Source organism: Stenotrophomonas nitritireducens (genome assembly GCF_050984405.1).
Classification (GTDB): Bacteria; Pseudomonadota; Gammaproteobacteria; order Xanthomonadales; family Xanthomonadaceae; genus Stenotrophomonas; species Stenotrophomonas nitritireducens_B.
In genome coordinates this window covers 2,794,759-2,850,482 of sequence record NZ_CP158790.1, presented here as the reverse complement: position 1 = coordinate 2,850,482, position 55,724 = coordinate 2,794,759, and the positions used below count along the sequence as shown (strand labels likewise).

General features: G+C 68.4%; 51 protein-coding genes, 1 tRNA gene and 1 pseudogene (1 of these 53 running past the window's edge). 32 read left to right on the top strand and 21 right to left on the bottom strand.

Going from position 1 to position 55,724, the window contains the following annotated elements:
- Positions 1-102: 102 nt before the first annotated feature.
- On the top strand, positions 103-1,092 hold the full coding sequence (locus ABTV91_RS12665; RefSeq protein WP_433851763.1) for an RluA family pseudouridine synthase: 990 nt from the start codon (positions 103-105) through the stop codon (positions 1,090-1,092).
- A 143-nt stretch (positions 1,093-1,235) separates the two neighbouring features.
- Here the strand turns inward: ABTV91_RS12665 and zupT are convergent, their stop codons facing one another.
- The 3 genes from zupT to ABTV91_RS12650 are packed head-to-tail and all read right to left on the bottom strand — an operon-like array spanning position 1,236 to position 2,835.
- Positions 1,236-2,045: a zinc transporter ZupT gene (gene zupT / locus ABTV91_RS12660; RefSeq protein WP_433851762.1), complete on the bottom strand. Its 810-nt coding sequence runs from the start codon at positions 2,043-2,045 to the stop codon at positions 1,236-1,238.
- 30 nt (positions 2,046-2,075) lie between these two features.
- On the bottom strand, positions 2,076-2,489 hold the full coding sequence (locus tag ABTV91_RS12655; RefSeq protein ID WP_433851761.1) for an energy transducer TonB: 414 nt from the start codon (positions 2,487-2,489) through the stop codon (positions 2,076-2,078).
- 1 nt (position 2,490) lies between these two features.
- Positions 2,491-2,835 carry a 4a-hydroxytetrahydrobiopterin dehydratase gene (locus ABTV91_RS12650; protein ID WP_433851760.1) on the bottom strand — a complete coding sequence of 115 codons (345 nt, stop codon included), beginning with the start codon at positions 2,833-2,835 and terminating at the stop codon, positions 2,491-2,493.
- Between the two features lie 89 nt (positions 2,836-2,924).
- Between ABTV91_RS12650 and ABTV91_RS12645 the strand changes: the two genes are divergently transcribed.
- A complete protein-coding gene (locus ABTV91_RS12645) occupies positions 2,925-3,524 on the top strand; it encodes an NfuA family Fe-S biogenesis protein (protein ID WP_433851759.1) in 600 nt (199 codons plus the stop codon).
- Here ABTV91_RS12645 and ABTV91_RS12640 read toward each other — a convergent pair.
- Positions 3,497-4,648: a hypothetical protein gene (locus ABTV91_RS12640; protein ID WP_433851758.1), complete on the bottom strand. Its 1,152-nt coding sequence runs from the start codon at positions 4,646-4,648 to the stop codon at positions 3,497-3,499. The two genes, ABTV91_RS12645 and ABTV91_RS12640, sit on opposite strands and share 28 nt — an antisense overlap.
- 205 nt (positions 4,649-4,853) lie before the next feature.
- Between ABTV91_RS12640 and ABTV91_RS12635 the strand changes: the two genes are divergently transcribed.
- Positions 4,854-5,309, top strand: coding sequence for a hypothetical protein (locus ABTV91_RS12635; RefSeq protein WP_433851757.1), 456 nt, complete (start codon positions 4,854-4,856; stop codon positions 5,307-5,309).
- 331 nt (positions 5,310-5,640) lie between these two features.
- Here the strand turns inward: ABTV91_RS12635 and ABTV91_RS12630 are convergent, their stop codons facing one another.
- Both ABTV91_RS12630 and ABTV91_RS12625 read right to left on the bottom strand, forming a co-directional pair.
- Entirely contained in the window at positions 5,641-6,102 is a 462-nt protein-coding gene (locus ABTV91_RS12630; RefSeq protein WP_433851756.1) for a c-type cytochrome, read from the bottom strand.
- 9 nt (positions 6,103-6,111) lie between these two features.
- Positions 6,112-6,489, bottom strand: a complete 378-nt coding sequence (locus tag ABTV91_RS12625; protein WP_433854179.1) for a c-type cytochrome — start codon at positions 6,487-6,489, stop codon at positions 6,112-6,114.
- Between the two features lie 204 nt (positions 6,490-6,693).
- On the opposite strand from ABTV91_RS12625, the gene ABTV91_RS12620 reads away from it, so the two are divergent.
- The 5 genes from ABTV91_RS12620 to ABTV91_RS12600 are packed head-to-tail and all read left to right on the top strand — an operon-like array spanning position 6,694 to position 15,578.
- Complete coding sequence (locus ABTV91_RS12620; RefSeq protein ID WP_433851755.1) at positions 6,694-7,833, top strand: efflux RND transporter periplasmic adaptor subunit; 1,140 nt, start codon at positions 6,694-6,696, stop codon at positions 7,831-7,833.
- Positions 7,830-11,300 carry an efflux RND transporter permease subunit gene (locus ABTV91_RS12615; RefSeq protein ID WP_433851754.1) on the top strand — a complete coding sequence of 1,157 codons (3,471 nt, stop codon included), beginning with the start codon at positions 7,830-7,832 and terminating at the stop codon, positions 11,298-11,300. Before ABTV91_RS12620 ends, ABTV91_RS12615 begins: the two co-directional genes overlap by 4 nt.
- A 5-nt stretch (positions 11,301-11,305) precedes the next feature.
- Positions 11,306-14,383, top strand: a complete 3,078-nt coding sequence (locus tag ABTV91_RS12610) for an efflux RND transporter permease subunit (protein WP_433851753.1) — start codon at positions 11,306-11,308, stop codon at positions 14,381-14,383.
- A gap of 54 nt (positions 14,384-14,437) precedes the next feature.
- Positions 14,438-15,151 carry a DUF4386 domain-containing protein gene (locus ABTV91_RS12605; protein ID WP_433851752.1) on the top strand — a complete coding sequence of 238 codons (714 nt, stop codon included), beginning with the start codon at positions 14,438-14,440 and terminating at the stop codon, positions 15,149-15,151.
- Between the two features lie 10 nt (positions 15,152-15,161).
- Complete coding sequence (locus ABTV91_RS12600) at positions 15,162-15,578, top strand: DUF6326 family protein (RefSeq protein ID WP_433851751.1); 417 nt, start codon at positions 15,162-15,164, stop codon at positions 15,576-15,578.
- 28 nt (positions 15,579-15,606) lie between these two features.
- On the opposite strand, the gene ABTV91_RS12595 is transcribed toward ABTV91_RS12600, so the two are convergent.
- The 6 genes from ABTV91_RS12595 to ykgO form a co-directional block, all read right to left on the bottom strand.
- Positions 15,607-16,833, bottom strand: a complete 1,227-nt coding sequence (locus ABTV91_RS12595) for a TraB/GumN family protein (RefSeq protein ID WP_433851750.1) — start codon at positions 16,831-16,833, stop codon at positions 15,607-15,609.
- The gene (locus tag ABTV91_RS12590) at positions 16,826-17,356 is read right to left on the bottom strand and encodes an N-acetyltransferase family protein (RefSeq protein WP_433851749.1); all 531 of its coding nucleotides are present in this window, start codon (positions 17,354-17,356) and stop codon (positions 16,826-16,828) included. The genes ABTV91_RS12595 and ABTV91_RS12590 overlap by 8 nt, the downstream gene beginning before the upstream one ends.
- A 15-nt stretch (positions 17,357-17,371) precedes the next feature.
- Positions 17,372-18,256 carry a carbon-nitrogen hydrolase gene (locus tag ABTV91_RS12585; RefSeq protein WP_433851748.1) on the bottom strand — a complete coding sequence of 295 codons (885 nt, stop codon included), beginning with the start codon at positions 18,254-18,256 and terminating at the stop codon, positions 17,372-17,374.
- Between the two features lie 132 nt (positions 18,257-18,388).
- A complete protein-coding gene (locus ABTV91_RS12580) occupies positions 18,389-19,423 on the bottom strand; it encodes an agmatine deiminase family protein (protein ID WP_433851747.1) in 1,035 nt (344 codons plus the stop codon).
- A gap of 124 nt (positions 19,424-19,547) precedes the next feature.
- On the bottom strand, positions 19,548-19,880 hold the full coding sequence (locus tag ABTV91_RS12575) for a hypothetical protein (RefSeq protein ID WP_433851746.1): 333 nt from the start codon (positions 19,878-19,880) through the stop codon (positions 19,548-19,550).
- Positions 19,881-20,100: 220 nt separating this feature from the next.
- A complete protein-coding gene (ykgO, locus tag ABTV91_RS12570) occupies positions 20,101-20,226 on the bottom strand; it encodes a type B 50S ribosomal protein L36 (protein WP_005409283.1) in 126 nt (41 codons plus the stop codon).
- A gap of 188 nt (positions 20,227-20,414) precedes the next feature.
- Here ykgO and cmk point away from each other — a divergent pair, with 188 nt between their 5' ends.
- From cmk to galU, 8 genes are all read left to right on the top strand, one after another.
- Positions 20,415-21,092, top strand: coding sequence for a (d)CMP kinase (cmk, locus tag ABTV91_RS12565; RefSeq protein ID WP_433851745.1), 678 nt, complete (start codon positions 20,415-20,417; stop codon positions 21,090-21,092).
- A gap of 197 nt (positions 21,093-21,289) precedes the next feature.
- Positions 21,290-22,981: a 30S ribosomal protein S1 gene (gene rpsA, locus ABTV91_RS12560; RefSeq protein ID WP_054666289.1), complete on the top strand. Its 1,692-nt coding sequence runs from the start codon at positions 21,290-21,292 to the stop codon at positions 22,979-22,981.
- A gap of 90 nt (positions 22,982-23,071) precedes the next feature.
- Positions 23,072-23,377, top strand: a complete 306-nt coding sequence (locus tag ABTV91_RS12555; RefSeq protein WP_153190226.1) for an integration host factor subunit beta — start codon at positions 23,072-23,074, stop codon at positions 23,375-23,377.
- A 166-nt stretch (positions 23,378-23,543) separates the two neighbouring features.
- A complete protein-coding gene (locus tag ABTV91_RS12550) occupies positions 23,544-23,831 on the top strand; it encodes a lipopolysaccharide assembly protein LapA domain-containing protein (protein WP_433851744.1) in 288 nt (95 codons plus the stop codon).
- 6 nt (positions 23,832-23,837) lie between these two features.
- The gene (gene lapB, locus ABTV91_RS12545) at positions 23,838-25,016 is read left to right on the top strand and encodes a lipopolysaccharide assembly protein LapB (protein ID WP_433851743.1); all 1,179 of its coding nucleotides are present in this window, start codon (positions 23,838-23,840) and stop codon (positions 25,014-25,016) included.
- 3 nt (positions 25,017-25,019) lie between these two features.
- Complete coding sequence (locus ABTV91_RS12540) at positions 25,020-25,997, top strand: lipopolysaccharide biosynthesis protein (RefSeq protein ID WP_433851742.1); 978 nt, start codon at positions 25,020-25,022, stop codon at positions 25,995-25,997.
- A gap of 12 nt (positions 25,998-26,009) precedes the next feature.
- Positions 26,010-27,920, top strand: a complete 1,911-nt coding sequence (locus ABTV91_RS12535; protein WP_433851741.1) for a polysaccharide biosynthesis protein — start codon at positions 26,010-26,012, stop codon at positions 27,918-27,920.
- Positions 27,920-28,798: a UTP--glucose-1-phosphate uridylyltransferase GalU gene (galU, locus tag ABTV91_RS12530; protein ID WP_433851740.1), complete on the top strand. Its 879-nt coding sequence runs from the start codon at positions 27,920-27,922 to the stop codon at positions 28,796-28,798. The genes ABTV91_RS12535 and galU overlap by 1 nt, the downstream gene beginning before the upstream one ends.
- Positions 28,799-29,361: 563 nt before the next feature.
- On the opposite strand, the gene ABTV91_RS12525 is transcribed toward galU, so the two are convergent.
- The 3 genes from ABTV91_RS12525 to ABTV91_RS12515 all read right to left on the bottom strand — a co-directional run bounded on the left by ABTV91_RS12525 (position 29,362) and on the right by ABTV91_RS12515 (position 33,705).
- Positions 29,362-30,570, bottom strand: coding sequence for an acetyl-CoA C-acyltransferase (locus ABTV91_RS12525; protein ID WP_433851739.1), 1,209 nt, complete (start codon positions 30,568-30,570; stop codon positions 29,362-29,364).
- Between the two features lie 80 nt (positions 30,571-30,650).
- Complete coding sequence (locus ABTV91_RS12520; RefSeq protein WP_433851738.1) at positions 30,651-33,023, bottom strand: 3-hydroxyacyl-CoA dehydrogenase/enoyl-CoA hydratase family protein; 2,373 nt, start codon at positions 33,021-33,023, stop codon at positions 30,651-30,653.
- Positions 33,024-33,054: 31 nt separating this feature from the next.
- On the bottom strand, positions 33,055-33,705 hold the full coding sequence (locus ABTV91_RS12515) for a TetR/AcrR family transcriptional regulator (protein ID WP_433851737.1): 651 nt from the start codon (positions 33,703-33,705) through the stop codon (positions 33,055-33,057).
- Between the two features lie 210 nt (positions 33,706-33,915).
- Between ABTV91_RS12515 and ndk the strand changes: the two genes are divergently transcribed.
- The 14 genes and pseudogenes from ndk (at position 33,916) to ABTV91_RS12445 (ending at position 49,406) form a co-directional block, all read left to right on the top strand.
- Positions 33,916-34,341: a nucleoside-diphosphate kinase gene (ndk, locus tag ABTV91_RS12510; RefSeq protein ID WP_005409295.1), complete on the top strand. Its 426-nt coding sequence runs from the start codon at positions 33,916-33,918 to the stop codon at positions 34,339-34,341.
- A gap of 22 nt (positions 34,342-34,363) precedes the next feature.
- Positions 34,364-35,581, top strand: a complete 1,218-nt coding sequence (gene rlmN / locus ABTV91_RS12505) for a 23S rRNA (adenine(2503)-C(2))-methyltransferase RlmN (protein ID WP_433851736.1) — start codon at positions 34,364-34,366, stop codon at positions 35,579-35,581.
- Positions 35,547-36,365 (top strand): type IV pilus biogenesis/stability protein PilW, encoded by an 819-nt coding sequence (gene pilW / locus ABTV91_RS12500; protein WP_433851735.1) that lies wholly within the window; start codon positions 35,547-35,549, stop codon positions 36,363-36,365. The genes rlmN and pilW overlap by 35 nt, the downstream gene beginning before the upstream one ends.
- Before the next feature lie 6 nt (positions 36,366-36,371).
- Positions 36,372-37,238 (top strand): helix-turn-helix domain-containing protein, encoded by an 867-nt coding sequence (locus ABTV91_RS12495; protein WP_433851734.1) that lies wholly within the window; start codon positions 36,372-36,374, stop codon positions 37,236-37,238.
- Between the two features lie 58 nt (positions 37,239-37,296).
- Positions 37,297-37,938, top strand: coding sequence for a YfgM family protein (locus tag ABTV91_RS12490; RefSeq protein ID WP_433851733.1), 642 nt, complete (start codon positions 37,297-37,299; stop codon positions 37,936-37,938).
- Complete coding sequence (bamB, locus tag ABTV91_RS12485; RefSeq protein ID WP_433851732.1) at positions 37,938-39,134, top strand: outer membrane protein assembly factor BamB; 1,197 nt, start codon at positions 37,938-37,940, stop codon at positions 39,132-39,134. Before ABTV91_RS12490 ends, bamB begins: the two co-directional genes overlap by 1 nt.
- A 12-nt stretch (positions 39,135-39,146) precedes the next feature.
- Positions 39,147-40,547, top strand: a complete 1,401-nt coding sequence (der, locus tag ABTV91_RS12480; protein WP_433851731.1) for a ribosome biogenesis GTPase Der — start codon at positions 39,147-39,149, stop codon at positions 40,545-40,547.
- Positions 40,548-40,646: 99 nt separating this feature from the next.
- A pseudogene (moeB, locus tag ABTV91_RS12475) lies at positions 40,647-41,791 on the top strand (molybdopterin-synthase adenylyltransferase MoeB).
- An 81-nt stretch (positions 41,792-41,872) separates the two neighbouring features.
- Positions 41,873-42,757, top strand: a complete 885-nt coding sequence (gene folD / locus ABTV91_RS12470) for a bifunctional methylenetetrahydrofolate dehydrogenase/methenyltetrahydrofolate cyclohydrolase FolD (protein WP_433851730.1) — start codon at positions 41,873-41,875, stop codon at positions 42,755-42,757.
- Positions 42,758-42,907: 150 nt separating this feature from the next.
- Entirely contained in the window at positions 42,908-44,365 is a 1,458-nt protein-coding gene (gene guaB, locus ABTV91_RS12465; RefSeq protein WP_433851729.1) for an IMP dehydrogenase, read from the top strand.
- 109 nt (positions 44,366-44,474) lie between these two features.
- On the top strand, positions 44,475-46,040 hold the full coding sequence (gene guaA, locus ABTV91_RS12460; protein WP_433851728.1) for a glutamine-hydrolyzing GMP synthase: 1,566 nt from the start codon (positions 44,475-44,477) through the stop codon (positions 46,038-46,040).
- Between the two features lie 187 nt (positions 46,041-46,227).
- On the top strand, positions 46,228-46,383 hold the full coding sequence (locus ABTV91_RS12455; protein WP_433851727.1) for a hypothetical protein: 156 nt from the start codon (positions 46,228-46,230) through the stop codon (positions 46,381-46,383).
- Between the two features lie 243 nt (positions 46,384-46,626).
- The gene (locus tag ABTV91_RS12450; RefSeq protein ID WP_433851726.1) at positions 46,627-47,292 is read left to right on the top strand and encodes a glyoxalase superfamily protein; all 666 of its coding nucleotides are present in this window, start codon (positions 46,627-46,629) and stop codon (positions 47,290-47,292) included.
- Between the two features lie 746 nt (positions 47,293-48,038).
- A complete protein-coding gene (locus ABTV91_RS12445) occupies positions 48,039-49,406 on the top strand; it encodes a sensor histidine kinase (RefSeq protein WP_433851725.1) in 1,368 nt (455 codons plus the stop codon).
- A 137-nt stretch (positions 49,407-49,543) separates the two neighbouring features.
- Here the strand turns inward: ABTV91_RS12445 and ABTV91_RS12440 are convergent, their stop codons facing one another.
- The 6 genes from ABTV91_RS12440 to amaB form a co-directional block, all read right to left on the bottom strand.
- Positions 49,544-50,407, bottom strand: a complete 864-nt coding sequence (locus ABTV91_RS12440) for a DMT family transporter (protein ID WP_433854178.1) — start codon at positions 50,405-50,407, stop codon at positions 49,544-49,546.
- 32 nt (positions 50,408-50,439) lie between these two features.
- Positions 50,440-51,480: a UDP-N-acetylmuramate dehydrogenase gene (gene murB, locus ABTV91_RS12435; protein ID WP_433851724.1), complete on the bottom strand. Its 1,041-nt coding sequence runs from the start codon at positions 51,478-51,480 to the stop codon at positions 50,440-50,442.
- A complete protein-coding gene (locus tag ABTV91_RS12430) occupies positions 51,477-52,535 on the bottom strand; it encodes a quinone-dependent dihydroorotate dehydrogenase (protein ID WP_433851723.1) in 1,059 nt (352 codons plus the stop codon). The genes murB and ABTV91_RS12430 overlap by 4 nt, the downstream gene beginning before the upstream one ends.
- 6 nt (positions 52,536-52,541) lie before the next feature.
- Positions 52,542-53,315 (bottom strand): class I SAM-dependent methyltransferase, encoded by a 774-nt coding sequence (locus tag ABTV91_RS12425; protein ID WP_433851722.1) that lies wholly within the window; start codon positions 53,313-53,315, stop codon positions 52,542-52,544.
- A 7-nt stretch (positions 53,316-53,322) separates the two neighbouring features.
- The gene (locus ABTV91_RS12420) at positions 53,323-53,610 is read right to left on the bottom strand and encodes a DUF4190 domain-containing protein (protein WP_433851721.1); all 288 of its coding nucleotides are present in this window, start codon (positions 53,608-53,610) and stop codon (positions 53,323-53,325) included.
- Positions 53,611-53,746: 136 nt separating this feature from the next.
- Positions 53,747-55,279: an L-piperidine-6-carboxylate dehydrogenase gene (gene amaB / locus ABTV91_RS12415; RefSeq protein ID WP_433851720.1), complete on the bottom strand. Its 1,533-nt coding sequence runs from the start codon at positions 55,277-55,279 to the stop codon at positions 53,747-53,749.
- 153 nt (positions 55,280-55,432) lie between these two features.
- Between amaB and ABTV91_RS12410 the strand changes: the two genes are divergently transcribed.
- Positions 55,433-55,509, top strand: a tRNA-Arg gene (locus tag ABTV91_RS12410).
- Positions 55,510-55,578: 69 nt separating this feature from the next.
- Positions 55,579-55,724, top strand: the start of a protein-coding gene (locus tag ABTV91_RS12405) for a helix-turn-helix domain-containing protein (RefSeq protein WP_433851719.1). 550 nt of this gene lie beyond the right edge of the window; only the first 146 of its 696 coding nucleotides appear in the window; the start codon lies at positions 55,579-55,581; its stop codon lies off the right edge, out of view.

The following is a 55,724-nucleotide window of genomic DNA, read 5'->3' as shown; positions in this document are numbered from 1 at the left end:
ACTGTGCCGGATCCGTCGGAAGCCGGGCTTCTGGCCCTGGTCAACTTCCAACGAAATCAAACCCTTATATCGCTCCCCGAGTGTAACAGAATAAACAGGCAGATGACTGACTCCGAAGACCGCCGCGTACCGTCCGCGGGCAAATCCAGCGTGCGCCTGATCAAGGTTCCGGAAGACCGGGCCGGGCAGCGCCTGGACAACTTCCTGCTCGGCCAGCTCAAGGGCGCCCCGCGCAGCCTGGTCTACAAGCTGGTGCGCAGCGGCCAGGTGCGGGTGAACGGGGGGCGGGCCAAGGCCGAGCGCAAGCTGGAGGCGGGCGAGGAAGTGCGGGTGCCGCCGGTCAGTCTCGCCGAAGTGGGAGACAAGGCCGCGCCGCCGGCCGGCTTCCTGCAGCGCATGGAACAGGCCATCGTCTTCGAGGACGCGCGGCTGCTGGTCATCAACAAGCCCTCCGGCGTGGCCAGCCACGGCGGCAGCGGCATCAGCCACGGCGCGATCGAGACCATGCGCGCGCTGCGCCCGAACCAGAACCTGGAACTGGTCCACCGCCTGGACCGCGACACCTCGGGTCTGCTGGTCATGGCCAAGAAGCGCTCGGCGCTGACCGAGCTGCAGGCGCTGCTGCGCGAGGATCACGACGGCTCCGGCCCCGGCGGCATCCGCAAGCGTTACCTGACCCTGCTGGCCGGGCGCATGCCGGACGGAGTGATGAGCGTGGATGCGCCGCTGCACGTCGGCCTGCGCCAGGGCGGCGAGCGCCATGTGCAGGTCAATGCCGCCGGCAAGCCTTCGCTGAGCCATTTCAGGGTGCTGGAGCGCCGCGGTGGCCAGTCCTACTGCGAGGTGCGGATCGAGACCGGGCGCACCCACCAGATCCGCGTGCACGCCCAGCACATCGGCCATCCGGTCGCCGGCGACGACAAGTACGGCGATCCTGCGGTCAACAAACGCTTCCGTGAGCAGATCGGGCTGAAGCGGCTGTTCCTGCACGCGGCGTCGCTGGAATTCGCGCTCGACGGCGGCAAGACGCCCTACGTGCTCAACGCGCCGCTGGCGCCGGAACTGGCCGAGGCGCTGGACAGGCTGGGGTGAGGCGGGGCGTGGAGAGCAGGGAGCGGGAAATGAGCCGCTGCGGCGGCTTCTCCCTCAACGGCTTGCCCTCGTTTATCGCGCAGCGGCCGAAACGCCGCAGTTGACCTGCATCCCCCTTCCCCTGTTCCGCCTTCCCGGCTTCATCACCACTTGAACAGCACCAGGCTGAGCGCGAGCGTGGCCATGCCGGCCACGAGCCCGTATACCGTCTCGTGGCCGCGGGCATGGCGCTTGGCCGCCGGCAGCAGTTCGTCCAGCGCCAGGAAGACCATCACGCCGGCGATCATCCCGAACACGACGCCGAAGGTGGTGTGCGAGAGCGAGCCGGCCAGGGCGAAATAGCCCAGCGCCGCGCCCACCGGCTCGGCCAGCCCCGACAGCAGGCTGGCGGTGAAGGCGTGCAGCTTGCTGCCGGTGGCGAAATACACCGGCACCGCGATGGCGATGCCCTCGGGGATGTTGTGGATGGCGATGGCGAAGGCCAGCGGCATGCCCACCGCCGGGTTCTCCAGGGTGGCGAAGAACGTGGCCAGGCCTTCGGGAAAGTTGTGCGCGGTGATCGCCACGGCGGTCAGCAGCCCCACGCGCCGGACCTGGCTGCGGTTGTCCTCGCGGAACAGCGGGTCCTGCCTGTCCAGGCTCTCGTGCGGGTTGGGGATCAGGTGGTCGATGGCGACGATCAACACCACACCGGCGAGGAAGGACAGCGTGCCGTACGTGAAACCCAGCCGTTCGCCATGCGCCAGCGCGAACGCCGCGACCGACTTGTTCAGGATTTCCGACAGCGAAACATAGACCATCGCGCCGCCGGCGAACGCCAGGCCGAAGGCGAGCAGGCGCGGGTCCGGGCGCCGCGAGAACAACACCATCAGGCTGCCGACGGCCGTGGCCAGGCCGGCAGCGAGCGTCAGCGCGAACGCGATCCACAGGTGCCCGGTGGAGATCGCCGGCATGGACGCGCGCCCGGGGCAGGGGAGTGGCGGTCAGCCGCCGCGCCGCATGCGTTCCTCGATGGCGAAGCAGCTGTCCGGCTTGGGCTCGGGCGGGTTGAAGCTCACCGGCACCTGGATGGTGGTCGGTACCGGCTGGCCGTTGCGGGTGGCCGCCTTGAACTTCCACTCGCGCACGCGCCGGATCGCCGAATCGTCCAGCTGGCTGTTGCCGCTGCTGGTGAGCAGCGCGACGTCGGTCGGTGCGCCCTGCGGGCCGACCACGACCTTCAGCACGCTCTGCCCGCCCACGCCGCTGCAGGCAAGTTCGACGGGATAGTCCGGCGGCGGCGTCTGCACCGCGGCCACTTCGGTGGGGGCGACCACCGGCGCCGCCGGTCCGGACGGCGTGCAGGCGGCGAGCGCCGCGACGGTGGCGAGGGAGCCCAGCAGGAGATGCGCTTTCATGTCATTGCTCCACGAGTGCGGATGCCTTGGCGGCACAGATGAAATCGTTCTCGCTCAGGCCGCCCACGTCGTGGGTGGAGAAGCGGACGGTCGCGCGGTCGTAATGCACGCCCAGGTCGGGGTGGTGGTCCTCGCGGTGCGCGATCCAGGCCAGGGCGTTCACGAACGCCATGGTGCCGTGATAGTTGTCGAAGCGGAATGTACGGACCAGCGCATGGCCGTCCTCGGCCAGCTCCCAGTCCGGAACCTGCGGCAGCAGTTCGGCCAGGCGGGCTTCGCCGAGCCGGTGCTCGCTGCCCTTGCGGGCAATGCAGTGCGCCTGCACCAGCGGGATCAGATCGGCCATGGGGTATCTCCGTCTACAGGGGGTGAACGGCCTGGCGCGTGGAATCTGTGTCCCATCAGCAACAGCCAAGACACGGCTAGAATACCCGCATGATCCAGATTTCAGATACCGCGCAGACCCATTTCCGCAAGCTGATCGAACGCGAGGCCGTGCCCGGCATGGGCGTGCGCCTGAGCGCGGTCGAGCCGGGGACGCCGCGTGCCGACGCGCGCCTGGAGTTCGCCGAGCCGGCGGACCTGCTGGGCGACGAATGGGCGGTGGACTGCGACGGCTTCACCCTTTATGTGTCGGCCACCAGCGTGGCGTGGCTGGAAGGCGCCGAAATCGACTACGTCACGCAGGCGGCCGGCACCCAGCAGCTGACCATCAAGGCGCCGCGGATCAAGGGCGAAGCGCCCGGCGAAGCGGCATCGATGGTCGAGCGCGTGCATTGGGTCGTCGAGAACGAGGTCAATCCGCAGCTGGCTTCCCATGGCGGCCGCGTGGCGGTGCAGGAAGTGTCCGCCGATGGCGTGGTGCTGCTGCGCTTCGGCGGCGGCTGCCACGGCTGCGGCATGGCCGACGTGACCTTGAAGCAGGGCATCGAGAAGACCCTGATGGCCCGGGTGCCCGGGGTGACCGCCGTGCGCGATGCGACCGACCACAGCAGTGGCCAGGCGCCCTACATCCCGCGCGGCGGCGCGGGCTGAGCGACCGCCGCGTGCCGGTGACGTCGGTTGCCGACCTGATCGAACTGCTGGCTGCCCGGCGCAAGGCCAGCATCCTGCACGATCGCCGCACAGGCTTTCCTTATAGCTGGAGCGCCTGGCTGCGCGGCTGGTCGCCGGCCCGGGGCATGGCGTTCGCCGGTGCCGATGCGGCCGCTGCGGCGCCGCCGTGGACCGGTCCCCGTTCCCGTGGCGGCACCGGCGGCCTGTCGTTCCGGCGGGCGCTGCTGCACCTGTTCCGCTGGGGCGGCGACGATCCGCCGCCGCGCGACCAGCGCGGTGTCCACTGGTTCGCCGCGCTGTGCAGCGTGGCCCTGCACCTGTTGTTCGCCGTGCTGCTGGTCTGGGTGGCGCTGGTGCGCAGCAACGTACCCGAACCCGGCGTGGAGGAAGGCGAGCGCGTGCAGGTGGAATACATCGGCCGCGGCACGCCGGAGGACGAAGGCGGCGGTTCGCCGCAGTCGGCCGGCGCGCAGTCGCCGTCCGGTGCGCCGGCAGTGGAGGGCGGTGCGGTCGAAGCTGCGGCCGCCCCCTCGCCGCCGCAATCCATGCCGGCGGCGCCACAGGACGGCGTCGCCAGCGCGGCCCCCGCCGCGATGCCGGTGGACATGTCCCGGCCGGCGCCGGATACGACGGCCGAACAACCGCTGCAGGTCACCGAAGTGCCGCAGCCGACCGGCGATTTCGTGCTGCCGCCGCCCACCGTGGAAGCGCCGGCGATAGCGGCGCGGGAGCCGCAGGTGCGCGAGCGTACGGTTGCGACGGTGGTGGAGCGGCCGACGCCGGTCCGCCCCTTGCCGACGCCCGAGGTCGCGTCGGTGGAAGCGGCGATGCCGCAGGTGCAGGTACGCGAGCGGCGCATCGAGACGGCGCCCACGCAGCCGGTGGCGATGGCGCAGGTACCCCTGCGTGCGGCGGAGGTGCGCGTGGAAAGCGCCGGGCCGGCCGTGCGCGAACGGCAGATCGACATCGCCCCGCGCCAGGACGTGGCGATGGCGGCCGTACGCGCGCGCGACAGCGGCGTGCAGCTGAAGCCGGCGGAGGTGACGGTGCGCGAACGCCCGGTGCCAGGTGCCGATGCGCCGATGCGCGGCCGGCGCCCGCATCCGTTTCCCGGCCACGGAGAGCGCGGGTGCGGCGGCCAGGCGCAGGCCGCGGTGCCGGCGCAGGCCGTTGCCGGAAGCGGGCAGGCCGCGGCGGCGTCGCCGCGATCCGGTACCAGCACGGGGAGCCGGGCCGCGGCCGCAGGACCGCAGCGGCGGCTGGGCCGCGCCGACGCGCGCCGACGACTGGGGCGCGTCGCAGCGGCAGGTGGACGGAGGCGCCGGCGCCGCCTCCGACCAGGGGGGGGGGGGGCTGTTCAATGCCGACGGCAGCGTGCGCCTGGCCGATGGCGGCGATCGTGGGCAGGCCTCGGGCGAGCGCGGTGCGCCGGGCGGCCAGTCCGATACCTGGAGCCGCGAGCAGATCGACCGTGCCGGCACCTGGCTCAAGCGTCCGCCCTACGAGCATTCGCCCACCTCGTTCGACAAGTACTGGGTGCCCAACGAATCGCTGCTGGCCGAGTGGGTGCGCAAGGGCATCAAGAGCATCGAGATCCCGATTCCCGGCAGCGAGAACCGCATCTCCTGCGTGATTTCCATCCTGCAGTTCGGCGGCGGCTGCGGCCTGAACAACCCGAACATGCAGGACCAGCCGGCCAGCGCGCGGCCGCCGCCGGACATCCCGTTCAAGAAGGAACTGCAGGACGACAACGGCAGCCGCTGAGCGGCGGCTTGCCCGCTCCGGCTGCGTTGAACGTGGATTCCTCGGGATTCCTGCCGCGCCGGACGGCGCGCCACGGTGGGTATCAGAAGCGCCACGCAGACCAGAAGCGCGATGGTTCCGGCTGCCGCCGCGGGGCCGATCCATACCGGATCGGTCCTGGGCATATCGGAACGAGCGCGGATGCAAAGGAATCCAGCAAGGCCAGCCAGCAGGGAAACAACGGCAGTAGCCGCATGTCTCCTGGGGATGGCGGTGATGCTGCAGTCATTGCTGCCCCGGCCGTGGAGCCTGGATCAGCGACGCCGGCATGGAGCGTGCCGGCGCAATGCGGTCACTTCAAGCCGTGCAGGTCGCGCAGCTGGCTCGGGCGCGAACCGAAATAGGCGGCCAGGTCGGAGATGTCCTGGTCGCTCAGGTCGGCCGCCTGCGGCGACATCAGCATGTGCTCGCGGTCGCCGCTGCGGTAGGCCTGCAGGGCGTGGGCGAGGTAGTCGCCGTACTGGCCGCCGAGCCGCGGATAGCTGGGATCGATCGGGGCGTTGCCGTCGGCACCATGGCAGTCGATGCAGCTCTGGCCGGTGGCCTTGCCCTTGTTGTTGGCCAGCTGCTCGCCGGCGGCGATGCGCCCCTGCGGCAGGCCGGCCGAAGAACTGGAACCGTGTTCGCCGCTGGCATGGCCGGGATCGGCGGCGGACCTGCCGGTGGATTCCACCTCCGACTGCGTGCAGGCGGCCAGGGCGCAGGCAGCGAACAGGGCGATGGCGAGACGCGAAGCGTGCTTGGCTTTCGACATGAGCGGTGCTTACTTGAGAGTGGACAGGTAGGCGGAGAGATCAGCGATGTCCTGCGTGCTGAAGCTCATCGATTGCGCCTGCATGGTCGGATGCCTGCGCTTGCCTTCGCGGTATTCGGTCAACGCCTGGGTCAGGTACTGCGCCGACTGCCCGCCGATCTTCGGCACGCGGTAGCTCGGGTAGGCGTTCTTGTAGCCGGTGATGCCGTGGCAGCCCTGGCAGGTATAGGCCAGGGTACGGCCGGCTTCGGCATTGCCCGTGGCGGCGGGCGAGGCCGCGGCGGCGGGAGCGGAAGGTTCAGACTGCTGCGGGTCGGCTTGGGCGGCGGCCCCGAACGGCAGGGCGAAAGCCAGGGCGAGACATACGGCAAACGGCTGCGAGCGCATGGTTTCCTTGTCCGGTATGCGGGTCTGTTCGTTCCGCCGTGGGGACACGGAACGGTCCGAGTATAGCCCGCGCATTCACCGGTTCGGAACCATTCATGAATGCTGCGATGCCGCATGAAGGCATGACCTTTGGCGCATGGTGTCGCCGTGGGGTGGTGCAATACTTTGCTACAACACCAGCCACTGCATCCCAGGGACCCCACGATGTCGCGACTCCTCACTCCGTACGGCCGCACCGGAAGCTGCGCCGCCGCTCTGCTCGTCACCACGGTGTTGCTGCTTGGAGGTTGCAAGGCAGGCGGCGAGGAGGCGAAGGACAAGCCCAAGGAAGAGCAGAAGGCCAGCGACGCGATTCCGGTCGAAGTGGCCAAGGCGGCGCGCCGCGCCATCGCCGCGAGCTACACCGGCACGGCGTCGCTGGAAGCGCGCGCCGAATCGCAGGTGGTGGCCAAGACCTCGGGCGTCGCCCTGGCGGTGATGGTCGAGGAGGGCCAGCATGTCCGCGCCGGGCAGCCGCTGGTGCGCCTGGATCCGGACCGCGCGCGCCTGGCCGTGGCGCAGAGCGAGGCGCAGATGCGCAAGCTGGAGAACAGCTACCAGCGCGCGCAGAAGCTGGTGAACCAGCAGCTGGTCAGCGCCGCCGACGTGGACCAGCTGCGCTTCGACCTGGAGAACGCGCGCGCCCAGTACCGGATGGCGACGCTGGAACTGTCCTACACCACGGTGGTGGCGCCGATCGCCGGCGTGGTCGCTTCGCGCGACATCAAGCCGGGCAATTTCGTGCAGATCAACTCGCCGATCATCCGCATCGTCGACGCCGGCAAGCTGGAAGCCACGCTCAACGTGCCCGAACGCGAGATCGCCAAGCTCAAGCCCGGGCAGGCGGTGGAACTGGTCGCCGACGCGCTGCCGGGGCGCCGATTCGCCGGCGTGGTGGACCGCGTGTCGCCGGTGGTGGATACCGGCACCGGCACGTTCCGCGTGGTGACGGCGTTCTCCGGCGAAGGCGATCTGCAGCCGGGCATGTTCGGGCGCCTGGGCATCAACTACGACCAGCGCGCCGACGCGCTGGTGGTGCCGCGCACCGCCCTGCTGGAAGACGGCGGCGAGCCGGCCGTGTACGTGGTGCGCGACGGCAAGGCGCTGCGCACCCAGCTCAAGCTCGGCTACGACGAGGCCGGCTGGATCGAGGTGCGCGAGGGCCTGAAGGCGGGCGACGAAGTGGTCGTGGCCGGCAAGGCGGCGCTGCGCGAGGGCAGCGCGGTGCAGGTGATCGGCAAGGAGAAGGCGGTCGCGTCCGCCGCGCCGGCCAAGGCGCCGGCCGCACAGGCGGCCAAGCAATGAGTGCGCGGGATCCGTCGGTTCCCGGCGGCGGCGGTTTCGATCTGATCGAGTTCGCCACCCGCCGCCGCGTCACCATCGCGATGATGACGCTGACCCTGGTGCTGTTCGGCCTGATCTCGCTGTCGAGCCTGAAGGTCGAACTGCTGCCGGACCTGAGCTATCCCACGCTCACCGTGCGCACCGATTACGAAGGCGCCGCGCCGGCGGAGATCGAGACGCTGATCTCGCAGCCGGCCGAAGAAGCGCTGGGCATCGTCAAGGGCCTGCGCAAGCTCAAGTCGATCTCGCGCACCGGCCAGAGCGACGTGGTGCTGGAGTTCGCCTGGGGCACGGACATGCAGCAGGCCGGGCTGGACGTGCGCGACAAGATGGAAACGCTGCAGCTGCCGCTGGAGGCCAAGCCGCCGGTGCTGCTGCGCTTCAACCCGTCCACGCAGCCGATCATGCGCCTGGCGCTTTCCTCGAAGCAGGACGCGGGCAGCGAGGCCGATGCGGTGCGCCGGCTGATGGAACTGCGGCGCTACGCCGACGAGGACCTCAAGCGCAAGCTCGAGCCGGTCAGCGGCGTGGCCGCGGTCAAGGTCGGCGGCGGCCTGGAGGACGAGATCCAGGTCGACATCGACCAGCGCAAGCTGGCCGCGCTCGGCCTGTCGCTGGATACCGTCATCCAGCGCCTGCAGCAGGAGAACGTCAACCTGTCCGGCGGCCGCCTGGAAGAAGGCTCGCAGCGCTACCTGGTGCGCACGGTCAACCAGTTCACCACGGTCGAGCAGATGCGCGAGATGCTGCTGACCACCGCCAGTGGTTCCAGCTCCACCAGCGCCACCGGCGACAACCGCCAGCTGATGTCGGCCATCCTCGGCAGCAGCGACCCCAACGTGATCGCGGCGCTGCGCAGCGACGGCAGCAGCAGCGCGCCCAGCGTGCGCCTGAAGGATGTGGCCCAGGTAAGCCAGGGCTACAAGGAGCGCGAGGCGGTGATCCGCAGCGCCGGCCACGAAGCGGTCGAACTGGCCGTGTACAAGGAAGGCGACGCCAATACCGTGGCCACCGCCGACGCGCTGGAAGCGCGGCTGGCGCAGATCCGCAAGGAAATGCCCAAGGACATCGAGATGACCTTGGTCGAGGACCAGTCGGTGTTCATCCGCCACGCGATCAAGGACGTCAAGGTGGACGCGGTGATCGGCGGCCTGCTGTCGATCCTGATCATCTTCCTGTTCCTGCGCGACGGCTGGAGCACCTTCGTCATCTCGCTGTCGCTGCCGATCTCGATCATCGCCACGTTCTTCTTCATGGGCCAGCTGGGGCTGAGCCTGAACGTGATGTCGCTGGGCGGCCTGGCGCTGGCCACCGGCCTGGTCGTGGACGATTCGATCGTGGTGCTGGAGTCCATCGCCAAGGCGCGCGAGCGCGGCATGGGCATTCTCGAGGCGGCGATCAAGGGCACCCGCGAAGTGTTCATGGCGGTGGTCGCCTCGACCCTGACCACCATCGCGGTGTTCCTGCCGCTGGTGTTCGTCGAGGGCATCGCCGGCCAGCTGTTCCGCGACCAGGCGCTGACCGTGTCGATCGCCATCGCGGTGTCGCTGGTGGTGTCGATGACCCTGATCCCGATGCTCAGCGCGCTGAAGGGCCGTCCGCCGCTGGAATTCCCGGCCGAGGCGCCGCGCCAGCCGTGGCGTCCGGAAAGCCGCTGGAAGAAGCCGGCGGCCTATGCGGGTCGCGGCGTGGGCGGGTTGTTCCGCTACGGCTTCTTCGCCGCGGCGTGGCTGGTGGTGCGCCTCTTCCGCGGCATCGCCGCGGTGGTCGGCCCGGTGATGCGCAAGGCCAGCGACCTGGCGATGGCCCCTTACGGCCGCGCCGAGGCCGGCTACCTGCGCGTCCTGCCGGCGGCCCTCAAGCGGCCGTGGCCGGTGCTGGGTTTCGCCACGCTGGCCTTCGGCCTGACCCTGGCCGCGTTGCCGCTGCTGGGCGTGGACCTGCTGCCGCAGCTGGCCCAGGACCGCTTCGAGATGACCGCCAAGCTGCCGCCGGGCACGCCGCTGGCGCAGACCGACGCGCTGGTGCGGGAAGTGCAGCGCGCGCATGCCAAGGAGGACGGCGTGCGCCTGCTGTACGGCGTGTCGGGCACCGGCACCCGGCTCGACGCCAGCCCGACGGAGAGCGGCGAGAACATCGGCAAGCTGTCGGTGGTGATGAACGACACCCGTCGCGAGCCGGAACTGACCGAGAAGCTGCGCCAGACCCTTAAGGCCTGGCCGTCGGCGCAGGTCGACTTCGCCCGCCCGGAGCTGTTCGCGCTGTCGCCGCCGCTGGAGATCGAAATCGAGGGCAACAACCTGGAGGACATCCGCGTGGCCGGCAACCGCCTGGCGGGCATGCTGCGCCAGAACGCGCACTACGCCGACGTGAAGTCGACGGTCGAGCAGGGCTTCCCGGAGATCCAGGTGGTGTTCGACCAGGACCGCGCCGCGGCGCTGGGCCTGACCACGCGTCAGATCGCCGACGCGGTGGTCAACAAGGTCAAGGGCAACGTCGCCACGCGCTACAGCTTCCGCGACCGCAAGATCGACGTGCTGGTGCGCGTGCAGGAGTCCGAGCGCTCCTCGGTGAACGACATCCGCCGCCTGATCGTCAATCCGACCGGCGCCAAGCCGATCGAGCTGGGTGCAGTGGCCGACGTGGTCGCCACCACCGGCCCGAGCGAGATCCATCGCGCCGACCAGCGCCGCGTGGCCATCGTCTCGGCCAACCTGCGCGACATCGACCTGGGCAAGGCCATCACCGAGGTGCAGGACATGGTCGCCCGCAACCCGCTGGGCACCGACGTCGGCATGCACATCGGCGGACAGGGCCAGGAGCTGGGCGAATCGATCCGCTCGCTGCTGTTCGCCTTCGGGCTGGCGGTGTTCCTGGTGTACCTGGTGATGGCCTCGCAGTTCGAATCACTGCTGCACCCGTTCGTGATCCTGTTCACCATCCCGCTGGCGCTGGTCGGCGCGGTGGCGGCGCTGCTGCTGGCGCGTTCGCCGGTGTCGGTGGTGGTGTTCATCGGCCTGATCCTGCTGGTCGGGCTGGTGGTGAAGAACGCCATCATCCTGATCGACAAGGTCAACCAGCTGCGCGAGGAGGGCATGGCCAAGCGCCAGGCGCTGGTGGAGGGCGCGCGCTCGCGCCTGCGCCCGATCATGATGACCACCCTGTGCGCGGTGTTCGGCTTCCTGCCGCTGGCGCTGGCCTTCGGCGAAGGCGCGGAAGTGCGCTCGCCGATGGCGATCACCGTGATCGGCGGCCTGCTGGTGTCCACCCTGCTGACCCTGCTGGTGATCCCGGTGGTGTACGACCTGCTGGACCGCAAGCCGGACGAGTACTACGCCGAGCGCGGCCGCCGCGCCCGCCAGGCGATGGCCCAGGCCGAGCAGGTGCTGGCGCATGAGCACGACGCCATCGGCGGCCTCAAGGACTGATCCGGATGAACATCACCGAGCTGTCCATCCGCCGCCCGGTCACCACCATCATGCTGTTCGTGTCGATGGTGGTGATCGGCCTGATCGCCGCGTTCAAGCTGCCGCTGGAGTCCGAGCCGGAAGCCTCGATCCCGTTCTTCTTCGTCTCGCTGCCGTATCCCGGCTCGACCCCGGAGGAGGTCGAACGCAACCTGCTGCGGCCGGTCGAGGAAGCCATCGCCACGATGCCCGGCATCAAGTCGATGAACGCGCGCGCCAACGCCGAGGGCGGGCAGATCCAGGTCGAGTTCAGCGACTGGAACCGAGACATCGCCATGGCCGCGTCCGAGGCGCGCGAGCGCATCGACGCGGTGCGCGACCAGCTCCCGGACGACTTCCGCCGCTATTACGTGCAGCGCTGGAGCACCAGCGACCAGGAAGCGATCAGCCTGCGCCTGAACAGCAAGGAAGACCTGACCGCGCGCGCGGACATGATCGAGCGCACCATCAAGCAGCGCCTGGAGCGCCTGCCCGGCGTCGCCCGCGTCGAAGTGGAAGGCGTGGCCAAGCAGGAAGTGCTGGTGGCGCTGGACAAGGACCGCATCAGCGCCCACGGCGTGGCGCTCAACGAACTGGTGCAGAAGCTGCAGGCGGCCAACTTCGCCGTCTCCGCCGGGCAGATCACCGAGGAAGGCCGCCGCCTGCGCGTGCAGCCCAGGGGCGAACTGCAGGAAGTGCAGGAACTGCGCGACCTGCCGGTCAACAACCGCGGCACGCGCCTGTCCGACATCGCCGAGGTCAGCCTGCAGCCGCAGCGCATGAACTACGTGCGGCGGATGGAAGGCAAGCCCAGCGTCGGCGTGGACATCTACAAGGAGCGTTCGGCCAACCTGGTGGACCTGTCGCGCGCAGTCGGCAGGGAAGTGGAGGCGCTGGCGGACGACCCGGCCATGCGCGGCATCGACATCGAGGTGGCGTGGGATTCGGGCAAGGCCGTGACCAGCTCGCTGCTGGCCCTCGCAGAGGCCGGCGCCATCGGCCTGCTGCTGTCGGTGATCGTGCTGTATGCCTTCCTGCGCCACTGGCCGTCGACGCTGATGGTGTCGATGGCGATCCCGATCTGCTTCATCATGACCCTGGGCTTCATGTACTTCACCGGCATCAGCCTGAACATCATCTCGATGATGGGCCTGCTGCTGGCGGTGGGCATGCTGGTGGACAACGCCGTGGTCGTGGTGGAGAGCATCTACCAGGAGCGCGAGAAATACCCGGGGCAGCCGGCGATGGCCTCGATCATCGGCACCCGCCACGTCGCCATCGCGCTGTCGGCCGGCACCCTGTGCCACTGCGTGGTGTTCCTGCCGATGATGTTCGGCGAGAAGAACATCATCACCATCTACCTGTCGCAGCTGGCGGTGACCATCTCGGTCTCGCTGCTGGCCTCGTGGCTGGTGGCGGTGAGCCTGATCCCGATGCTGTCGGCGCGGATGAAGACCCCGCCGGCGGTGAAGTCGCCGCTGATCGGCCGCCTGCAGGAACGCTACGCGCGCGCGCTGCGCTGGACCCTGCAGAACCGCGGCTGGAGCGTGGCCGGCATCGTGCTGGTGTCGCTGGTGAGCATCTGGCCGATGACCCACACCACCGGCGGCGGGGAGAACAACAAGCCGGACGAGATCAACATCTTCTACCAGTGGAAGGGCGCCTATTCCAAGGAGGAGATGGGCAAGGAAGTGCAGCGGGTGGAGGACTTCGTCAACGCCAACCGCGAGAAGTTCCGGATCGAGCGCGTCTACAGCCGCTACGCCGAGCAGGGCTGGGCGCAGACCCGGCTGTACCTGGACGTCGACGACCGCGAGCAGAGCAAGAAGATCGAGGAGGAAGTGCGCAAGGGGCTGCCGCAGTCGGCGCGTGCCAAGATCGGCATCGGCTGGCCCGGCGGCATGGGCAGCGAAGGGCAGGGCCTGCGCTTCAGCCTGATCGGCGATTCCAGCCAGACCCTGCGCGAACTGGCCGACGACATCGTGCCGATCCTGGCGCGCGATCCCAAGCTGCGCGACGTGCGCGTGGACATCGGCGACGCCAACGCCGAGCTGGCGGTGAGGGTGAACCGCGAGCGCGCCGCCGCGTACGGTTTCAGCGCGCAGCAGGTGGCGCAGTTCGTCGGCATGGCGCTGCGCGGCTCGTCGCTGCGCGACTTCCACCGCGACGACGTCGAGATCCCGGTCAACGTGCGCTTCGCCGGCTCGGAGAGCTATGGCGTGGAGGACCTGTCGTCCTTCATGGTGCGTACCGCCGCCGGCAAGGAAGTGCCGCTGCTGGCGATGGTGGACGTGAACGTCAACCCGGCGGCCAGTTCCATCCAGCGCCTGAACCGGCAGACCATGCTGCGGGTCGAGGCCGGCCTGGCCAAGGACGTGCCGATGGACGTGGCGCGCAAGTCGGTCGAGGACGCGCTGGACAAGGTGCAGTTCCCGCCGGGCTACGGCTACACCTTCGCCGGCGGCAGCTTCAACATCAACTTCGACGGCATGGACCAGATGGTGCGGGCGATCTTCATCGCGCTGATCCTGATGGTGGTGATCATGGCCGCGGTGTTCGAATCCCTGCTGTTCCCCGCCGCGATCATGTCGTGCGTGCTGTTCTCCGTGTTCGGCGTGTACTGGCTGTTCTGGCTGACCGGCACCGAGATGAACATCATGGCGGTGATCGGCATCCTGGTGCTGATGGGCGTGGTGGTGAACAACGGCATCGTGATGATCGAGCACATCAACAACCTGCGCCGGCGCGGCGTGGCGCGTACCGATGCGCTGGTGGAAGGCAGCCGCGAACGCCTGCGCCCGATCATGATGACGATGGGCACGGCGATCCTGGCGATGATCCCGATCGCGCTGAACACGCAGACCGCCGACGGCATGCCGCCGTACTACCCGATGGCGCGCGCCATCGCCGGCGGCCTGGCGTTCTCCACGGTGGTCAGCCTGCTGTTCCTGCCGACCATCTACGCCATCCTCGACGACCTGCGCATGGGGACCGCCCGGCTGGTGCGCCGGGCGCGTGGCCTGTCGCCGACCAGGGACGCCGGGCCGGCGCCGGTCCAGGAGTGACCCGTTCCGTTCCCGGCCATTCCGGCCGGGAACGCTTCTTCCAGGAGATCGCCAATGCCACATGCACGTCCCGCCGGCGGCCGGCTCGCCGGCGTGCTGTACCTGGTCGTCGTCCTCACCGGGCTGTTCTGCCTGGCCTATGTGCCGGGGCAGCTCGCCGGCCCGGATGCGCAGGCGGTGCTGGACAACGTCGTCGCGCGGCAGGCGCTGTTCCGGCAGGGCGTGGCGGCTTTCCTCGTCGAACAGGTCGCTTTCCTGCTGCTGGCCCTGGCGCTGTACCGCGGCTTCAAGGATGTGAACCGCGCGGCGGCGACGCTGATGGTGGCGTTCGTGGTGATGGCGGTTCCCCTGGCCCTGGCGGCGTTGTCGCACCGGCTGCAGGCGCTGTCCCTGCTGACCGATGCCGACAGCGCGCAGCTGCTGTCGCCGGAACAGCGCCAGCAGCTGGCGCACGCGGCGCTGAAGGCCTATCGCGGCGGCATGCAGCTGGTGCGCGTGTTCTGGGGGCTGTGGCTGCTGCCGCTGGGCTGGCTGGTGCTGCGCTCGCGGCGGCTGCCGCGGGTGCTGGGCGCGCTGCTGGTGCTGGGCGGACTGGGCTACGTGCTGGATGTGTTCGCCGAGCTGCTGGTACCGGGCTACGCGGACTGGTGGATTTCCGGCTACATGACCCTGCCGGCCGCGGTTGGCGAGATCGGCACCTGCCTGTGGCTGCTGCTGTTCGGGTTGCGCGCCGGACGTACGGGCGCGTCATCTCCCCTTGCTTCCTGAGGCCACCCCCATGCAGACAAGTTCCCGCCGCACGCTGTCCGATCCGCCGCTTCCGCTGCGCCTGAAGCTGTCGGCCCTGTGGGCCAGCCTCACGTTCTGCTACCTCTACGGCGACTACTTCGGCCTGTACCGGCCCGGAAAACTGCAGCACATGCTCGACGGCGCCGGCCCGATGGGGCCGAGCAGCCAGGGCTCGCTGCTGTTCGTCGCGCTGCTGCTGGCGGTGCCGGGGCTGATGGTGTTCCTGTCGCTGGCGCTGCCGGCACGCCTGGTGCGCTGGCTCGGCATCGGTCTGGCCCTGTTCTACGCGACCTTCGTCGCGCTCACGATGCCGGGCGCGTGGTGGTTCTACCTGGCCTACAGCGGCATCGAGATCGTGCTGTGCCTGCTGATCGTGGGCCTGGCCTGGCGATGGCCGCGCGCCTGACGGCCGCGGCCACGCGCAGGCCCGTGGGTCACACCAGCTTGCCGTAGACGGTGAAACCGGTCAGCCACAGGCCCAGCATGCTGCCCAGGTTGGTCAGCATGAAGGTCAGCACGACGCGGGTGACGCGGTTGCGGTACCAGCCCCTGAGCGTCTGCGCGTCGTCGCGCAGCTGCAGGAAGTCGCGGTAGGCCGGGCGGCGCAGGCGCGTTTCCACCAGCGCGGAGAAGGCGCCGGTGGGAATGCTCAGGCGGAACGGCTTGAACGGCGCCACCACGATCGCGGTCAGGATGCTCAACGGATGGCTGCCGGCCAGCAACGCGCCCAGCCCCGCCAGCCCGCCGGTGTACAGCGCCCAGGTCGCCAGCATGTGCGCGCCCATGTCCATGCCGCCCTTCCAGAAACCGACGCCGATGCCGGCCAGCACCACGGCCAGGATGGTCAGCGTGACCCAGGGGATGTTGCGCTTCTTCGGCACCGCTTCCAGCGACTGGCGCAGCGGACCCGGAGCCTCGGTGTCGGTTTCCAGGTAGCGCGCAAGGCCGGCGAGATGGCCGGCGCCGACCACCGCCAGCACGTTGCGCTGGGCATCGGTGCGTTCCTCGCGCAGGCGCGTGGCCATGTAGCGGTCGCGCTCGCCAATGATGCTCTCGTACAGTTCCGGGCTCTCGCTGGCGAACTCGCCGAAGCTGGATTCGAGCATGTCGCCCTGCTTGAGCTTCTCGATCTCGTCCTCGCCCACGTCCTCGGACGAGAACAGGCCGGCGCCGAGGCCGGCGACCAGTTTCAGCTTGCCGAACACGCCCAGCCGCTGCGAGGCGCGGCGGAAGGTCAGGCCGACGTCGCGGTCGATCAGGTGGACCGGCAGGCCATGCTCCTGCGCCAGCATCACCGCGCGCTTGAGCTCGGCGCCCGGCTCGATGCCCAGCTGCTCGGCCAACCGGCGCTGGTAGGCGGCCAGGGCCAGGTTGGCGGCGAACAGGGCGATCCGGTTCTTGCGGATGACCTCGATCAGGTCCAGCTGCGCCAGCGCGTCCGGGTTGGTCAGCGCCTGCAGGCGCTGCGGGTCGAGCTCGACCGCGACGGCGTCGTACTGGCCGCTGCCGATGGCCTGTTCCACTGCCTGCACGCTGGCGGCGGAAACGTGGGCGGTGCCCAGCAGGGTGTAGCGCACGCCATCGCGTTCGACGATGCGCAGCGGCTGGCCGGCGAGCAGTTCGCCGGTTTCGGGAAGGGTATCGGTCATCGCGTCATTCATTGGAGGGAGCGCTGCCGGCGCCATCGCCGAGCGCGCGTTGCATCTGCACGGTGTCCAGCCAGCGGCCATGCTTGCGGCCGAGGCCGCGGAACACGCCGACCAGATGGAAGCCGAAGCGTTCGTGCAGCCGGATCGAGGCGGTATTTGTGGGCTCGCCGATCACCGCCACCATCTGCCGGAAGCCGCGCGCGGTGCAGGCGTCGATCAGCGCCTGCAGCAGCGCGCCGCCCACGCCCTTGCCCTGGAAGCGGGCATCGACATAGACCGAGTTCTCCACCGTCCACTGGTAGGCGACGCGGCTGCGGTAGGTGTTGGCGTAGGCGTAGCCTGCGACCTGGCCGTCGATTTCGGCGACCAGGTAAGGGAAACCGCGGGCGAGGATGTCCTGCATGCGCCGCAGCATCTCCGCTTCGTCCGGCACCTCGTATTCGTAGGTGTTGACGAAGTCGGTCACCTCGACCGCGTAGATCGCGGCGATGGCGGCGATGTCGGCCGCGCCGGCATCACGGATGTGCACGGCCATGCGCAGGTTTCCCGGTCAGTCGATGTAGCGCTTGAGCAGGTCGCCGTAGGCGTCGATGCGACGGTCGCGCAGGAACGGCCAGATGCGGCGCACGTGTTCGCTGCGCTGCAGGTCCACCTCGCAGACCAGCACGGTCGGCTCGCCGCCGGCTTCGGCCAGGAACTCGCCCTGCGGGCCGAGCACATGGCTGTTGCCCCAGAACTGGATGCCCGAGGCGCCCAGCGGGGAAGCTTCGTGGCCGACGCGGTTGCACGACAGCACCGGCAGGCCGTTGGCCACGGCATGGCCGCGGTGGCTCAGTACCCAGGCGTCGCGCTGGCGGTTCTTCTCGTCCTGCGCGTCGTCCGGGTCCCAGCCGATGGCGGTGGGATAGAGCAGCAGTTCTGCGCCGGCCAGCGCCATCAGGCGCGCGGCTTCCGGATACCACTGGTCCCAGCACACCAGAACGCCGAGGCGGCCCACCGAGGTGTCGATCGGCTTGAAGCCGATGTCGCCCGGGGTGAAATAGAACTTCTCGTAGAAGCCCGGGTCGTCGGGGATGTGCATCTTGCGGTACTTGCCGAGCAGGGTGCCGTCCTTCTCGAACACCACCGCGGTGTTGTGGTACAGGCCGGGAGCGCGGCGCTCGAACAGCGAGCCGACGATGACCACGCCGTGCTTCTTCGCCAGCGTGCCCAGGCGCTCGGTGCTCGGGCCGGGGATCGGCTCGGCCAGGTCGAACTCGTCCACCGATTCGTGCTGGCAGAAGTACGGGCCGTTGTGCAGTTCCTGCAGCAGCACCAGCCTGGCGCCCTGCGCCGCGGCCTCGGCGACGCGGGCCTCGATGACGGCCAGGTTGGCGGCGGCATCGCCGTGGTTGCGTTCCTGGATCAGGGCGACAGTCAGGGAGTTGGTCTTCATGCGGGCATTGTAAACAGGATGGGACAACAGCCCCTTAGCAGGGGGCTACCCGCGTCGGAGGCGCGGGTGCGGATTGGCGTCGAAAAGCCGGGGCGCGGCGTCCGAGTAGCGGGCGCCGGCGGCTTCCCGGCATCAGCCAAGAAGCCCGCCGGGCAGCTGCATGGTGATGCAGTGCAGGCTGCCGTTCTGCCAGATCAGCGGACGGCACGGCACCTGCACGATCTCGCGGCCCGGGAAGGCCTGCGCCAGCACGTCGCGCGCCGCGTCGTCGGCCGGGTCGCCATAGGCCGGCATCAGCACCGCGCCGTTGATGATCAGGAAGTTGGCGTAGGAGGCCGCCAGGCGGCGGCCCTCGTCGATCACCGGCTGCGCCCACGGCAGCGGGAACAGGCGGTATGGCCGGCCGTCGAGGGTGCGCAGCGCGGCCAGTTCGGCGCCCATCGCCCGCAGTTCGGCGTAGTGCGAATCCTGCGGATCGTCGCAGTCCTGGTAGACGATGCTGTCGGCCGAGGCGAAGCGGGCGAGGGTATCGACGTGCGCGTCGGTGTCGTCGCCTTCCAGGTAGCCGTGGTCCAGCCACAGCACGCGCTGCTGGTGCATCCACTGCGCCATGTCGGCGCCGAGCGATGCACGGTCGCGCTCGGGGTGGCGTTCGTGCAGGCACCGCCAGGTGGTCAGCAGGGTGCCGTCGCCATCGGTGTCGATGGCGCCGCCTTCCAGCGCGAACGGAATGCTGCGCACCTGCGCATCGTTGAACGCGCCGGCTTCGTGCAGCACGCCGACCAGTTGGTCGTCCAGGCTCGCCTCGAACTTGCCGCCCCAGCCGGTGAAACGGAAATCCAGCAGCTCGAAGCCGCCCCCAGCGCGCTTGAGGGTGATCGGGCCGGAATCGCGCAGCCAGGTGTCGTCGTACGGCGCGGTGATGAAGCGCACGCGGCCCATGTCGATGCGGTTGGAGCGCAGGCGCATTTCCGCATAGGTCTCGATGTCGTCGTCGGCCACGCAGATCAGCACCGGCTGGAAGCGGGTGATGGCTGCGACCAGGGCGATGTAGGTTTCCTCGACCTCGGCCAGGCGCTCGGCCCAGTCGGTATCGGCATGCGGCCAGGCGATCAGGACGCCGGACTGGGACTCCCACTCTGCGGGGAAACGAAGTGCATCGGTCATTGCGGGGGCTACTCGGCTCATGCCCGGAGCGGTATCCGGGGCGTTCGTCGGCCTCCCTGTACCGGGAGGCGCGGGTGGGCGGTTGTCCCGGTGGCGCGGCAGGGCGCTCCGGGAACTGCGTCGATCAGCGGATCGGCGGCTTCGGTCCGATCTCGTCGGCGCCGGCCTGGTTGGCGACCACGTCGATCACGCGCTGCTTCTCGAAATAGACGGTGAAGGCTGGATAGACCCAGCGGTTGATCGTCGGCCACTGGCGCTTCTGGCCGCCGCGCGGTTCCAGGCGCTCGGCTGGGGCGCCGAAACGCGCCTGCACCTGCTCCATCGATTCGCCGCGTGCCGGCAGGGCGGCGGCCGGCTTTTCCTGCACCCGCTCGATCAGCAGGGTGTCGGCCATCGCCGCGTTGGGTGCCGCGATGATCGCGGCGGTCAGGGCCAAGGCCCGGATGGTCTGCTTCATGGTCGCTTCTCCCCGGAGGACAAGTGGCGATTACAGCAAAAACACGGCGGCGATAAAGCGGCGGACAGCTCTGTTCCAGACAACCGCAGGCGGCCGTGCTGGAGGGAAGATACGCCGCCTGCCGTGAGCGCGGGACGAGGATGCAAAAAGCCGCCCGGAGGCGGCTTTCTGCGAAGGCTGGAATCCTTGCGGATTCCGCTGGCGGCTTGCGCCGGCCGGCTCAGCGCTGGCGAGCCTTGAAACGCGGGTTCGACTTGCAGATCACGAAGATCTTGCCGCGACGGCGAACCACCTTGCAGTCACGGTGACGGGCCTTCGCCGACTTCAGGGAGGACAGGACTTTCATGGCATACCTCGGCGGATACGTTGGAGTTCTACAGGGAGCGTAGCCGCGGATATGCAGGTTGACGCTCGTTCAAGCCCGCCATTCTACCGGGCAATTCCATGTGGGTTCAAGTGGTTGCGTGCAATCGGCGACGGCCGGGCCGGACGGAGCGCTAGAATGGCTCGATTCCCGTTCAGCGAAGGCCCCAGATGAGCCCACTTCCCCCCGTCCTCACCATCGACGGCCCGTCCGGGGCCGGCAAGGGTACCGTGAGCCGCATCGTCGCGCACCGCTTGGGCTGGCATTACCTGGATTCGGGGGCGCTGTACCGGGCGGTGGGCGTTGCCGCCAGCTGGGCGGACATCGACACCTCCGACGCCTCGGCGCTGGTGCGCTGCACGTTCGACACCCGTATCCGCTTCCTCGAGCGGGGCGAGAGCCTGCGGGTGCTGGTCAACGACACCGACGCGACCGACGAGCTGCGCCTGGAGACGACCGGCGCGCTGGCCTCGGCCATCGCGGCCATCCCCGAAGTGCGGGCGGCGCTGAAGGAGCGCCAGCGCGCATTCAGGGTGGCGCCGGGCCTGGTGGCCGACGGCCGCGACATGGGCACGGTCATCTTTCCGGACGCCCCGTTCAAGGTATTCCTGACCGCCAGCGCCGAGGAACGGGCGCAGCGGCGGCATAAACAGTTGAAAGAAAAAGGGGTTTCGGTTAACTTTGACGACCTCCTGCGCGAGATCATGGCCCGCGACGCCCGTGATGCACAGCGCGCAGTGGCGCCCCTGAGGCCGGCCGATGACGCCGTCCTCATCGACACCAGCGGTATTGGCATCGACGACGTCGTTGCCAAGGTGCTGGGCCTGCTTCCCTCATCGGAAGCGTGACCAGACGGTTCCGCGGGAGCGGCCGGTGACGGCCGCAGTCGCATACAAAACAGAAGTTGTACAAGGCTCCGTCGTGCAGGGTGCACGGCGGTTTTTCCACTCTACACACGGCCGCTTGCACGGGGTCGACCAACAGGCGGGCGGTACGCATTCCCCGAAGGGAGCGACCTGCCCATGTGTTCAATTGAGTAAATCCAATGACCGAATCATTTGCAGAACTGTTTGAAGCCAGCCAGGCCAATCTGGCCAAGCTGAAGCCGGGCGCCATCGTCGTCGGCACCGTCGTCGACGTCCGCGGCGACGTGGTGGTGATCAACGCCGGCCTGAAGTCCGAAGGCATCGTGCCGATCGAACAGTTCCGTAACGACGCTGGCGAAATCGACGTGGGCGTGGGCGACCAGGTGAAGGTCGCGCTGGACTCCATCGAGAACGGCTTCGGCGAAACCGTCCTGTCGCGCGAGAAGGCCAAGCGCGCCATGGTGTGGGACGAGCTGGAAGAAGCGTTGGAAAAGAACGAAACCATCACCGGCCGCATCAGCGGCAAGGTCAAGGGTGGTTTCACCGTTGACATCAAGGATGTCCGCGCGTTCCTGCCCGGTTCGCTGGTCGATGTGCGCCCGGTGCGCGACCCGGCCTACCTGGAAGGCAAGGAGCTGGAGTTCAAGCTCATCAAGCTGGACCGCAAGCGCAACAACGTCGTGGTTTCGCGCCGCGCTGTCGTCGAGAGCGAGCACTCGGAAGAGCGCGAGCAGCTGATGGACAAGCTGCAGGAAGGCGCGATCCTGAAGGGTGTCGTCAAGAACCTGACCGATTACGGCGCGTTCGTGGACCTGGGCGGCATCGACGGCCTGCTGCACATCACCGACATGGCATGGAAGCGCGTGCGCCATCCGTCCGAAGTGGTGAACGTCGGCGACGAGCTGGACGTGCGCGTGCTGAAGTTCGACCGCGAGCGCAACCGCGTCTCGCTGGGCCTGAAGCAGCTGGGCGAGGATCCGTGGGACAACATCTCGCGTCGTTACCCGGCCAACAGCCGCGTGTTCGGCAAGGTCTCCAACGTCACCGATTACGGCGCGTTCGTCGAGATCGAGCCGGGCGTGGAAGGCCTGGTGCACGTGTCCGAGATGGACTGGACCAACAAGAACGTCAACCCGTCCAAGGTCGTGCAGGTCGGTGACGAAGTCGAAGTGATGGTGCTGGACGTCGACGAAGAGCGTCGCCGCATCTCGCTGGGCATGAAGCAGGTTGCCGCCAATCCGTGGGAAACCTTCGCCGCCACCCACAAGAAGGGCGACAAGGTGTCCGGCCAGATCAAGTCGATCACCGACTTCGGCATCTTCATCGGCCTGGACGGCGGCATCGACGGCCTGGTCCACCTGTCCGACATCAGCTGGAACACCACCGGCGAAGACGTGGTCCGCAACTTCAAGAAGGGCGACACCCTGGACGCCGTCGTCCTGGCCGTCGACCCGGAGCGCGAGCGCATCTCCCTGGGCGTGAAGCAGCTGGAGCAGGATCCGTTCGGCCAGTACATGGCCGCCAATCCGAAGGGCTCCAAGGTCGAAGGCGTGGTGAAGGAAGTCGACGCCAAGGGCGCCGTGATCGAACTGGCCGACGGCATCGAAGGCTACGTTTCGGCCCGCGACATCAGCCACGACCGTGTGGACGATGCCTCGCAGCACCTGAAGGTCGGCGACAAGGTCGAAGCCAAGTTCGTGGGCATGGACCGCAAGGGCCGTACCATGCAGCTGTCGATCAAGGCCAAGGACGAAGCCGAAACCGCCGAAGCGCTGGCCGAGTACAACAAGTCCTCGACCGAAGCCGCTGCCGGCACCACCAGCCTGGGTGCGCTGCTGCGCGCGCAGCTGGGCGGCAACAAGTCCGAGTAATCGGCCTTCGAGCTTGTCGTAGATGCAACCTGGCGGCCCGGACGAAAGTCCGGGCCGCTTCGGGGGTTTTACCTTCGTGACGAGTCCGCAATGACCAAATCCGAGCTGATCGAAATCCTTGCGCGCCACCAGGCGCACTTGAAGGCCGATGATGTCGATCTGGCCGTGAAGTCGTTGCTGGAGATGATGGGCGGCGCGCTGGCTTCCGGCGACCGCATCGAGATCCGTGGCTTCGGCAGCTTCTCGCTGCATTACCGGCCGCCGCGCATGGGGCGCAACCCGAAGACCGGCGAATCGGTCGCCCTTCCGGGCAAGCATGTCCCCCATTTCAAGCCGGGCAAGGAGCTGCGTGAGCGCGTGAGCGGCGTCGTGCCGCTGGAAAGCGATCCGGCCTGAGTTTCCTCCGCCTGGGTTTCCTTGTTGCCTCCCTCGTGGTGGCAACCCTGCCGGTCATCGGCAAGCGATGCCAAGATCCCTCTGGCGGTTTTTTTGATCCGGCTGCTGCGGATCGGCGTCACGGCCGTTAAGCTAGTGGCTCTATGGACATGGAGCAGGCTGCCGCATGAAGGCTGTCCGTCTGTTGATTCTGCTGGCCGTCCTGGTCGGCGGCCTGGTGATCGGTTCGCTCAACTCGCAGCCTGTCGATATCAGCCTGGCGTTCTGGGCGCTGAAGACCACGTCGGGAATCGCGATCATCGTTTCACTGCTGCTGGGCGCGCTGGTCGGCGGCGGACTGGTCGTGGCCGGCATGGTCATTCCCCTTTACGCGAAGCTGCGGCGCGCCAGCAAGGCGGCCGCTCCCGGCGCCGCGCCCGCACCGCAGGCGCCTTCCCCTTTCGACGGACGCTGATCGAAGATGGCCTTTATCAGTGAGTGGTTCTGGTTCTTCCTGTTCCTGCCGATCGCCGCGCTCTGCGGCTGGGTCGTCGGCCGGCGCGGCGGGCAGCGCCACAGCGAGAACCAGGTCAGCCGCCTGTCGAGCACCTATTTCCGCGGCCTGAACTACCTGCTCAACGAGCAGCCGGACAAGGCGATCGAGCTGTTCCTGCATATCGCCGAGCTGGACAAGGAAACCTTCGAGACGCAGCTCGCGCTCGGGCACCTGTTCCGGCGCCGCGGCGAGGTCGACCGCGCCATCCGCCTGCACCAGGGGCTGGCCAACCGCAACGACCTGTCCGATGCGCAGCGCGTGCAGGCGCTGCTCGCCCTGGGCGAGGACTACATGAAGTCGGGCCTGCTGGACCGCGCCGAGACCGTGTTCACCGACCTGGCGCGCATCGACCAGCGTGCGCCGCAGGCGCTCAAACACCTGATCGGCATCTACCAGGCCGAGCGCGACTGGGAAAAGGCGATCGAGAACGCGACCCGCTACGAACAGGTGACCGACGAGCCCATGGGCAAGCTGATCGGCCAGTTCGAGTGCGAGCTGGCCGAGCGCTATCGCGCCGCCGGGCGCCTGGACGATGCGCGTGCGGCCATCGGCCGCGCCAACGCGGCCGACGCCATGAGCGTGCGCGCCGGCATCATCGAAGGGCGCCTGGAAAGCGATTTCGGCAACGACGAGGCAGCCGTGCGCGCTTTCGAGCGGGCCGCGCGCAACGATCCGGACTATCTGCCGGAGATCCTGCCGCAGCTGCTCAAGAACTACCGCAACGTGGGCGACCTGGCGGGCGCGCGCGCGTTCCTGGCGGAGATGGCCGAGCACTACCGCGGCATCGCGCCGGTGCTGGCGCTGTCGCGCCTGATGGAAGAGCAGGAGGGCGCCGGCCCCGCGCGCGCCTACCTGGGGCGCCAGTTGAAGGATCGCCCGTCGGTGCGCGGCGAATCGGCGCTGATCGACCTGACCCTGGCGGAGGGCGCCGACCCTGTGGCGACGCTGCAGGATCTCAAGCACATCACCGACCAGCTGCTGGTGCGCAACCCCGCCTACCGCTGCACGCGCTGCGGCTTCGGTGCGCGGACCCACCACTGGCAGTGCCCGAGCTGCAAGGAATGGGGGACGGTCAAGCCCCTGTTGAATTACGCGGTGCTCTGATCCATGCAGCCGGCGGTGATGGTCCCGGGGCTGCTGGCGGTCGCGCTCGTCGCGGCCGCGCTGACGGCCGCCGCCCGTTCCTATGCGCTGCGCCGGCAGCTGCTGGATCAGCCGGGCGAGCGCAGGAGCCACGCGGTCGCGACGCCACGCGGCGGCGGCATCGCGATCGTCGTCTCCCAGCTGCTGGCGTACCTCGGCGTGGGCGCGCTTTTCCCGGCGCTCGCCGGCACGCTGGTCCTCTTTTCCGCGGGATTGGTGATGGTGGCGGGAATCGGCTGGTGGGACGACCATCGGCCGCTGCCGGCGCTTCCGCGACTGGCCGTGCACGTCGTGGCCGGCCTGCTGCTCGGCGCGCTTGTCTGGTACTGGACGGGCGATGCGTTCCGGACGGCTTTCAGCGTCGTGCTGGCCGTCTCGTTGATCAACATCTGGAACTTCATGGACGGCATCGACGGGTTGGCGGCGACGCAGGCGTTGCTGGCCTCGGTGGCTTACGCCCTGTTGCTGCCTGCGCCCCTCGCCGGACTTGCGCTCGTCCTGGCCGCCGGCGTACTGGGGTTCCTGCCTTTCAACTTTCCCAGAGCCCGGATCTTCATGGGCGATGTCGGCAGCGGTGCACTCGGCTATCTGCTGGCCGGCCTGGCGGCGCTGGGAGCAGGGACAGGGAACGCGCCGTGGAGCGTGCTGCTGATACCATTGGCCGCTTTCCTCGTCGATGCGGGCCTCACCCTGGCAGGGCGGGTGCTCAGGGGAGAGCGCTGGATGGAAGCCCATACCCAGCACCTGTACCAACGCTGGGTGAAGTCCGGTCGCAGTCACGCCATGGTCACGTCCTGCTACGCATTGTTCGGCGTTGCCGGAATCGCGCTGGTGCTTGTTTCCGCCCGGCTTCCTTCGCCCTGGAGCCACGTGGCGGCCATGGCATGGGGCGCGTCCGGCGCGTGCCTTTGGTGGGTTTTGCGGAACAAGGTCCTTCGATAAGGAAAGTACCCGATGGTGGTATGGCAACAACGGCTGGCTGGAAATTTCCCGCGCATCGCGGTGATGCTGCACGACCTGTTCATGGTCTGGGCATGCTGGCAGCTGCTGCATGTGGCCCGGTACGCGATGCTGGACGTCGCGCCCACCCTCCCGCTGCTGGGCTTCGATGTCGTGGTGGTGATGCTCCTGCAGGCGCTGGCATTCCGCTACGTGGGCCTGTACCGCGGGCTCTGGCGCTTTGCCAGCGTCACCGACCTGGTCAATATCTTCAAGGCCAGTTTCATCGGCCTGGGCGCGATCGTCCTGGTGTTCAGCTACAAGCGCCTGGACGGCATTCCCATGTCCGTGCTCGCGATCTACCCGTTCGCACTGGCGGCGCTGCTCGGCGGTCCGCGGCTGCTGTATCGCGCATGGAAGGATTACCAGTCCATCCATTCCGACGCGCGCGCGCGTCGCGTGCTGGTGCTGGGCGCCGGGCATGCGGCCGAAGCGCTGGTCAAGGACCTGCGCCGGTCCGGCGACTATGAACCTGTCGGGCTGCTCGACGATTCCCCGCACCTGAAAGGCGCCAAGCTGCAGGGCATTCCGATCCTGGGGAACATCGCGGACGTGGCTTCCGTCGCCCGGGAAACGGCGGCGAAGCTGCTGGTGATCGCCATTCCCACGCTGGACGCGGCCGGCATGCAGCGCATCGTCGCGCTCTGCGAGAGCACGGGCCTGCCGTTCAGGACGGTGCCGCGGTTGAGCGACGTCCTGGAAGGGAACACGCTGCCCGGGCAGCTCAAGGAAGTGGCCATCGAGGACCTGCTCGGCCGCAAGCCGATACAGCCGGACTGGGAGCTGATCCGCGGCTGGCTGCGCGGGCGCACGGTCATGGTGACCGGTGCGGGCGGCTCCATCGGCTCCGAACTCTGCCGCCAATGCGCGCGGCACGGCGTGAACCGGATTGTGCTGCTGGAAATCAGCGAGATCCTCATGCTGAACATCCAGAGCGAGCTGTGCCGCAACTTCCCGCACCTGGAGATCGAATGCGTGCTGGGCGACTGCGGCGATGCCGCGGTCGTGCGCCGCGCGCTCACCCTGTATCGCCCGGACACCGTCTTCCACGCCGCCGCCTACAAGCAGGTGCCGCTGCTGGAAGGGCAGATGCGCGAGGCGATCCGCAACAACACGCTGGCGACCGAGTGCGTGGCGCGGGCGTGCCAGGAGCACGGCGTCGACAACTTCGTGTTCATCTCCACCGACAAGGCGGTCGATCCGGCCAATGCCCTGGGCGCCACCAAGCGCTATGCGGAGATGATCTGCCAGAGCCTGAACCAGAAGAAGGGCGGGACGCGCTACGTCACCGTCCGCTTCGGCAACGTGCTGGGTTCGGTGGGCAGCGTCGTTCCGCTGTTCCGCGAGCAGATCCGCAAGGGCGGGCCGGTGACGGTGACCGACCCGGAAGTGAGCCGCTACTTCATGACCATTCCCGAGGCCTGCCTGCTCATCCTGCAGGCGGCGGCCTCTTCCTCGCGCGGCGCGATCTACATGCTGGACATGGGCGAGCCGGTGCTGATCCGGGTGCTGGCCGAGCAGATGATCCGTCTTGCCGGCAAGCAGCCGGGCGCCGACATCGCCATCGTCTACACCGGGCTGCGCGCGGGCGAAAAGCTGCACGAACGTCTTTTCTACGCCGACGAGAACAGCCGGCCCACCGCCCACCCCAAGGTGCTGGAGGCCGGGGTGCGCGAGTTCTCCGCCGAGCGCGTGCTCGGCAGCCTGCCGCGGTTGCGCGAAGCGGTGGCCAGCTATGATGCCGAGACCATGCAGGCGATCCTTTCGGCGGTCATTCCCGAGTATTCGCCGGTGCAGGAAACGGCGGAGTCGCGCGCGAACACCAACATTGTCCCGTTTCCCTCCAAAGAGGCTGGTAGGAACTGATGTCCCAACGCATTCGCAAGGCGGTGTTTCCCGTCGCAGGTCTTGGCACCCGCTTTCTTCCCGCCACCAAGACCGTGCCCAAGGAGATGCTGCCGATCATCGACCGGCCGTTGATCCAGTACGCCGTCGATGAGGCCATCGAGGCCGGCTGCGATACCCTGGTGTTCATCACCAACCGCTACAAGCATGCGGTGGCGGATTATTTCGACAAGGCCTACGAGCTCGAGCAGAAGCTCGAGCGTGCCGGCAAGCAGGAGCAGTTGGAGATGATCCGCCATGTGCTGCCGGAAGGCGTGCGGGCGGTCTTCGTGACCCAGGCCGAGGCGCTGGGCCTGGGCCATGCGGTGCTGTGCGCGAAGGCGGTGGTCGGCGACGAGCCGTTCGCCGTGCTGCTGCCCGACGACCTGATCTGGAGCCGCGGCGCCGGTGCGCTCAAGCAGATGGCCGACCTCAACGAGGCCAGTGGCGCCAGCGTGATCGCGGTCGAAGACGTGCCGCACGAGAAGACGGCCAGTTACGGCATCGTCGCCACCGAGGCGTTCGATGGCCGCAAGGGCCGCATCTCGCAGATCGTGGAGAAGCCCAAGCCTGAGGACGCGCCGAGCGACCTGGCGGTGGTCGGCCGTTACGTACTGAGCCCGAAGATCTTCGAACTGCTGGAGCAGACCGGCAGCGGGGCCGGCGGCGAGATCCAGCTGACCGACGCGATCGCGGCGCTGCTGAAGACCGAAGAGGTGGATGCCTACCGTTTCGAGGGCACCCGATTCGACTGCGGTACGCACCTGGGGCTGGTGGAAGCGACGATCCGCTTCGCGCTGGACAACCCGAAGTTGGCTGGCCCAGCGCGGGAGAAGCTGGCGGCGATGCTGGCGGAATAAGGTTTATCAAGCGCTCCGTTCGCGGCGCCTTGATTGATACGTGATGGGCGGGACGGGTGGGCCTTTGCAGGACACGCCTTAAACCCGTCCATGGGGGCTCGGTCGCCGCATCCATGCGGCGAACGGTCCTGCAAAGGCCCACCCGTCCCGCCTGTCAGGTTTCCTGCGCGCGCGGACGGGAAGGGCGGAATCAAAGGCAAGAGCAAAAGCAAAAAAGGCAGCCATTGGCTGCCTTTTTTGCTCGTGCGGGGTCAGAGCCCTTTGCGCAGCAAAGGGCTCTGATCCCGGCCTTTGACCTTGCCTTTGCTAAACCCTCCGCCGCGCGGAACGTTGGATGGCGCGGGTGGGTGAGGCTGGCCGGGACGGTCAGCGGCATGGGCCCGAGGCATGCCTCGGGCGGGTTGGGCAGGACGCCCAACCCCGGTCTTGCCGTGTGCGCAGGACAGCGCACACGAGCAAGCCGCTGCCAAGCCTACATGGATGTACTTGCGGCGTGTCCCGGGCAGCCTCACTCACCTGGGGCCCCGCAGCCAACCAGCAGTCAGCCGGCAACGCCTTGAACCTTACAGCGCCTCGAAAATACCCGCCGCGCCCATGCCGGTGCCGATGCACATCGTCACCATGCCGTACTTCTGCTGGCGACGGCGCAGGCCATGCAGCAGCGTCGCGGTACGGATCGCGCCGGTCGCACCCAGCGGGTGGCCCAGGGCGATCGCGCCGCCCAGCGGATTGACCTTGGCCGGGTCCAGGCCGCAATCGCGGATCACCGCCAGCGACTGCGCGGCGAAGGCTTCGTTGAGCTCGATCCAGTCCAGCTGGTCCTGGGTCAGGCCGGCCTGCTTGAGCGCCTTCGGGATCGCGGCGATCGGGCCGATGCCCATCACTTCCGGACGCACGCCGGCTACCGAGAAGCTGACGAAACGCGCCAGCGGGGTCAGGCCGTAGTCCTTGATCGCCTGCTCCGAGGCCAGCAGCACGGCGCCGGCGCCATCGCTCATCTGCGACGAGTTGCCGGCGGTGACGGTGCCGCCGAACTGGCCGTTGCGGAATACCGGGCGCAGCTTGGCCAGGCCTTCGGCCGAGGAATCCGGGCGCGGGCCTTCGTCGGTGTCGGCGACCTTGTTGCGGGTGATGATGCGCTGGCCATCGGCCAGGTCGGGCTGGTGCGAAACGATTTCGTACGGACTGATCTCGTCCTTGAACTCGCCGGCCTGGATCGCCGCGATGGCCTTCTGGTGCGAGGCCAGGGCGAAGGCGTCCTGTTCCTCGCGCGACACCTTCCATTCCTCTGCGACCTTCTCGGCGGTGATGCCCATGCCGTAGGCGATGGCGACGTGGTCGTTGTCGAACACGCTCGGTGCCATCGCGATCTTGTTGCCCATCATCGGCACCATCGACATCGACTCGGTGCCGCCGGCCAGCATCAGGTCGGCGTTGCCCAGGCGGATCGCGTCGGCGGCCTGCGCCACGGCCTGCAGGCCGGAGGAGCAGAAGCGGTTCACGGTCTGCGCGGCGATGGTGTTCGGCAGGCCGGCCAGCAGCACGCCGATGCGTGCCACGTTCATGCCCTGCTCGGCTTCCGGCATGGCGCAGCCGATGATCGCGTCATCGATGCGGTTGACGTCCACGCCCGGCGCCTGGGCCACGACGCTGCGCAGCACGTGCGCCAGCATGTCGTCGGGGCGGGTGTTGCGGAACATGCCCTTGGGCGCCTTGCCCACCGGGGTGCGGGTGGCGGCGACGATGTAGGCGTCCTGGATTTGCTTGGTCATTGCGGTGATCTCTTGAAAAGGGGAGTAGGCGGGAGCAGGGAAGCGCGGCGTGCCGGGGCGGCCGCCACGCCGGCGCCTGCTCAGTTGCGCAGCGGCTTGCCGGTCTTGAGCATGTGCGCGATGCGGGCCTGGGTCTTTTCCTGCTGGGCCAGTTCGACGAAGTGCTTGCGCTCCAGGGTCAGCAGCCATTCTTCGTCGACCAAGGTGCCGCGATCGACCTTGCCGCCGCACAGCACGGTGGCGATGCGCTCGGCGATCTCATAGTCGTACGGGCTGATGAAGCGGCCTTCCAGCATGTTGACCAGCATCATCTTGAAGGTGGCGATGCCGACGTCGCCGGCGACCTGGATGCGGCGTGCCGGCAGCGGCGGGCGGTAGCCCGCTTCGGCCAGGGCGCGCGCTTCGGCCTTGGCGATGTACAGCGCCTCGTAACTGTTGAACACGACCTTGTCGGTGCCGCGCAGCAGGCCCAGTTCCTTGGCGTTGACCGCCGAGTTGGACACCTTGGCCATCGCCACGGTCTCGAAGGTCTTCTTCAGTTCGGCGAACACGTCGCCGCCCGGGCCGGCGGCCTGCGAGGCGCGCACGGCCAGTTCCTTCAGGCCGCCACCGGCCGGCAGCAGGCCGACGCCGGCCTCGACCAGGCCGATGTAGCTTTCCAGGAAGGCCACGGTCCTGGCGCTGTGCATCTGGAACTCGCAGCCGCCGCCCAAGGCCAGGCCGCGCACGGCGGCCACCACCGGCACCAGCGAGTACTTGATGCGCTGGCTGGTGCGCTGGAAGTTGGCGACCATTTCTTCGAACTGGTCAACCTTGCCGGCCTGCAGCAGGCCGAGCGCACCGGCCAGGTCGGCACCGGCGGAGAAGGGCTCCTTCTGCTGCCAGATCACCAGGCCCTGGAAGTCCTTCTCGGCGCGGCTCACGCATTCCTGCAGGCCGTCCAGCACCTGGTCGGACACGGTGTTCATCTTGGTCTTGAAGCTGACCACGGCGATGCCATCGCCGTCATGCCACATGCGCAGGCCGTCGTTCTCGAACACGGTCTCGCCCGGCGCGAAGGTCTCGCCCAGCAGCGGGTCCGGGAAGCGCTGGCGCTGGTACACCGGCAGCGACGAGCGCGGCAGCTTGGCGTTGCGCGACGGGCTGTAGCTGCCTTCGGCGGCATGCACGCCGTCGCGGCCATCGAACACCCAGTCCGGCAGCGGCGCATTGCTCATGCTCTTGCCGGCGACGATGTCATCGGCGATCCACTGTGCCACCTGCTTCCAGCCGGCGGCCTGCCAGGTTTCGAACGGGCCCAGCGACCAGCCGTAGCCCCAGCGGATGGCCAGGTCGACGTCGCGCGCGGTCTCGGCGATGTCGGCCAGGTGGTAGGCGCTGTAGTGGAACAGGTCGCGGAAGGTCGCCCACAGGAACTGCGCCTGCGGGTGCTGGCTTTCGCGCAGCTTGGCGAACTTCTCGGCCGGATTCTTGATCTTCAGGATCTCGACCACTTCCGGGGCGGCGGTGCGATCGGCCGGGCGGTAGTCCTGCTTCTCCAGGTCCAGCACGACGATGTCCTTGCCGACCTTGCGGAAGATGCCGGCACCGGTCTTCTGGCCCAGCGCGCCCTTGGCGATCAGCGCGTCCAGCCACTTCGGCGACTTGAAGAATGCATGCCACGGGTCGTTCGGCAGGGTATCGCCCATGGTCTTGATGACGTGGGCCATGGTATCCAGGCCGACCACGTCGGAGGTGCGGTAGGTGGCCGACTTCGGGCGGCCGACCAGCGGGCCGGTCAGGCCGTCCACTTCATCGAAGCCCAGGCCGAACTGCTGGGTGTGGTGGATGGTCGACAGGATCGAGAACACGCCGATGCGGTTGCCGATGAAGTTCGGGGTGTCCTTGGCGTACACCACGCCCTTGCCCAGGGTGGTGACCAGGAATTCCTCCAGGCCTTCCAGCACGGCGGCATCGGTGGTGGTGGCCGGGATCAGCTCGGCCAGGTGCATGTAGCGCGGCGGGTTGAAGAAGTGCACGCCACAGAAGCGGTGGCGCAGCTGTTCGGGCAGCACGTCGGCCAGCTTGTTGATGCCCAGGCCCGAGGTGTTGGAGGCCAGCACCGCGTGGTCGGCCACGAACGGGGCGATCTTCCTGTACAGGTCCTGCTTCCAGTCCATGCGTTCGGCGATGGCCTCGATGATCAGGTCGCAGTCCTTGAGCTGCTCCAGGCCGGACTCGTAGTTGGCCGGGGTGATGGCTTCGGCCAGCGCCTTGCTGGCCAGCGGCGCCGGGCTCAGCTTGCCCAGATTGGCGATCGCCTTGAGCACGATGCCGTCGGCCGGACCTTCCTTCGCAGGCAGGTCGAACAGCACGGTGTCGACGCCGGCATTGGTGAGGTGGGCGGCGATCTGGGCACCCATGACGCCGGCACCCAGCACGGCGGCGCGGCGGATCAGCAGGGAATTGGACATGGTGTAGGGCCTTTGTTGGTACCGGGTGGAATCAGGGGGAGGAGGGCGGGGCGGCGTGCGCACTGGCACGGAACCCGGCCTCGGCGAAATGGATCAGCTCGTAGGCGGCCTTGCTGCGATGGGCGGCCTCGCTCATGCCGTGCGGGCGCTTGATCAGGCCGAAATCGGCCATCGCGTAGGTCAGCGCGCCGGCCAGGAAGTCCAGCCGCCAGTACAGCTCTTCCTTGCTCAGGCCGGGCACGCAGGCGCCGATGGCCTTGCCGAACTCGCGCAGCACGTGGCCGTAGTGATCGGACAGGAACTTGCGCAGGTTGTCGTTCTTCTCGGCATAAGCGCGGGCGATCACCCGCACGAAGGCGCCGCCGCTCTGGCGGTCCTGGGCCATCGCCAGCGCCGGTTCGACGAACGCTGCCAGCACCGCGCGCAGGTCGCCCGGCCGGGCGGCGCGGGCCTGCTCCAGCTGGTCGAGCCGGGCGGCGGTCATCTCGTCCATGCGCCGGCGGAAGACCTCGTTGACCAGGTTTTCCTTGGAGCCGAAGTGGTAGTTGACCGCGGCGATGTTGACGTCGGCGTGGCTGGTCACCTGCCGCAGCGAGGTGCCGGCGAAGCCGTACTGCGCGAACAGTTCCTCGGCCGCGCCGAGGATGCGGTCCTTGGTGGAGAAGCTGGCGGGTTTGCCCATGGCGATGGAATCAATCAAACGATTGTTTGGATGCTACGCCCGGCGGCCGGTCCGGGTCATGCTGCCATGCAGCATCATTCATCTGCCGCTGTGCAAAGGCCTCGGCCAACCGTTAGAATTGGCCACCGCAATTCAGGCTAAGCCCGCGTCCGCACGCGGGTTTTTTCATGTACCCTCGGGCCGACCGGCCCAAAAACCCGGAGAATTCCCATGGCGCTGGAGCGCACCCTTTCCATCATCAAGCCCGATGCCGTCGCCAAGAACGTGATCGGCGAGATCTACGCACGCTTCGAGAAGGCCGGCCTGAAGGTCGTGGCCGCCAAGTACAAGCAGCTGTCGCGCCGCGAAGCCGAAGGCTTCTACGCCGTGCACCGCGAGCGTCCGTTCTTCAACGCGCTGGTCGAGTTCATGATCTCCGGCCCGGTGATGATCCAGGCGCTGGAAGGCGAGAACGCCGTGCTGGCCCATCGCGACCTGCTGGGCGCCACCAACCCGAAGGAAGCCGCGCCGGGCACCATCCGCGCCGATTTCGCCGAGTCCATCGACGCCAACGCCGCCCACGGTTCGGATTCGGTCGAGAACGCCGCGATCGAAATCGCCTACTTCTTCGCCGCCACCGAAGTGGTTTCGCGCTGAGTAGCAGTCAAAGGTTGAAGCCGTGAACGAGGTCGTACAGTCCCCCGCCATCCAGCCGCTGCCGAAAACCGCGGCGGCCGCTGGCAAGCAGAACCTGCTCGACCTCGATCGCGCGGGCCTGGAAACATTCTTCGTCGAGACCCTCGGCGAGCAGAAGTTCCGCGCCCACCAGGTGATGAAGTGGATCCACCACCGCTACGTCACCGATTTCGACCAGATGACCGACCTCGGCAAGTCGCTGCGCGCCAAGCTGCAGCAGCATGCCGAGGTCGTCGTCCCCAACGTCGTGTTCGACAAGCCCTCCGCCGACGGCACCCACAAGTGGCTGCTGGCGATGGGCGTGGATGGCAGGAACGCCATCGAAACCGTCTACATTCCCGACAAGACCCGCGGCACGCTGTGCGTGTCCTCGCAGGTCGGCTGCGGCCTGAACTGCACCTTCTGTTCGACCGCCACCCAGGGCTTCAACCGCAACCTGACCACCGCCGAGATCATCGGCCAGGTGTGGGTGGCGGCGCGCCACCTGGGCAACGTGCCGCACCAGATGCGCCGCCTCACCAACGTGGTGATGATGGGCATGGGCGAGCCGCTGATGAATTTCGACAACGTCGTGCGTGCGATGAGCATCATGCGCGACGACCTGGGCTACGGCCTGGCCAACAAGCGCGTGACCCTGTCCACCTCCGGCCTGGTGCCGCAGATCGACCGGCTCTCGGTCGAAAGCGACGTGTCGCTGGCGGTGTCGCTGCACGCGCCCAACGACGAGCTGCGCGAAACGCTGGTGCCGCTCAACAAGAAGTACCCCATCGCCGAGCTGATGGCTTCGTGCGCGCGCTATCTGCGCGGCAACAAGAAGCGCGATTCGGTGACCTTCGAATACACGCTGATGAAGGGCATCAACGACCAGCCCGAGCACGCCCGCCAGCTGGCGCGGCTGATGCGCCAGTTCGACAACGCGGTGCAGGCCAAGGATTCGGGCAAGGTCAACCTGATTCCGTTCAATCCGTTCCCCGGTACCCGCTACGAGCGTTCGGACGAGGAGCAGATCCGCGCCTTCCAGAAGATCCTGCTCGACGCGCAGGTGCTGACCATGGTGCGGCGTACCCGCGGCGACGATATCGACGCGGCATGCGGCCAGCTCAAGGGGCAGGTGATGGACCGCACCCGCCGCCAGGCCGAGTTCAACCGCCTGCTGCAGGCCCAGGATGCGCTCCAGGCGCAACGGGACACGCTTGCCTGAGCGCCTGCCCGTCGTGGTGCTGGCCGCGCTGCTGCTTGCCGGCTGCGGGCATGGCGTCAAGGCGACCAAGGTGCGGTGGGACGAGCAGGCGTCGCAGCAGGTGGACGTGCGCGACGACCGGCAGGCGCGCAGGCACCAGCGCTACCAGGAGATAGTGCGGCTGGCCGGGGACCGCTATGGCCGCGGCCAGCTGGATGCGGCCTTCGGCTATGCGCGCTCGGCGCGGAAGCTGGATCCGGCCAACCCGGCGGCCTACACGCTGCAGGCGGTGATCGAAGGGCGGCGCGGCAGGCAGGAGGCTGCGGGCGAGCTTTACCGCCGGGCCGCGGAGTTGGCGCCCGGACAGGGCGACGTACTGAACAACTACGGCGCCTGGCTCTGCGCCAATGGCCATCCGGCCGAAGCGCTGGTCTGGTTCGACCGCGCCCTGGCCGATGCCGGTTACGGGGCCAGGGCCGATGCGCTGGCCAACGCCGGCGGTTGTGCGCTGGATGCCGGCCAGCGCGAGCGGGCCGGCCAGGACCTGCGGCAGGCGCTGGAGCTGGCGCCGGACAACGTCTACGCGCTGGAGTCGATGGCGCGCAGCGAGTTCCTGCAGGGGCGGTATTTCGAGGCGCGGGCCTTCTACCAGCGGCGCCTTGCGGCTGCGCCGGCCACGCTTTCCGTGTTACAACTTGCCATTCAGATTGAAGAACGGCTGGGCGACAGGAGTGCCGTCAGCCGATACCAGCAGCGGTTGCGCGAGGAATTTCCTGCAGGCGCGACCTCGAATTCCCAGGGCTGATGCATTGTGAGCAATGATCCGGGTATGAACGCTTTAGAGGGGGCGGTGGGCTGCGGGGAGCGGCTTCGCCAGGCGCGTGAAGCGGCCGGTCTGTCGCTGGCGGACGTCGCCGGACGGCTGCACATGCCGGTGCAGGTGGTCGCCGCGCTGGAAGAAGAACGATGGGAGCGGCTCGGCGCGCCGGTGTTCGTGCGCGGGCAGCTGCGCAGCTATGCGCGCCTGCTCGGCGTGGATCTGGGCGAACTCCTGCAGCAGGCGCGGATCGCGCCGGTCGAACCGCCCAAGCTGGTCAGCCATACGCATACGCCGCGCGTGCGCCGGATGGCCGAAAGCCTCGGCCGCCGGGCGGTCTACGTGGTGATCACCGCGGTGCTGGCGGTCCCGGTCTGGTATGCGTTCCAGAGCAAGTTCGGCGACGCGCCGCCCAGCACCGCCTCGCTGGACGTGGTGCCGGACGCGGCGTCGGCGTCGGTGGCCGCCGCGCAGCGCGCGGCCGCGCCGGCGGACGAATCCGCGGCCCGGCCGGCGACCGAACGCGCGCCCTACATCGCATCGATGGCGCCGCTCGCGCGGCAGGCCGCCGAACCGCAGGCGACCTTGGCAACTTCGGACATGACCCTGGATTTCCGCGGCGACAGCTGGGTGGAAGTCTCGGCCCCGGACGGCTCCATCGTCGAGAAGGCGCTGATCCGCGCCGGCGAGAAGCGCAGTTACGCGGCCGGTCAGGTGGCGCGCATGAAAGTAGGCAACGCCTCGGAGGTCGACTTCCAGCAGGGTGGTGGAAGCGTCGATCTGGCGCCGTATACGAGCGGTAATAATGTGGCCCGCTTTACGGTATCCTCTGACGGCTCCGTGGCGCCGGTTTCGCACTGAAACAAGCGCAGATCAAAACAACAAGGCTCCCCCGGCAGGATTGGAGCGAGAGTTACGCATGGCGATTGACGACCTGCTCGACGAGCATGAACAAGGCGAACGCGTCCGCACCTGGCTGCGCCAGAACGGCGCTGGAATCATTGGCGGGGTAATCCTCGCGCTGGCCGTGATCGGCGGCTGGAAGTGGTGGCAGAACGAGCAGGTAGGCAAGCTGGCCCAGGCCAACAGCCGCTATGACGCCGTCTCCCGCAGCCTGCAGTCCAAGAACCTGGACGAGGCGGTCAAGGAAGTGGCGGCGCTGGAAGGCAGCAAGGCCGGCATCTACGCCGACCTGGCCGCGCTGGAACTGGCCAAGGCCCAGGTCGAGGCGGGCAGGAACGAGGACGCGATCAAGACCCTGCGCGGGTTGAAGGTCGAAGGCGAGTTCAAGACCCTGATCGACCAGCGCATCGCCCGGCTGCTGATCGAGACCGGCAAGCCCGCCGACGCGCTGGCGCTGCTCGGCAACGCCGACGACAGTGCGGGCCTGGAAATCCGTGGCGACGCGCTGGTGGCGCAGGACAAGCGCGAACAGGCGCGCGACCTGTACACCCAGTCGCTGGGCAAGCTCGACGTGGCCGCTCCGCAGCGCCGCCTGCTGGAAATCAAGCTGATGGACGCCGGCGGTACCGTCGCCGATCCCGCGGCGGAGAAGATCTGATGAAGCTCAAGCATGTTGCGGGCATCGCGCTGGTCGCGGTGGCGCTGAGTGGTTGCTCGACGGTGAAGGGCTGGTTCGCCGGCAAGGACGCCGAGGCCAAGAAGGCGCTGGAACCGGCCGAGCTGGTCAAGTTCGAACCCACGATCAAGGTCGACAGGATCTGGTCGGCCAACGTCGGCAAGGGCGAAGGCCGTATCGGCGTCCGCCAGGCGCCGGCCGTGGCCGATGGCCGCGTCTACGCGGCGGCGGTGGAAGGCGGCGTGCATGCGCTCGACCTGCAGAGCGGCAAGCAGGTCTGGGAATACGAGCCGGCCAAGGAAAAGAAGAAGCCCCGGCTGCGCCTGTCCGGCGGCCCCGGCGCGGGCGAGGGGCTGGTCGTGATCGGCACCCTGGATGGCCAGGTGATCGCGCTCGACGCGGCCGACGGCAGCGAGAAGTGGCGCGCGCGCGTGCCCGGCGAGGTGATCGCCGCGCCGGCGATCGCGCAGGGCCTGGTGTTCGTGCGCAGCAACGATGGCCGCACCACGGCGCTGGATGCCGCCAGCGGCGAGCGCCGCTGGTTCAATTCGCAGGAACTGCCGCCGCTGACCGTACGCGGCAACGCACCGGTGGTGGCGGGTCCGGGCGTGCTGTTCATCGGCAACGACGACGGCACGCTGGCCGCGCTGGCGATGCAGGATGGCCGTCCGCTGTGGGAACAGATGGTCGGTACGCCGGAAGGCCGCACCGAGCTGGAGCGCATGGCCGACGTGGACGGCGCGCCGGTGCTGGAAGGCAACACGTTGTACGTGACCAGCTTCAAGAACCAGACCATGGCCATCGAAGGCCCGAGCGGTCGTCCGCTGTGGTCGCGCGACCATGGCGGCGGCGGTGGCCTGGCGGTGTCTTCGGGCAACGTCGTGGTGACCGACGGCAAGGGCACCGTGTTCGGCCTGGACAAGACCTCCGGCTCGGCGATGTGGTCGCAGCAGGCGCTGGCCCGGCGCTCGGTGACCGGCCCGGCGATCCAGGGCGATTACGTCGTGGTCGCCGACTACAAGGGATACCTGCACTGGCTGCAGATGGGCGATGGCGCCCTGGCGGCCCGTGAGAAGAGCGGGGGCGACCGGGTGGTCGCGCAACCCATCGTCGCCGACGGCGTCCTGCTGGTGCAGAACGTGGACGGCAAGCTGACCGCCTGGCGGTTGGCGAATTAAGGAGTCCAAGCGATGCTGCCTTTGGTCGCCCTGGTTGGACGGCCGAATGTCGGCAAGTCGACCATCTTCAATGCCCTGACGCGCACGCGCGACGCCCTGGTCCACGACCAGCCCGGCGTCACCCGCGACCGCAACTACGGCGTGTGCCGGCTCGACGAGGACAGCCCGTTCCTGATCGTCGATACCGGCGGCATCGCCGAAGAGGAAGAAGGGCTGGCCGGCGCCACCGCGCGCCAGGCCCGCGCCGCCGCCGCCGAGGCGGACCTGATCCTGTTCGTGGTCGATGCGCGCGACGGCACCTCGGCGCTGGACGACGAGATCCTGTCCTGGCTGCGCAAGCTGTCGCGTCCGACCCTGCTGCTGATCAACAAGATCGACGGCACCGACGAGGATGCGGTGCGCTCGGAATTCGCGCGCTACGGCTTCGGCGAGATGCTCACCGTATCGGCCGCGCACCGCCAGGGGCTGGACGACCTGCTCGCGGAGATCGTCGAGCGCCTGCCGGAAGAAGGCACGACCGAAACCCTGGACGACGATCCGGCGCGCGTGCGCATCGCCTTCGTCGGCCGCCCCAACGTGGGCAAGTCCACCCTGGTGAACCGCCTGCTGGGCGAGGAGCGCATGATCGCCTCCGACGTGCCCGGCACCACCCGTGACTCGATTTCGGTGGACCTGGAGCGTGACGGGCGCCTGTACCGCCTGATCGATACCGCCGGCCTGCGCCGCAAGTCGCGCGTGGACGAGGTCGTCGAGAAATTCTCGGTGGTCAAGACGCTGCGCTCGATCGAGGAGTGCCAGGTCGCCGTGCTGATGCTCGATGCCAGCGAAGGCGTCACCGACCAGGACGCCAGCGTGCTGGGCGCCGTGCTCGATGCCGGCCGCGCGCTGGTGATCGCGATCAACAAGTGGGACGGGCTCACCGACTACCAGCGCGAGCAGGCCGAAACCCTGCTGTCGCTCAAGCTCGGCTTCGTGCCGTGGGCCGAGGTGGTGCGCATTTCCGCCAAGCACGGCTCGGGCCTGCGCGAGCTGTTCCGCGCGGTGCATCGCGCGCACGCTTCGGCCACGCACGAATTCAGCACCAGCGAAGTGAACAAGGCGCTGGAAATCGCCTACGAGAGCAACCCGCCGCCGAGCATCCGCGGCCACGTCTCCAAGCTGCGCTATGTGCATCCGGGCGGCACCAACCCGCCGACCTTCATCGTGCACGGCACGCGCCTGAAGGAGCTGCCGGATTCGTACAAGCGCTACCTGGAGAACTTCTTCCGCAAGCGCTTCAAGCTGGTGGGCACGCCGGTGACCTTCCTGTTCCGCGAGGGCGCCAACCCCTACGAGGGCAAGAAGAACGTGTTGACCGAGCGCCAGATCAAGGCCAAGCGGCGCCTGATGAAACACGTCAAAGGCAGGAAGTGATCACGCAGGGGCGGCCGCAAGGCCGTCCTCTTCGTCTGTGCCCTGCCGATGGCGGGATGCATCCCGGCGCGAGGGGAAGGCATGGCCGATAATCCGGCCATGAGCATGCGCGAACTGACTCCGGAACAGGCCCGTGCCCGCCAGCTGGCCGGCGCGGCGATGATCGACGTGCGCGAGGCGCACGAACGCGCCGGCGGCATGGCCGAAGGCGCGCGGGGCGGGGCGTGGCCAAGGGCGAACTGCTGGCCGATCCGCCGGCCTTCCTGCCGTTGCCGGAGCAGGAGATCGTCCTGCTCTGCCAGAGCGGCCGGCGTTCGGCCGAGGCGGCCGCGGCGCTGCTGGCCGCCGGCTACACCGACGTGGCCTCGGTCGTGGGCGGAACGGAGGCGTGGCGGGCGGCGGGCCTGCCGCTGGTGCGGCCCGAGCTCGACCCCGGCGAGCGCGACTTCCAGGAGCGTTATTCGCGGCATCTGCTGCTGCCGCAGGTGGGCGAGGCCGGGCAGCGGCGCCTGCAGCGTGCGCGCGTGCTGGTCGTGGGCGCCGGCGGACTGGGCGCGCCGGCGGCGTTCTACCTGGCCGCGGCCGGGGTAGGGCGCCTGCGCATCGTCGACGACGATGCGGTGGAACGCAGCAACCTGCACCGGCAGATCATCCACACCGAAGCGGCGATCGGCACGGCCAAGGTCGAGTCGGCGCGCGCGCGCCTGCTCGCGCTGAATCCGCATATCGAGGTGGAGGCGGTCGCGCAGCGGGTGACGTCGGCCAACGTCGATGCGTTGATGGACGGCGTGGACGTGGTGCTGGACGGCTCGGACAACTTCCCGCTGCGCTACCTGCTCAACGACGCCTGCATCAAGCATGCGCGGCCGCTGGTGCATGCGGCGATCGAGCGTTTCGACGGCCAGGTGAGCGTATTCGATGCCGGCCGCCGGCGCGGTCAGGCACCCTGCTACCGCTGCCTGTTCCCCGAGCCGCCGCCGCCGGAGTTCGCGCCCAACTGCGCCGAGGCGGGTGTGCTCGGCGTGCTGCCGGGGCTGGCCGGGGTGATGCAGGCCACCGAGGTGCTCAAGCTGCTGCTGGATATCGGCCAGCCGCTGGCCGGGCGCCTGCTGCGCTTCGACGCGCTGGCCATGCGCTTCCGCGAGACGCGCGTGCATCCGGATCCCGATTGCCCGGTCTGCGCGCCGGGCCGCACGTTCCCGGGCTACATCGACTACGCCGCGTTCTGCAGCCATCGTGCCTGATCGCGGCCCCCGGGCGCGCCGCGGGATGTCGCGCCGCGCCGAATCGGGGACAATAGCCGGCCCGTTCCCGCCCCCACGCCCATGACCCTGCCTGCCGACGCCTCCGCGGCCACCTCCCGCATCCTCGACGGCCGCCGCATCGCCGAAGAACTGCTCGACGACCTGAAGCTGCGCGTGGACGCGCGCCTGGCGGCCGGGCGCGCGCGGCCGGGGCTGGCGGTGGTGCTGGTCGGCGGCGACCCGGCCTCGGCGGTGTACGTGCGCAACAAGCGCCGCGCCGCGGAAAAGGTCGGCATCGAGGCGTTCGACTACGACCTGCCCGAGGGCACCAGCGAAGCGCAGCTGCTGGAGCTGATCGACCGGCTCAACGCCGACCCGAAGATCCACGGCATCCTGATCCAGCTGCCGCTGCCGGGCATTCCCGACGCCAACCGGCTGATCCAGCGCATCGACCCGCGCAAGGATGTGGACGGCTTCCACCCGCAGAACGTGGGGCACCTGGCGCTGCGCGAATTCGGCCTGCGCCCGTGCACGCCGCGCGGCATCATCACCCTGCTGTCGCATACCGACCAGCCGGTGCGTGGCCGCAACGCCACCATCGTCGGGGTCAGCAACCATGTCGGCCGGCCGATGGGGCTGGAACTGCTGATCGCCGGCTGCACCGTCACCAGCTGCCACAAGTTCACCCCGCGCGACGAACTGGAACGGGCGGTGCGCAATGCCGACATCCTGGTAGTGGCGGTGGGCATCCCGCAGCTGGTCCCGGGCGAGTGGGTCAAGCCGGGCGCAGTGGTGATCGACGTCGGCATCAACCGCCTGGACGATGGCCGCCTGGTCGGCGACGTCGGCTTCGAGGCGGCATCGCGCAATGCCAGCTGGATCACCCCGGTGCCGGGCGGCGTCGGCCCGATGACGGTGGCCACGCTGATGCAGAACACCATCGAGGCGGCCGAAGCGGCCGGCTGAGCGGCCCGGGTGGCGCCGGCCGGTGGCCGGCACGCCTTCCAGAGCCCCTGAACGGCGCGCGCCGGCGCGACACTGCGTCGCACCGGCCCCCTGCCATCGGCGCCCGAACAAGGGTAAAATGACGCGCTTCCCCACATCTCGGGTATGCCGATGCTGCGCATCCAGGCTGAAGCACTGACCTACGACGACGTCTCGCTCGTCCCCGCCCACTCCATCGTCCTGCCGCAGGATGTCGACCTCGGCACGCGGCTGACCCGCGGGCTGCGGCTGAAGCTGCCGATCGTCTCGGCGGCCATGGATACCGTCACCGAATCGCGCCTGGCCATCGCCATGGCCCAGCTCGGCGGCATCGGCATCATCCACAAGAACCTGCCGCTGGAGCAGCAGGCGGCCGAAGTGGCCAGGGTCAAGAAGTTCGAGTCCGGCGTGATCCGCGACCCGATCACGGTCGGCCCGGAAACCACCATCCGCGACGTGCTGGCGCTGACCCGCTCGCACAACATCTCCGGCGTGCCGGTGGTGGGCAGCGACGGCCTGCTGGCCGGCATCGTCACCCACCGCGACATGCGCTTCGAGACCGAGCTGGACGACCCGGTCCGCCACATCATGACCAAGAAGGACCGCCTGGTCACGGTGAAGGAAGGCGCGGCCTCGGACGAGGTGCTGTCGCTGCTGCACAAGAACCGCATCGAGAAGGTGCTGGTGGTCAACGACGCGTTCGAACTGCGCGGCCTGATCACCGTCAAGGACATCCAGAAGAAGACCGACAACCCGAACGCGGCCAAGGACGCGGCCACGCGCCTGCTGGTCGGCGCGGCGGTGGGCGTCGGCGGCGATACCGATCGCCGCGTCGAGGCGCTGGTCGCCGCCGGCGTGGACGTGCTGGTGGTCGATACCGCCCACGGCCATTCGCAGGGCGTGCTGGACCGCGTGAGCTGGGTGAAGAAACACTTCCCGCACGTGCAGGTCGTCGGCGGCAACATCTGCACCGGCGAAGCCGCGCTGGCGCTGCTGGACTGCGGCGCGGACGCGGTCAAGGTCGGCATCGGCCCGGGCTCGATCTGCACCACGCGCGTGGTCGCCGGCGTCGGCGTGCCGCAGGTCACCGCGATCGACTTGGTGGCCGAGGCGCTGCAGGACCGCATCCCGCTGATCGCCGATGGCGGCATCCGCTATTCCGGCGACATCGGCAAGGCGCTGGCCGCCGGCGCGTCGACGGTGATGATCGGCGGCCTGCTGGCCGGTACCGAGGAATCGCCGGGCGAGACCGAACTGTTCCAGGGGCGTTCCTACAAGAGCTACCGCGGCATGGGTTCGCTGGCGGCGATGGAGAAGGGCTCCAAGGACCGCTACTTCCAGGACGCGGCCACGGCCGACAAGCTGGTGCCCGAAGGCATCGAAGGCCGCGTGCCGTACCGCGGCCCGGTCGGCGGCATCATCCACCAGCTGGTCGGCGGCCTGCGCGCGACCATGGGCTATGTCGGCTGCGCCACCATCGAGGACATGCGCAGCAAGCCGAAGTTCGTGAAGATCAGCGGCGCCGGCCAGCGCGAGAGCCACGTCCACGACGTGCAGATCACCAAGGAACCGCCGAACTACCGCGCCTGACGCGGAACGAGCGAAGAGGAACGAGGACCGCTGTCCCGTTCCTCTTTCTCTATACGCCGCCCGCATCGCATTGCCCCGTTTCCCGACTCATCGATTCGTTCCAGGCCCCATGACCAACATCCACAACGACAAGATCCTCATCCTCGATTTCGGCGCCCAGTACACCCAGCTGATCGCGCGCCGCATCCGCGAGTTCGGCGTGTATTGCGAAATCTGGGCGTGGGACCACGATCCGGCCGAGATCGCCGCGTTCGGCGCCAAGGGCATCATCCTGTCCGGCGGTCCCGAGTCGACGACCGAGGTGGGCGCGCCCGCCGCGCCGCAGGAAGTGTTCGACAGCGGCCTGCCGCTGCTGGGCATCTGCTACGGCCTGCAGACCATGGCCAAGCAGCTGGGTGGCGGCACCGAGGCGGCCGACCAGCGCGAGTTCGGCCATGCCGAAGTGAAGCTGCTGGGCAACGACGGCCTGCTGGGCGGCCTGTCCGACCACAACGGCGAGCCGCGCCTGGACGTGTGGATGAGCCATGGCGACCACGTCACCCACGTGCCGCCGGGTTTCGCCATCACCGCGGTGACCGACCGCATCCCGGTGGCGGCGATGGCCAACGAGGAAAAGCGCTGGTACGGCGTGCAGTTCCACCCCGAAGTGACCCACACCAAGCAGGGCTCGGCGCTGCTCAAGCGTTTCGTCACCGAAATCTGCGGCTGCGCCACGCTGTGGACCGCGGCCAACATCATCGACGACCAGATCGCCCGCGTGCGCGAGCAGGTTGGCGGCGATGAGGTGATCCTGGGCCTGTCCGGCGGCGTCGATTCGTCGGTGGTGGCCGCGCTGCTGCACAAGGCCATCGGCCGGCAGCTGACCTGCGTGTTCGTCGATACCGGCCTGCTGCGCTTCCAGGAAGGCGACCAGGTCATGCAGATGATGGCCGAGAACATGGGCGTGAAGGTGGTGCGCGTGAACGCCGCCGACCGTTACTTCAAGGCGCTGGAAGGCGTCAGCGACCCGGAAGCCAAGCGCAAGATCATCGGCAACCTGTTCGTGGAGATCTTCGACGAGGAGTCGAACAAGCTCAGCAATGCCAAGTGGCTGGCGCAGGGCACGATCTACCCGGACGTGATCGAGTCGGCCGGCAGCAAGACCGGCAAGGCGCACGTCATCAAGAGCCATCACAACGTGGGTGGCCTGCCGGAAGACATGAAGCTCAAGCTGGTCGAGCCGCTGCGCGAGCTGTTCAAGGACGAAGTGCGCCGCCTCGGCGTCGAACTCGGCCTGCCGCGCGCCATGGTCTACCGCCATCCGTTCCCCGGCCCGGGCCTGGGCGTGCGCATCCTGGGCGAAGTGAAGCGCGAGTACGCCGAACTGCTGGCCAGGGCCGACGCCATCTTCATCGAGGAACTGCGCGCGGCCGACCTGTACGACAGGACCTCGCAGGCCTTCGCGGTGTTCCTGCCGGTGAAGTCGGTGGGCGTGGTCGGCGACGCGCGCGCCTACGAATGGGTGATCGCGCTGCGCGCGGTGGAGACCATCGACTTCATGACCGCGCACTGGGCGCACCTGCCGTACGACTTCCTCGGCCGCGTGTCCAACCGCATCATCAACGAACTGCGCGGCGTCTCGCGCGTGGTCTACGACATCTCCGGCAAGCCGCCGGCGACGATCGAGTGGGAGTGAGGGGGCGTCCTTCTAGGATTGCCGCCAGCTATCGAAAAACTTCCGCAACGCGAGGCTTCCGACTAGGACGGGATGGAGTGATGGTATGGCCCAGCGGTACCGTCACTTTTCCGCACGACTACGATTCAATGGTCCCCGCGATGCATTGAACCTCGGGCAGTACGGCCTTGACGGTATTTAGCTGGCCATGGCGCGCGAACTGCTGCTCGATGCGCAGGAGTGTTCTCAATTCGCCGCAGCGCTCCATTTCATAGATCGCCGTTTCTGCCAAGGGGACGATCTGCCGCAGTTCCTGTCGTTGAATGGTGCGACGGAAGGGGAGGGGCTGCGCTTCGGAGGTTGATGTAGCGTCTCGTAGGCTTCCGTCACGGGCAGTGGGGAGACTGGTCGGCGTCGATGCCCACTGCGCTGGATGCTGTTTGTCATGGCGTGGCTTTTCCGTCGATGGCGCCCGCAACCGGGACTGGATGCGGAATTGACAAGGTCGATCTCCCCCTCTAACGTCCAAGCCGCTTCCCGGGATGCATCGGCGCGACGTCGAAAGGGCCAGGCCCGCCCGCTGATCCACATCAGCCGGAGCATATCCATGCCTACGATCGACACCTACCGCAAGCAGGCCAAACAACTGGTTCGCTGGCATCGCAGTTCCAACTACTCCATCGGCGCCAAAGTCCGCCTGCTGGAGCGATTTCGCCATCTGGACGATGCGCAGATCCTGGCCATGCCGCTGCCGTTGACGCTGGCACAGGAGATCGTTGCGGTCGAGGCTGGATTCCTGGACTGGATGGCGCTCCGCACTGCCGCCGCTTCCGTGCCGACGAAGATGATCCCGGAACCGCCAGCGGCCCGCATCCATGGTGCGGTGCCGATCTTCTTCGTCTGCGACGTCACGCGTGCCGCGTCCTTCTATCGTGACCGGCTGGGGTTCGACATCGACTTCCTGTACGGGCAGCCGCCGTTCTACGGGTCGGTCTCGCGCGGCGGCGCCTGCCTCCACCTGCGCTTCGTCGGCGAGCCCAACTTCGCCGAGCTCGCCGCGAGTGAATGCGGGCTTGTCCTCGCCTCGTTCGAGGTCACCGGGGTCAAGGCGCTGTTCGCGGAGTTCGTCGCACGCGGCGCGGACATCGTTCAGCCGTTGACGCGCCAGGCCTGGGGCGGATTGACCTTCCATGTGCGTGATCCGGACGGCAACGTCGTCTCGTTCGCCGAGTACCGCATGACCACGCCAGCAGAGAGCGAAGTCCACCTTTGATACTGTCTTGGCGTATTGATTCGGAAGAGAAGCGGACGATACGGTCGCTGCACCAGATCCCAGTTGACGATGATTCGCATCGGCTCGGCCGTGCGGTCATGGTTGGCGGGATGTTCATGTTGCGTCGGGTCACGGCATGCCCCGATGCCGACCAGGTTCATCACGCAACGACCGGTGAGAACGTTCCTGCTGTACGCTGCGGTGCATCTGGAGGCTACCTGCGAGATCTGGGCGGCGTATCCATTGGCCGTCTTTGTCGATACCAGACCGGTATCGGGATTCGCCCTTGATTCCGTTGATGTACCGCTACTACGCAGGTGTTGGAGCTGCGCGTACGACCTTCCGATATGGCGCGGTGAAGAGGATGGCCCCGGCATACTGCGGGGCCATCTTCCCGTAGGGAGCCTCCGCGCGACCAGCGAATCCGCCGGCTGGGACCTTGCGGTCGGGATGGCGCCAGCCGCGTTCTGCCGCGATGGCAGAGCGGGCCCGATGGCGCGACGTCGGAGAGTCGGATCGCGGGCAGCATGTGCTTGTGATCATGGAGTATTTGCCAACGCGGTCGCGCCCGTTTCCAGCGGCGCTGGCCTGACGGAATCGAGGACCTCTGCCTCGGCCGCCGCTGTATACAATCGCCGGACATTGAAGGGAAACGGTGAGGATATGCAGGACGCTCGGCGGGCTCCACTCATGCGTGGCGAGGCGCCACAGGAATCGATCCCTGCCCGGGAAATGCGGAGCGCTCCGTGAATCCCTTTACGCGATGGCTGAGGGGCGCCCCGTCGTCCAATCCGGTCGACCGGCGCAATGCGCCGTTCATCCAGTTGATCCTGCTGTTCTTCGGCATCTTCGTGCCGATCAACAAGGCCATCTTCCTCTACGCGGTCAGTACGGGGCAGGCTGCCCGGCCCGGGTTCCTGCAGCTTTCCGCGGACCTCGCCACCGACGCCCTGCTCATCGCCTCGGCGTGGGTTGCCCTGTGGTGCATCCGCCGCGGACGTTTCCGCCAGGGCGTGGCGTTGTTCCTCTTCGTGGCGTCGATATGCGTCGGCCTCGCCTACGCCAGCGTCGGCCTGGCGCGGGTCGGACTCGATCCGATCCCGCTGCTGCTGCTGTCGCTGGCCGGCCTGGTGATGGGGCGGCGAACGCTGTGGCTGATGCTCGGGGCGCTGGCGGCGATGCTGCTGGCCTGCGTGGCATTGGACATGGTCCGCGCCGGGGCGGGGGCGCCGGCCACCACCATCGGCAAGGCCATATCCATCGGCGGCATCTGGCTGATCATTGCGCTGGTGCTGGACCGCACCGTGGCCGCGCTGCGCGACAGCCTGGAGGAATCCGAGCAGCGCAGCCGGGCGCTGGAGCAGGCCTATGCGCGCCTGGAGGACGAGATCGCCGAGCGCGAGCGCACCCGCGAGCAGCTGATCCATTCGCAGAAGATGGATCTGGCCGGAAGATTGGCCAGCGGCCTCGCGCACGACTTCGACAACGTACTCTCCGTCATCCTCGGATACGCGCAGCAACGCAACCGGCTGCTGGCCGATGGAGGCGGGCCGGCGCTTGCTTCGGTTCTCGAACGCGTCGAACTGGCCGCCCGCCGCGCGATGGCGATCAGCAGGAAACTGCTGAATTTCAGCCGCCTGGACATCTCGCAGCCGGAGACATTCGATGCCGGCGCCGTCCTGCAGGAGCTGCAGCCGATGCTCCGCCAACTGCTCGGGCCCGAGGTCCAGTTGACGCTGCAGCGCCCGGAGGCGGCTCTGCCCGTGCACATGGACAAGGGCAACTTCGAACTGACGATCCTCAACATCGCCGGGAATTCCCGCGATGCGCTCCCCGGAAAGGGAACTTTCCGGCTCGTCGCCCTGCGCGACGACGCGGCCGGCCTTTTCAGACTGGTGCTCAGCGACGACGGTCCCGGAATACCGGAGCCGATAAGGACCAGTGTGTTCATGCCCTTCTTCACGACCAAGCCCAAAGGCGAGGGAACCGGGCTGGGCCTGTCCGTGGTGCGGGACATCGTGGTGGAGGCGGGCGGCGATATCTCCGTTGAATGCCCGCCAGCGGGTGGGACATCGGTCGGGATCGCACTTCCGCTGGCGTCCATCGCCGGGTAAGCGGTCGGCGAAGCGCACGGCATTCGTTCCTGCGCCCAAGGCCGGAGGAGTGGACGCCAGCGTGGCATCGCGGTACCCGAGCGATGCCGGTGCGCCGGTGTTGCTTCAGAATGCCGTGCTATCGCCCGGGCCGGCTTTCAGGGTGTTTTCGTCGCCGCCCGGCGCGCCACCACCGCCTCGCGATGGGCGATGTAGGCGTTGGCGGCGAGGATGATGGCCGCGCCCAGCAGGGTCCAGCGATCCAGCGTCTCGCCGAACAGCAACCAGCCCAGGAAAACGACCAGCGGCAGCTGGGTGAAGCTGATCGGGGTCAATGCCGAGAGTTCGCCGAGCCGCAGCGCGCGCGTCCACAGCAGCTGCCCGACCGTCCCCAGCACGCCGGTGGCTCCGAGCCACAGCCAGGCGATGCCGGTCGGCCAGGTCCACACGAACAGCGCCGGCACCAGCGACAGCGGCACCCAGAAAACATACGTGTAGAACACCACCGTATCCGGGCCGTCGACGCGCGTGAGCTGCTTGATCTGGATCGACACCAGCGCGCTGAGCATGGCCGCGGCCACCGCGACCAGGCTGCCGGCCTGGAAGCCGTGCGAGCCGGGCCGCACGATCACCAGCACGCCGATGAAGCCGGCGATCACCGCCGCCCAGCGGCGCACGCGCACGGTTTCGCCCAGCCACAGCACCGCCGCGATGGTCACGAACAACGGCGTCGAATAGGACAGCGAGATGGCCTGCGACAGCGGCAGGTGGCCCAGCGCCCAGAAGGCGCACAGCATCGACGCCAGGCCGATCGCACTGCGTACCAGGTAGCGCGGCAGCTGCCGGGTGCGCAGCGGCGCATGGCCCGGGCGCAGCAGCATGGGCAACAAGGCCAGCAGGCCGAAGGCGTTGCGGAAGAACGCCACTTCCTGGGTCGGCACATGGGCCGTGGCGTAGCGGATGGCGATCGCCATCAGGCCGAAGGCGATGGCGCTGCCGAACATCAGCAGCGCGGCGCGCAGCGGAGCCAAGCCGGGGGCTGCGGTGGTGGCGTTCACCAGCGCGCGCCGACCAGGCGCGGTTCGGGCTCGATCGGCACGCCGAAGGTTTCCAGCACCGAGGCGGAGATGCGGCGGGCGAAGGCCAGCAGTTCGGCGCCGGTGGCATTGCCATGGTTGACCAGCACCAGCGCATGGTCCGGCGATACGCCGGCATCGCCCTCGCGCCGGCCCTTCCAGCCGCAGGCCTGGATCATCCACGCCGCCGACAGCTTGCGGTTGCCGTCGTCGTCGCCGGGGAACACCGGCAGCGCCGGATGCTGCTGGGACAGCACCTCGGCCTGCTCGCGCGGCAGTATCGGGTTCTTGAAGAAGCTGCCGGCGTTGCCGAGCACATCGGGGTCGGGCAGCTTGCGGCGGCGGATGGCGATGACCGCGTTGGCCACGTCGGCGGCCACCGGCAGTTCCACGCCCATGGCCTGCAGCTCCTCGCGGATGCCGGCGTAGTCCAGGCGCAGTTCGTGCAGCAGCGGCAGGCGCAGCTGCACCGCAGTGATCAGGTAGCGGTCGGGTTCGTGCTTGAACAGGCTGTCGCGGTAGCCGAAGCGGCACGCCTCCTGGTCCAGCTGCACCCATTCGTGCCGCACGGTGTCCCAGGCTTCGACGGTCTGGATGAATTCGCCGACCTGGGCGCCGTAGGCGCCGATGTTCTGGATCGGCGCGGCGCCGACCGTGCCGGGAATCAGCGCCAGGTTCTCCAGCCCGGACAGGCCCTGGGCCAGCGACCACATCACCAGTTCGTGCCAGGCCACGCCGGCGCCGGCGCGGACCACCGCATGGTCGGCGCGGTGCTCGAGGATAGCGACCTCGCGGTTGTCGAAGCACAGCACGGTGCCTTCCGGATCGGCGGCGAGCAGCACGTTGCTGCCGCTGCCCAGCACCAGCAGCGGCGACGGTGCCACCGCGGCCAGCGCTTCCGGCAGGGCGGCCGCGTCGCGCACGCGCAGCAGGCGTGGCGCGCGGGCGGCCACATGGAACGTGTTGAGGGAATGCAGCGGGGCGTTTTCGGTCAGCGACCAGGGTGCAGCGGTTGTCATAGCGGGGCGACGGCGCCTCGGGACGGGGCCTCGCGGCGGCGGCGGATGGCGTCCACGCATTCGCCGATCAGCGCCGGGCCGCGGAAGACCAGGCCGCTGTAGCACTGCACCAGGGTGGCGCCGGCGGACATCTTCGCCACCGCGTCGGCGCCGGACTGGATGCCGCCCACGCCGATCAGCAGCGGGATGCGTTCGGGCAGGCGCGCGCGCAGGCGGCGCAGCACCAGGGTGGCCTGGCCCAGCAGCGGCGCGCCGGACAGGCCGCCGGTCTCGGCGGCGCGCGGATCGTGCTCGACGCCCTCGCGGCCGATGGTGGTGTTGGTGGCGATCACGCCATCCACTTCCAGTTCGCCCAGCACGCGCGCGGCCGCCTCGATATCGCGGTCGCTCAGGTCGGGCGCGACCTTGACCAGCATCGGCACGCGCCGGCCATGCTGGGCGGCCAGCCGTTCCTGCGCCTCGCGCAGGCCGCCGACCAGCCGCCGCAGCGCCTGCTCTTCCTGCAGCTCGCGCAAGCCGGCGGTGTTGGGCGAGGAGATGTTGACGGTGATGTAGTCGGCCAGCGGGTACACCTTCTCCATGCACGCCAGGTAGTCCGACAGCGCGTCCTCGTTGGGCGTGTCCTTGTTCTTGCCGATGTTGATGCCCAGCGGGCCGGTGCGCTGGCGGCTGCGCTCGACGTTGCGCACCAGCGCATCGACGCCGGCGTTGTTGAAGCCCATGCGGTTGATGATGGCCGCGTGCCGCGGCAGCCGGAACAGTCGCGGCTTCGGGTTGCCGGCCTGCGGGCGCGGGGTGACCGTGCCGATCTCGACGAAGCCGAAGCCCAGCCCGAACAGCGCGTCGATGTGCTCGCCGTTCTTGTCCAGCCCGGCCGCCAGCCCGACCGGGTTGGGGAAGTCCAGGCCGAACGCGGAGGTCGGCATCGGCGCCGGCCGCGCCGCGAGCAGCGGCGTGGTGCCGGTGCGCCAGGCCAGTTCCAGCGCGGACAGCGTCAGGCCATGGGCGCGTTCGGCGTCGAGGGCGAACAGGAAGGGGCGGGCAAGCGGATACATGCTGTTTCAGTCCAGCGTGCCGATGAAGGCACGGGTTCGGTATTCGAAGGCGACCCGTCCGTCCACCGCATGGGCGTCGAACAGGGCGCGCAGGGCCTCCAGCATCGGCGCGTGCCGCGGCTGGCCGGGCTGCGGTGCGTAGGAGGAAGAAAGAAGGCGGCCGCGCAGGCCATCGAAGTCCAGATGCTGCGTGTTAGGCAACTGGACCATGCCGCGCAGGCCGTCGCCGAACCAGGCGCGCATCGTCGCGTCGTCCTGGTAGCGCTCGGCCACTGCGTTGTAATCGGTGCCGTAGTCCTGCAGCAGTTGTTCGTAGGCGGACAGGAACGGCGAAACGTCGAGCAGGCGCGAGTTCCAGTACACCAGCGCCATGCCGCCCGGGCGCAGGATGCGCCGCCATTCCGGCCGCACCGCGGCGGTATCGAACCAGTGGAAAGCCTGGGCGACGCTGATCAGGCCGACGCTGGCGTCGGCCAGCGTGGTGGCCTCGGCGGTGCCGTCGACGAAGGCCAGCTGCGGATGGTCGGCGGCCAGCCAGCGCTCGGCGGCCTCGCGCATCGCGGCGTTGGGCTCGACCGCGACCACCGGGTGGCCGGCGTCCAGGAACAGGCGGGTGGAGATGCCGGTGCCGGCGCCGATGTCGGCGACCGCAGTGGTGGGCGGTACGCCGATGTCGCCATGCAGCCACGCCAGCAGCGCCGGCGGATAGCCGGGCCGGTAGCGGACGTAATCCGCCACCCGGCTGCTGAAGCGTTCGGTCGGATCGGCGGGAGCGCTCACGCGTGCCTCAGGAGTTCAGCGCGGCGATCCAGGCCAGGCCACCGAAGAACAGGACGAAGGCGAGGAGGCAGAGCACCCACATCGCCACCGACACCCAGCCCAGCACCAGGCCGGTGATGGCCAGGCCGTCGCCGTCGAGCTGGCCGTTGCTGCGGCGGATCTCGCCGCGCGCCATGTGGCCGAAGATGATGCCGCCGATGCTGCCCAGGAACGGCAGCAGGGTCCAGCCGAGGATGCCGGCGACCAGGGCGATCACGGCATAGCTGCTGGTCTGGCGTGGGGCGGGAATGCTCATCGCGGGCTCCTTCGGGAGTGTAGAGAGCCGTAGGAGCGCACCTTGGTGCGCGAAGGGGCTTTACCGGGAAAGCCCTCGCGCACCAAGGTGCGCTCCTACGGGAAAAGGACTCCCGCAGGGCGGGAGTCCGTCGCCATCACAGGTCGAACTTGATGCCCTGGGCCAGCGGCAGCGAATCGGAGTAGTTGATGGTGTTGGTCTGGCGGCGCATGTAGACCTTCCATGCGTCCGAACCGGACTCGCGGCCGCCGCCGGTTTCCTTCTCGCCGCCGAACGCGCCGCCGATCTCGGCGCCGGAGGTGCCGATGTTGACATTGGCGATGCCGCAGTCGCTGCCGGCCGCCGACAGGAACTTCTCGGCCGACTTCAGGTTGGTGGTGAAGATCGACGAGGACAGGCCCTGCGGCACGCCGTTCTGCATGTCGATGGCTTCGTCCAGGGTCGTGTACTTCATCACGTACAGGATCGGGGCGAAGGTCTCGTGCTGCACGATCTGGTCGCTGTTCTTCAGGCCGGTGACGATCGCCGGCAGCACGAAGTTGCCCGGACGGTCGATGGCGGTGCCGCCGGTCTCGATGGTGCCGCCGGCGGCCTTGGCCTTCTCGATCGAGGCCAGGAACTGCTGCACGGCCTCGGGGCTGTTCAGCGGGCCCATCAGGTTGGCCGGGTCGGTCGGGTCGCCGATCTTGCCTTCGACCTGCTTGTACGCCTTGACCAGGGTGGCCAGCACGTTGTCGTAGATCGATTCGTGCACGATCAGGCGGCGGGTGGTGGTGCAGCGCTGGCCGGCGGTGCCGACGGCGCCGAACACGATGCCCGGCACGGCCAGCTTCTGGTCAGCGGTCTCGTCCAGGATGATGGCGTTGTTGCCGCCCAGCTCCAGCAGGCAGCGGCCCAGGCGGCGGGCGACGCGCTCGTTGACGATGCGGCCGATCTGGGTCGAGCCGGTGAAGGAGATCAGCGGCACGCGCTTGTCGTCGACGAGCTTTTCCGACAGTGCGGTGCCGGCGTCGTTGATCAGGAAGAAGATGTCCGGGAAACCTCCTTCCTTCAGCGCCTCGTTGCAGATCTTCATCGTGGCGATGGCGGTGAGCGGGGTCTTGTTGGACGGCTTCCAGATGCACACGTCGCCGCAGATGGCGGCCAGGAACGCGTTCCAGCTCCACACCGCGACCGGGAAGTTGAAGGCCGAGATGATGCCGACCAGGCCCAGCGGGTGGTACTGCTCGTACATGCGGTGGCCGGGGCGCTCGGAGTGCATGGTGTAGCCGTACAGCATGCGGCTCTGGCCCAGCGCGAAGTCGGCGATGTCGATCATCTCCTGCACTTCGCCGTCGCCTTCCGGCTTGGACTTGCCCATTTCCAGCGCGACCAGCGAACCCAGCGCGTCCTTGTGCCGGCGCAGCGCCTCGCCGCACAGGCGCACGGCCTCGCCACGGCGCGGGGCCGGGGTGGTGCGCCACACCTTGTAGGCTTCCTGGGCGCGGGCGACGATGGTTTCGTAGTCGGCCTCGGTGGTGGCCTGGACTTCGGCGATCACCTCGCCGGTGGTCGGGTTCTGCGGCTTGAGCACACCCGCGCCGGTCGCGGTGGACCATTGCCCATTGCCCAGATAGGTGCCAGCGTTGGAAGCGTCGAGGCCGAGCGCCTTGAGCATTTCGAAGGACATGAAATCTCCTGATTGCCTTGCGTTGGGGGGGCGCAGCCGCTGGCAGTGGTGGGGTGCGGCGTGCAGAACCGCGATTTTAGCAGAGCCGGCCGCACTTCTCGGCACGCGGTGGATGCCCGGCGGCACGGCGGCATGTCACAATACGCGCTCGCAGGCCCCGTAGCTCAGCTGGATAGAGCGGTCCCCTCCTAAGGGACAGGTCGCACGTTCGAATCGTGTCGGGGCCGCCATCGTTGCGCGCATCTCCGTTCCGCCGCCGCCGGTTGCGGCGACGCTCGCCTCCTGCGCAGACTCCCTCCATGTCCGCCAGCACGCCCCATCTGCGCCGCTATCTCGGGCCCACCGGGCTGGAGTGCCACGACTACGCGCAGTGGGTGCTGCCGGTGCGTGGCGAGCTGCAGTTCGAGGTGGGCGGCAGCGGCGGCCACCTGGACCGATTGCAGGG

What these genes read in the sequence shown, in the direction of transcription:
- ABTV91_RS12490 (WP_433851733.1), top strand. Translation starts at nt 37,297, where the DNA reads ATGGCGATTGACGACCTGCTCGACGAGCATGAACAAGGCGAACGCGTC.
- amaB (WP_433851720.1), bottom strand. Translation starts at nt 55,279, where the DNA reads ATGTCCTTCGAAATGCTCAAGGCGCTCGGCCTCGACGCTTCCAACGCT.
- ABTV91_RS12450 (WP_433851726.1), top strand. Translation starts at nt 46,627, where the DNA reads ATGCCTACGATCGACACCTACCGCAAGCAGGCCAAACAACTGGTTCGC.
- folD (WP_433851730.1), top strand. Translation starts at nt 41,873, where the DNA reads ATGACCCTGCCTGCCGACGCCTCCGCGGCCACCTCCCGCATCCTCGAC.
- ABTV91_RS12605 (WP_433851752.1), top strand. Translation starts at nt 14,438, where the DNA reads ATGCCACATGCACGTCCCGCCGGCGGCCGGCTCGCCGGCGTGCTGTAC.
- pilW (WP_433851735.1), top strand. Translation starts at nt 35,547, where the DNA reads ATGCGCTCCAGGCGCAACGGGACACGCTTGCCTGAGCGCCTGCCCGTC.
- ABTV91_RS12645 (WP_433851759.1), top strand. Translation starts at nt 2,925, where the DNA reads ATGATCCAGATTTCAGATACCGCGCAGACCCATTTCCGCAAGCTGATC.
- ABTV91_RS12625 (WP_433854179.1), bottom strand. Translation starts at nt 6,489, where the DNA reads ATGCGCTCGCAGCCGTTTGCCGTATGTCTCGCCCTGGCTTTCGCCCTG.
- ABTV91_RS12520 (WP_433851738.1), bottom strand. Translation starts at nt 33,023, where the DNA reads ATGTCCAATTCCCTGCTGATCCGCCGCGCCGCCGTGCTGGGTGCCGGC.
- der (WP_433851731.1), top strand. Translation starts at nt 39,147, where the DNA reads ATGCTGCCTTTGGTCGCCCTGGTTGGACGGCCGAATGTCGGCAAGTCG.
- guaB (WP_433851729.1), top strand. Translation starts at nt 42,908, where the DNA reads ATGCTGCGCATCCAGGCTGAAGCACTGACCTACGACGACGTCTCGCTC.
- ABTV91_RS12640 (WP_433851758.1), bottom strand. Translation starts at nt 4,648, where the DNA reads ATGCGGGCGCCGGCCGCGCATCGGCGCATCGGCACCTGGCACCGGGCG.
- ndk (WP_005409295.1), top strand. Translation starts at nt 33,916, where the DNA reads ATGGCGCTGGAGCGCACCCTTTCCATCATCAAGCCCGATGCCGTCGCC.
- ABTV91_RS12665 (WP_433851763.1), top strand. Translation starts at nt 103, where the DNA reads ATGACTGACTCCGAAGACCGCCGCGTACCGTCCGCGGGCAAATCCAGC.
- ABTV91_RS12540 (WP_433851742.1), top strand. Translation starts at nt 25,020, where the DNA reads ATGCAGCCGGCGGTGATGGTCCCGGGGCTGCTGGCGGTCGCGCTCGTC.
- ABTV91_RS12590 (WP_433851749.1), bottom strand. Translation starts at nt 17,356, where the DNA reads ATGGCCGTGCACATCCGTGATGCCGGCGCGGCCGACATCGCCGCCATC.
- ABTV91_RS12630 (WP_433851756.1), bottom strand. Translation starts at nt 6,102, where the DNA reads ATGTCGAAAGCCAAGCACGCTTCGCGTCTCGCCATCGCCCTGTTCGCT.
- ABTV91_RS12620 (WP_433851755.1), top strand. Translation starts at nt 6,694, where the DNA reads ATGTCGCGACTCCTCACTCCGTACGGCCGCACCGGAAGCTGCGCCGCC.
- ABTV91_RS12580 (WP_433851747.1), bottom strand. Translation starts at nt 19,423, where the DNA reads ATGACCGATGCACTTCGTTTCCCCGCAGAGTGGGAGTCCCAGTCCGGC.
- lapB (WP_433851743.1), top strand. Translation starts at nt 23,838, where the DNA reads ATGGCCTTTATCAGTGAGTGGTTCTGGTTCTTCCTGTTCCTGCCGATC.
- zupT (WP_433851762.1), bottom strand. Translation starts at nt 2,045, where the DNA reads ATGCCGGCGATCTCCACCGGGCACCTGTGGATCGCGTTCGCGCTGACG.
- ykgO (WP_005409283.1), bottom strand. Translation starts at nt 20,226, where the DNA reads ATGAAAGTCCTGTCCTCCCTGAAGTCGGCGAAGGCCCGTCACCGTGAC.
- ABTV91_RS12455 (WP_433851727.1), top strand. Translation starts at nt 46,228, where the DNA reads ATGGCGCGCGAACTGCTGCTCGATGCGCAGGAGTGTTCTCAATTCGCC.
- murB (WP_433851724.1), bottom strand. Translation starts at nt 51,480, where the DNA reads ATGACAACCGCTGCACCCTGGTCGCTGACCGAAAACGCCCCGCTGCAT.
- ABTV91_RS12595 (WP_433851750.1), bottom strand. Translation starts at nt 16,833, where the DNA reads ATGAATGACGCGATGACCGATACCCTTCCCGAAACCGGCGAACTGCTC.
- ABTV91_RS12430 (WP_433851723.1), bottom strand. Translation starts at nt 52,535, where the DNA reads ATGTATCCGCTTGCCCGCCCCTTCCTGTTCGCCCTCGACGCCGAACGC.
- ABTV91_RS12550 (WP_433851744.1), top strand. Translation starts at nt 23,544, where the DNA reads ATGAAGGCTGTCCGTCTGTTGATTCTGCTGGCCGTCCTGGTCGGCGGC.
- rpsA (WP_054666289.1), top strand. Translation starts at nt 21,290, where the DNA reads ATGACCGAATCATTTGCAGAACTGTTTGAAGCCAGCCAGGCCAATCTG.
- galU (WP_433851740.1), top strand. Translation starts at nt 27,920, where the DNA reads ATGTCCCAACGCATTCGCAAGGCGGTGTTTCCCGTCGCAGGTCTTGGC.
- ABTV91_RS12585 (WP_433851748.1), bottom strand. Translation starts at nt 18,256, where the DNA reads ATGAAGACCAACTCCCTGACTGTCGCCCTGATCCAGGAACGCAACCAC.
- ABTV91_RS12600 (WP_433851751.1), top strand. Translation starts at nt 15,162, where the DNA reads ATGCAGACAAGTTCCCGCCGCACGCTGTCCGATCCGCCGCTTCCGCTG.
- ABTV91_RS12650 (WP_433851760.1), bottom strand. Translation starts at nt 2,835, where the DNA reads ATGGCCGATCTGATCCCGCTGGTGCAGGCGCACTGCATTGCCCGCAAG.
- bamB (WP_433851732.1), top strand. Translation starts at nt 37,938, where the DNA reads ATGAAGCTCAAGCATGTTGCGGGCATCGCGCTGGTCGCGGTGGCGCTG.
- ABTV91_RS12535 (WP_433851741.1), top strand. Translation starts at nt 26,010, where the DNA reads ATGGTGGTATGGCAACAACGGCTGGCTGGAAATTTCCCGCGCATCGCG.
- ABTV91_RS12615 (WP_433851754.1), top strand. Translation starts at nt 7,830, where the DNA reads ATGAGTGCGCGGGATCCGTCGGTTCCCGGCGGCGGCGGTTTCGATCTG.
- cmk (WP_433851745.1), top strand. Translation starts at nt 20,415, where the DNA reads ATGAGCCCACTTCCCCCCGTCCTCACCATCGACGGCCCGTCCGGGGCC.
- ABTV91_RS12420 (WP_433851721.1), bottom strand. Translation starts at nt 53,610, where the DNA reads ATGAGCATTCCCGCCCCACGCCAGACCAGCAGCTATGCCGTGATCGCC.
- ABTV91_RS12525 (WP_433851739.1), bottom strand. Translation starts at nt 30,570, where the DNA reads ATGACCAAGCAAATCCAGGACGCCTACATCGTCGCCGCCACCCGCACC.
- ABTV91_RS12515 (WP_433851737.1), bottom strand. Translation starts at nt 33,705, where the DNA reads ATGGGCAAACCCGCCAGCTTCTCCACCAAGGACCGCATCCTCGGCGCG.
- ABTV91_RS12655 (WP_433851761.1), bottom strand. Translation starts at nt 2,489, where the DNA reads ATGAAAGCGCATCTCCTGCTGGGCTCCCTCGCCACCGTCGCGGCGCTC.
- ABTV91_RS12610 (WP_433851753.1), top strand. Translation starts at nt 11,306, where the DNA reads ATGAACATCACCGAGCTGTCCATCCGCCGCCCGGTCACCACCATCATG.
- guaA (WP_433851728.1), top strand. Translation starts at nt 44,475, where the DNA reads ATGACCAACATCCACAACGACAAGATCCTCATCCTCGATTTCGGCGCC.
- ABTV91_RS12555 (WP_153190226.1), top strand. Translation starts at nt 23,072, where the DNA reads ATGACCAAATCCGAGCTGATCGAAATCCTTGCGCGCCACCAGGCGCAC.
- ABTV91_RS12575 (WP_433851746.1), bottom strand. Translation starts at nt 19,880, where the DNA reads ATGAAGCAGACCATCCGGGCCTTGGCCCTGACCGCCGCGATCATCGCG.